Here is a 40,688-nt window from a genome sequence, read left to right as displayed (position 1 = left end):
CCGATTAAATCTGTGGTATTCTTAAGATGTTCCATATGTGTCTTTCTAATGAGTTGTTTGGTCACTTTTCATTATAAGTCATATGGGACTTTTTTTCTACACTCAAAAAGGCTCCATAATCTCCGTAAGGTTTTTACCCACTACAGAAATTATAGAGCCCTTATAGAGTGTACCAACCCAATTCGTCCAGTAATTTCTTTTAAATTTTAATGCAGAACAGTTACGAGATAATGACAACTATTGCCTCGACTTTATCTCAACTGCCATTCAAGAATTTGTCTCAGACAATTGGCATGATTTCAGGTTCCGCTTTTCTATCGATCCTTCAAATAAACGTGATGCTTAGGGAAAATAAAAAACGAACGTTCTTTTATCTAGAGACTGCACTCTTGAAGAATGTTCGTTTTTTATTATTTTAAATCTTTTAATTTTGGTTTAACAATATTTTAATAATTTTTGTTAAATGTTTGTTAAGTTATGCATTTCTATCTCTCAAAACCTTATAATATCAAGGTTTTTAAGCGTGATTACTTCATCGTAGGGAATAATAGGACATCTCTGATGGTTGTGGTATCTGTCAAGAGCATGCAGAGGCGGTCGATGCCGATACCGAGACCTCCAGTTGGTGGCATACCGTATTCGAGCGCTTCTACAAAGTCATAGTCGATTCCTGTTGCCTCATCATCACCGAGTTCTTTTGCCTTAGCTTGTGCTTCAAAGCGTTCCAACTGGTCGATAGGATCGTTCAACTCTGTGAAGGCGTTGGCGTACTCCTTGGTCATGATAAAGAGCTCAAAGCGGTCTGTAAAGCGTGCATCCTCATCATTTTTCTTAGCAAGTGGAGAGACTTCAACGGGGTGTCCATAGACAAAGGTCGGTTGGATAAGGGTTTCCTCGACATGCTCCTCAAAGAAGGCATTGAGGATGTGGCCGACAGACGTATAGTGCTGTTCAAGGGGCACCTTGTGTTCTTTAGCGAGGGTGATAGCTTTTTCAAGCGTTAGCTCTTGCCAAAAATCAACTCCAGTTTGCTCCTTGACCAAATCAACGATATGAGCACGTTTGAATGGTTCGTGAATGGCAATTTCAGTTCCCTGATAGGTGATAGGACCATCCCCACAGACTGCCTTTGCAGCATGCTGGATAATCCCTTCGGTCAAGTCCATAATGTCTTCATAGTCAGCATAGGCTTGGTAAGCTTCAATAGAGGTGAATTCAGGATTATGAGTTGCGTCCATCCCTTCGTTACGGAAGATACGGCCAATCTCATAGACACGTTCCATCCCACCAACAATCAAGCGTTTGAGGTGAAGCTCAGTTGCGATACGAAGAACCATATCCATGTTTTGAGCATTGTGGTGAGTTGTAAATGGACGAGCAGCTGCCCCACCAGCTTCGTTATGAAGAATAGGCGTTTCCACTTCTAGGAATCCAAGACCATCCATGTAACGGCGGATTTCTGAAATCAGTTTTGAACGGGTGATGAAACGATTGAAACTTTCGCGATTTGAAATCAGATCGAGATGGCGTTTACGGTAAATGGTTTCGATATCGGTCAAACCATGGAATTTCTCAGGTAGAGGACGTAAGGCTTTGGATAGATGCGTGAGTTGACGGGCGTGAATGGAAAGTTCCCCCATGTTCGTTCGCATCACATCACCTTCAACACCGAGGAAATCCCCTAAATCAGCTTTCTTGAAGATTTCGTAAGCTTCTTCGCCAACATCATCTTTACGGACATAGATCTGAATCTGACCTTCACGATCCTGGAGGTGGGCAAAACCAGCTTTCCCTTTGCCACGTTTCGTCATCAAACGACCAGCAATAGTAGCAGTTTCTCCCATAGCCTCTAAAGCTTCCTTATCGGCATCAGCAAATTTTTCATTTAATTGCGCAGAGTTAGCTGTACGTTCAAAGCGTTTGCCAAAAGGGTCGATACCTTGTTCAGCAAGGTTGGTCATTTTTTCGCGACGAACCAGTTGTTGGTCGTTTAGTTCAGTTGTATGTTCAGTCGACATGCGTTTTACTCTCCTTATTCAAAAACAAAGACTTGTTGACGAGCCTTTGTTCAGTTCATTAACACCGTATCATTTTATCATAAAAAAGTGGAAAAATCAGCCTTTTCTTAGAAGATTTATTTGGAAAGGCCTGTTTGCATCACTTCTTGTTCATGCTGCAAGAAACTAATATCATTCCATAATTTCAGATGAAAGTGTTCAAAATCATCAGTTTCTAAAATCGTTACACTAGAATTTGTCAGACCACCGGCCTTGCGAAGCTCAGCAGTATCATAGCCTAAGAGGCTCCGGATGGAAGCAGTAGAGATGGCTCCGTGACTGACAAAGAGGAGATTGTCGGCTCCTAACTCTTTTTGAGCTTTGACAAAATTCCCCATCCGTTGAGTCGCCATAAACACACTCTCAGCCTCAAACAATCGTGGGTTAAACTTGGCCAGATTATGACGAAAAGCATGGTGTTGCTTAGGGTAGAGGCTCTGCATCAAAGAAACCTTGGTTCCTTCTAATTTGCCTAACTGCCACTCCCGTAATTCAGGTGTCAGAGTTAACTCTGTTGAGCGTGGCTGCTTTTCTAAGATCGCTTCAGCCGTCTTTGCAGCTCGGGGAAGATCGCTTGAAAAGATATGGTCAAAAGAAACACTGGCCAGGTGCTCACCGAGAACTTCTAAATCTTCCAACGTTGCTGGAAGAAGGGGTGAATCAGCTTGGTGTCCTTGGAAGCGGCCTTCCAAATTCCATTCTGTTCTGCCATGTCGTACAAAATATAATAAGGTCATCGTTTCTCCTATCGTGTAGTCATTAATGCATTTAGGTTAATCGGTTAAAATATCTGCGAAATCAGCTTGAACAAAAGCTGCCAGGTCACTAGCTTTGAGGGAAACGCTTCGTCCCAACTCGCCAGCCGAGACAATCATGTGGTCTTTGTCTAAGGCAGATTGGTCAATGATGATTGGAAATCTATGTTTTTGGCGAATGCCAACAGGGTTGTTAGCTCCATGGACATAGCCAGTTGTTTTTTGAAGATCTTTTTGTGGAATCATATGAACCTTTTTGTTACCAGAAACCTGGGCCAGCTTTTTCTCGGAAAGATGACTGGTCAGGGGAACGATTCCGATGATGGGACCTGTTTTATCTCCGATCAGAGCCAAGGTCTTAAAGATGGTTTCACGAGGGATATCGTTTTTACTGTCCTCGTCCATGAGATGAAAGGCAACAGATTGATAAGCAATCCCTGCTTTATCCAAAATCTGTTCAACCAGTGTTTTTTTTAGTTTACTTTTTTTAGCCATAAGGGTTATTTTCAATTATTCGTAAACGGTTAGCAACTAACCATTTATGTTTTGTTGTCCCAATAAAAAGAGAGTGGGATAGAACTCAAGTAAATGAATTCTCATTCCCACCCCCGTGCAGTTGATTTAGAAGATATGGAAGTCAATTCTAAACCAACCCACACTGTTTTGCAGTTTTCAATGTGACATTGAAGGACTAAGACTTAGTCTCAACAAAAAATGAAGTCTTTTACTCAAGGGTAAATAATTTCTTATACGTTTCAATCTTATCCTTGTTAGGGGAAAGTTGGTTTAAATCAACAACTTCATTAATACCTGCGGCCCACCCACGGGAGGTGTACTGATGGAGGTCGTAGTCAATGTCTGTTGATGGGAGGGCTTCAAAATAGCCTGAATCAGAACCATAGGTTGGCATCCAGACAGCATCAAACTTATCAACTGAAATGGAGTGGTCGTCCATAAAATAGGTACCGATATAAATACCAATCTTCTTAGCTCCAAGGCTTTCTAACTCTGAACGGAAAGCTTCAACTCCAGCATCCATATCAGACATTGTTTTTTCTTCAACGTCTAACCAATAAAAGGTTGGATTGTAAGGTTCAGCAGCCTTGTAAAACGTTTTGGCTTCCTTGCGCATTTCTTCTTCGCTTTTACCAGTAACATAGGCATAGACAGCCACTGGCACTTGGCGCTCTTGAAATTCTTCGATATGAATCTTGTAGGCTTTATCGAGACCATTGATATCAGATGCATTATTGTCTTTAGTCGTGTTCATGCCACTTTGGACACGGATAATAGCTCCTGAAATGTATTCAGACATGACATCGTAATCAATGCTAGTTGGCAATTGCCAGCCAGAAAGGTCGATAATAGGCTTAGAAACAAGTTCTTCAGTGATTTCAATTGACGACGTTGAAGATGCTTTTTTTGCTGCTGCTTGGCTAGCTTTTTTCTCAGCAGCGATGCGAGCAGCCTCTTCTTGGGCTTTCAAGCGATCGTTGCTAATCTTTGTGAATAAAAGAATCACAGTGAAAAGAGCAAAGAAAGCAACCACAAATAAGGGTTTAATCTTTTTTTCATCCCTATCATTTTATCCTAATTTCACAAATAAATCAAAAAAAAGAGCACAAACAGCGGGATATCATGAAAAGTTCTTGACATCTTTTGCGAATTCCTCTACATTTAGATGAGAAAGGAATAAAAATAGACCATGACAGTGAGAGAAATGGCGAGGATTGCAATTTTAGCCAGCCTATGTGTTGCCTTACGTTTGCTATTTGGTCCTTTTCCTAATATCAAGCCAATTACAGCCCTTTTTTTACTGCTGCTTAACTATCTGCCCTTTTGGCATGTGGTTACCATTGCATCACTAACGATGTTGGTGACGGGTTTTTATTTAGGTTTTGGGATATGGGTCTTATGGCAAATCATAGCTTATGCTGTTGTGCTAGTGATATGGAAAGGCTTCAATAAGGTTTTATTTCGTCAAAAAGAAAAGACACTTCCGATGCAAAGCCTTCTTTCCGGAGTGATGCCTTTTATCTATAGTCTGGTCATAGGAATCTTTTCCTGTTTAACCTACGGCGGAAGACTTTGGCCGTACCTGATAAACGGTTTGTCCTTTGATGTTGTTCATGCTGTCTCAACGGTTTGTTTTTATCCTGCATTATTTTTTAGCTTAAGGAGATTTTTTAACCATGAAAAAGGTTATTTCTAACTTATCAATCGTACTAGCGCTAACGACCTTAGTGGCTTGCAGTTCACCATCAACAGGGTCATCGACGTCGTCAACGGCTTCAGAAAGTGTAGAAACCAGTGACACCCAAACAGCACAAGCCCAGTTTTTGATAACTGCGGATGGAAATACAACGGAAAAAGAAGTTGCTTTTGAAGTCGGGGATTCCGTGATGGATGTTCTGGAAAATAACTTCACCATCGAAGAAGAAGATGGAATGGTGACTGTGATTGATGGGGTTAGCCAAGACCCAAGTAAGAACACCTATTGGATGTACACTGTAAATGAGCAAATGGCTGAAGTTGGTGCCGAAAGCTATGAATTAAAGGCTAATGATAAGGTCGAATTTTACCTAGAAACCTTTAACTAAACCTAAGGGGAACCCCCTGCAAAAAAGAGGCCTAGGCCTCTTTTCAGATTGAAGACAAAGTCATTTTTGAAACTTTCCTTAGGTGATAACGGACGGTAGCGACTTCCTTCGGACGTCTGACTCAAGCTATCGCTTGGTCTATTTCCAACCTTTAACAGTCTCCCAGACTGTTAAAGCAAACCTAAGTTTTGAGCCTTCTTCGCTTTTTCATTTCCAAGCTCAGACCTGACCGTCTCTTCTCATTTTTAGGAAGACGGGCTAAAAACGTTCACTGAACCTTTTTACTCCACTGGACTATTTCACCCCAAAACTACCGAGAGCCTGAAACTATTGCGCTTCAGGCTCTTTTTTATCACAGCGGAAAGTTTCTGTTTTTGCTCGCCACGCTCGCTAAAAATCCATTAATTTAAAATCATTAAGCGACCTTTTAAGTATTATTACTACAGAAAATATGGTTTGTCTACGCTTACAAAGACGCCTAGGGCTCTTTGTATTATAATCCTAACAATTCCTTTATGGATTCTTCTATTTTTTCAGGTTCGGTTTGTGGGCTGAAGCGGTTGACGACTTGCCCATCTCTATCGACCAAAAATTTGGTAAAGTTCCATTTAATAGCTTTACCTAAGAGAGGATCAGATTGTTGCTCCTTGAGGTAAACAAACAGCGGTGAGGCTTCTTTGCCGTTAACAGCAATTTTTTTAAAGCGAGGAAAGCTGGTCTGGTAGTTGAGCTGGCAAAATTGATTGATTTCCGTATCTGTTCCAGGTGCTTGGTTCATAAATTGGTTGCAAGGAAAATCAAGGATTTCAAGGCCATGCGCCTGATACTTGTCATAGAGCTGTTGCAGTCCTTCATACTGAGGGGTTAACCCACAACCTGTAGCTGTATTGACAATCAAAAGGACTTTGTTTTGATAAGAATTCAGTGTTATTTGAGTGCCATCTTGGGTTTCGATGGGAATTTGGTAAATATCTGTCATGGCCTTAATCTCCTTCGTTTTTGCAATGCTTGGTGACTCTTATTTTACCACAAACTTTCCTTTCCGGTTTGTTTCTGCAATGAAAAATGCTATAATAAAGGTTACCATTAAATGAAATGAGACACGGTGAAGAATGAAGATTGATAAACGGCACCTGTTGAATTACTCTATCTTACTGCCCTACCTGATTCTATCGGTATTGGGCTTAATTATTGTGTATTCAACAACCAGTGCAAGTTCAGTATTGAGTGGGACAGATCCCTTTAGTTTAGTCAAAAACCAGGCCCTCTTCTTTGGGATAAGCCTGGTGCTTTTATGGGTAATCTATCGGATGAAGCTGACCTTCTTGGGTAATAGTAAGATTATAGCAATCGTTATATTTGTGGAAACGATCCTACTTATATTGGCCCGCTTCTTCGGGGAAACACGAAATGGTGCTTATGGCTGGTTGAGTCTCGGTCCCATTACGCTTCAACCGGCAGAGTACCTCAAATTGATTATCGTCTGGTACTTGGCCTTTAAATTTGCCAGTAAAGAAGATTTAATTGCTAAGTATGATTATCAAGTGATTACGGAAAACCAAATCATCCCACGATCGCTTAACGATTGGCGCATTATATCGGGGATTTTGGTCGGACTCGTTGTTATCATGCCTGACCTAGGGAATGCTGTAATCGTCGTGTTGACCATTGCCATTATGGTTTCGGTATCTGGGATAGGACATCGTTGGTTTCAGGTCATTCTTGGATCAATCGTACTTGGAGCAGGATCTTTTCTTGGCTTGATCTGGATTGTCGGTGTCGATGTCATGACAAAGATTCCAGTCTTTGGTTATGTTGCTAGACGGTTTGAAGCCTTTTTTGATCCCTTTGCGGATCCTCAAGGCGCTGGACTGCAGTTGACCAATTCCTACTATGCTATTGTTAACGGTGGCTGGTTTGGCCGGGGCTTAGGCAATTCGATTCAAAAAAATGGTTTTTTACCGGAAGCACATACGGATTTTGTCTTTTCCATTGTGATTGAAGAGTTGGGGCTTATTGGAGCTGGTCTGGTTTTAGCCTTGCTGTTTTTCCTTATTTTACGTATTTTCTTGGTTGGAATTCGGGCTAAAAATTCCTTCAATGCCATGATGGCTTTAGGAATTGGTGGGATGCTACTGATGGGAACTTTTATCAATATTGGTGGTATGTCAGGCTTGATTCCTTCAACTGGTGTTACGTTTCCCTTCTTATCACAGGGGGGTAATAGCTTGTTGACCCTGTCTTTAGCGATCGCCTTTGTCCTTAATATTGATGCTAGTGAGAAAAGAGATGCCTTAGAGCGTGAGCTGGAAGTCAGTCAGTATTAGTAGAAATATATTATAAAGAATGTCATAACAAAAAGCTATTTTCGATTTAAGAAAATGGCTTTTGTTTTTTTCTGAAAATACCACAATAAATCGTGCCAATTTTCAAAAAAAATGGTATGATAGAAAAAACACAAAAAAAACACTTGAGGAGTTTTGTCATGGCCAGTCAAACATTAGAGAGCAATAGTAGCAAACAAATCATAAGAGAAGAAGTTGAGATTTTAACAAAAATACTAGACGAAGCAACGGAAAGGCTTGTAGATCCGGTTGCCTTTGCCAAAATTCAGCAACTCAAAAAACTGGCATCCTTGGATCATTCTCCAGAGTTAGACCGCTTAGTAGAATCTTTGACAAGTCAAGAAATGGATATCATTGGCCGTTATTTTTCCATTTTGCCACTTTTAATTAATATTTCTGAGGATGTTGATTTAGCCTATGAAATCAACCGAAAAAACAACAATAAAGAAGATTATCTCGGAAGACTATCCTCTACCATTGAAATGGTAGCCAAGGCTGATGATGCTGAAACCATCTTAGAAAATGTCCATGTCGTTCCGGTTTTGACGGCCCATCCCACCCAAGTTCAGCGCGAAACCATGTTGGAATTGACCAACCACCTGCATGGGCTTTTACGCAAACACCGAGATATTGCCTTGGGTCTGGTTAATGAGGACAAATGGTATGCTGATCTGAGACGGTACATAGAGATTATGTTACAGACGGATATGATTCGTGAGAAAAAACTCAAGGTCACTAACGAAATTACCAATGTCATGTCCTACTATGATTTTTCCATCATTAAAGCCATTACAAACCTCAATACAGAATACAAGCGACTAGCCGGTCAAAACGGCATTCACCTTGAAAATCCACGCCCTATTCGGATGGGCATGTGGGTTGGTGGTGACCGTGATGGCAACCCATTTGTAACAGCTAAGACCTTAAGAAAGTCTGCTCTCACACAAGCTGAAGTTATCCTTAATTTTTATGACCAAAAACTTTATGAGCTTTACCGAGAAATTGCCTTATCATCTAGTTTTGTGGCGACGAGTGAGGCCGTAGAGCACTTAGCAGATATCTCAAATGATGCATCCGTTTACCGCGAAAAAGAGCCTTACCGTAAAGCTTTTCATTACATTCGTGAAAACATTCAAAACACACGGTCCTATCTCCTTTATGATCAGGATTTAACTCCCCGTTATGATGATGTAACGGAGTTTAAAAAAGACCTTCACGCCATTCGTGATTCCCTGATCGACAATCAGGCTGAAAACCTTGTTTCAGGCACATTCACAGAGATATTAGAGGCTGTTGAAGTGTTTGGCTTCTTTTTGGCATCTATCGATATGCGTCAAGATTCTTCTGTCCATGAAGCGTGTGTAGCGGAGTTATTAGCAACAGCTAATATTGTTCCAAATTACTCCAGCTTATCTGAAGAAGACAAGGTATCTCTTCTGCTAAAACAATTATCAGAGGATCCTCGTATTTTATCGGCCACGCATGCTGAAAAATCAGAGTTGTTGGCGGGTGAATTGGACATTTTCCGAATGGCGCGTGACCTCAAGGATAAACTTGGTGAAGATGTCATTAAACAGACGATCATTTCTCATACAGAAAGCGTCTCTGACATGTTGGAATTGGCTATCATGCTCAAAGAAGCTGGCTTGGTTGACGCTGAAACTGCCCGAGTCCAAATCGTACCACTCTTTGAAACGATTGAAGACTTAGAAAATGCTAACCCTATCATGACGGAATACTTACAGATTCCAATGGTTCAAAACTGGATTGCTGCTAATAAAGGCTATCAAGAAGTCATGCTAGGCTATTCAGACTCTAATAAAGATGGTGGCTATCTTGCCTCAGGCTGGACCCTTTATAAGGCACAGCTTGATCTCACACGTATCGGTGATCAATTTGGTGTGAATATCACCTTCTTCCATGGTCGTGGTGGTACGGTTGGCCGTGGTGGTGGGCCGTCCTATGATGCGATCACCTCACAACCTTTTGGATCTATTAACGACCGCATTCGTTTAACAGAGCAAGGGGAAGTGATCGGTAACAAGTATGGCAATAAAGATGCTGCTTATTTCAACTTTGAAATGTTACTATCGGCGACACTAGATCGTATGGTGTCAACTACGGCAAGCGATGTGAGTCCTTGGCACCAGTATGAAGATGTTATGGATGAAATTGTCGCAGATAGTAACAAAATCTACCGTGATTTGGTATTTGAAACCCCTGAGTTTTATGATTACTTCTTTGAAGCAAGTCCGATTCAGTCCATTTCCAAGTTGAATATTGGGTCACGGCCGGCAGCCCGTAAAACCATTACCGATATTGGTGGCTTGCGAGCCATTCCGTGGGTTTTCTCATGGTCTCAAAACCGAGTGATGCTACCAGGTTGGTATGGCGTTGGTTCAAGCTTTAAACACTTTATCGATAAGGATGAGAAAAACTTGGCCCTTCTGCAAAAGATGTATCGTAATTGGCCGTTCTTTAAATCTCTTCTGTCAAATGTTGATATGGTGCTTTCTAAAACCAATATGAATATCGCCTTTAAATACGCTCAACTTTGTGAGACCGATGAGGTACGAAGTGTTTTCCATACCATATTAGACGAATGGCAATTGACCAAAAATGTTATTTTAGCTATTGAAGATGAAGAAGAGCTTTTGGCAGAAAATGCCTTCTTAAAAGCCAGTCTGGAATACCGCATGCCTTATTTCAATATCTTAAATTACTTACAAATTGAACTCATCAAGCGTATTCGAAGCGGTATGCCTGAAGAAGAAGTTCGAAAACTAATCCACACGACTATTAACGGTGTGGCAACAGGGCTACGCAATTCAGGTTGATGCGCGCCCCTAACCGTTTAGAGGCTGGGAAAAAAGTCCTAGCCTTCTAATAATTTATCATCAGTTAAACAAGACGCAGTGGTTGATTGGTCTCTAATTCGCTGATTTCATCAGCTTTTAGAGCCCTAATCAACTGTGCGGGGGTGGGACGACAAAATCGAACCTGTTCGGTTACCGATTTTTGTCCCACTCCCTTTTTTTGAAAAAAGTGTAACCAAGTGTCCTTCTTATTCGTTATACTAGTGAAGAAAGGAAGTGATGGCGATTCAACTGGATGATTATGAAAAAGAATTGATAGCATGGGCCCGTGAAATCATTGCATATTTGGTCATGTCTGGTGTTTCGCCTGCAGATGCTCAAGATGTGACGCAGGATGTGTTTGTTCGCCTTCTGGAGAGTGAGTTTGTCCTTCCTGCTTCAAAACTACGGTCTTGGATGTATCGGACAGCTATCAGACGCTATATTGATCTATACAGGCGTGATAAAACCTATCGGGACATTTTACAAAAGGAATTTTTTACCAAAGATAGTCTGGTTTATTACGATGACGTTGATGGTGAATTTATTTTGGAAATGGTTAAAAAACTCAATCAAGACCAACGCATCTCAGTTGAGCTCTATTATTTCCAAGGGTTCTCCGTTAAAGAGATTGCGCATATCAGAGGAGCGTCACAAAGCAAGGTCAAGATAGACCTCATGCGAGGGCGGCAAACACTAAAACACTTATTAGAGAAAGAAGGGTATCAGGATGGAAACATTTGAAATCTTAACAAAAAAAAGAAAGCAAAAAAATCGCCTGCTCACAGTGGCTTTGTCTGTTTTGACCATCGGTCTCGTTTATATTGGAGCGAAGATGATGACCAGTCGTCTGATTAGCAACAAGGCCTGGGAGGTTGTCCATACGATTGAATTGGTGGAGTCCGTGGCTTATCCGAATACCTCAACCTATACCTGGGGCGCAAACGGTGGGGATATGTTCCATGGTGGCATCAAGGGTTCAAGGGCAAAGGACATTTATGGTGTTCCTGTTTATGATTCGACTTATGAGAGCAATTTTTCACTCTTTGGTGGAGAATGGGCTGGAACAGTCTTAGACCATCGTTCTGGTTATTATCACGATGAAAAACGGCTAAACTTGGAAACCAATCAAAAAATCCCTCAATTTTATAATATCAATGCTCAAAAACAATCAGAAGGCGATGTGATTGCAACCCCGACACAAGAATTACCCTTGGTTAGCGATATGAAAAATCAATTGGTCGAAGTTGCCATTACCTTTGACAAACCCTACACACTCAATGACATCAATGCCATGATTCCTAATGACCTCAAAACCAACTGGTACTGGATTGGAACTACGTCAAAAGGCGACAGTAGCACTTGGTCTATGAATAGCTTATATGGTACGGATGCCCAAGGCTTTACCAGAGAAGAGTATGTAGATGAACAAGCAGCCCAAAATGCTTTGAAAGAATCAGCAAAAGAAGGAGGACAACCAGACCAAGAAGCGATGGCTACAAAAGCTGTAGATGCCTTTCTTACAAACCTTAAAGCTGTTCTGGAAGCTCCAGGGGATGCGACTTATAACGATACGCGACCTCGTGATGATATAGAAAAGTACCTTGAAAAATTCGAGACTCTTGATATAACCAAAGAAGAAGACAGGAACAAACTAGAGTTTTCCGGCGTTATCCTAACAGGAAGAGCGGAAGACTTTGCGCAACTGGAAAGTGCCGACTGGGTATATGCCTCTTCCATTGGTGCAAGTATCGAAAACGAGCCCTATTATCTCCTTGATCAAGAATAATATTGGAAATTCAGGTAAAAGACTTGCATTTTAACTGTAATTTGATAGAATAGTAAGGTAAAGTTAGACTGTAATGCCTACTGTCTATCTATAAAATATATTTTATTGGAGGCTTTTACTCAAATGGCAAAAGAAAAATACGACCGTAGTAAACCACACGTTAACATTGGTACTATCGGTCACGTCGACCACGGTAAAACTACTTTGACTGCTGCGATCACGACTGTATTGGCACGTCGTCTTCCATCTTCAGTTAACCAACCTAAAGACTATGCGTCTATCGATGCTGCTCCAGAAGAACGCGAACGCGGTATCACTATCAACACTGCACACGTTGAGTACGAAACTGAAAAACGTCACTATGCGCATATTGACGCCCCAGGACACGCGGACTACGTTAAAAACATGATCACTGGTGCTGCCCAAATGGACGGTGCGATCCTCGTAGTTGCTTCAACTGATGGTCCTATGCCACAAACTCGTGAGCACATCTTGCTTTCACGTCAGGTTGGTGTTAAACGCCTTATCGTCTTCATGAACAAAGTTGACCTTGTTGACGATGAAGAATTGCTTGAATTGGTTGAAATGGAAATCCGTGACCTCTTGTCTGAATACGACTTCCCAGGTGACGATCTTCCAGTTATCCAAGGTTCAGCTCTTAAAGCGCTTGAAGGTGATACTAAATTCGAAGACATCATCATGGAATTGATGAACACTGTTGATGAGTACATCGAAGAGCCAGAACGCGACACTGACAAGCCACTCTTGTTGCCAGTCGAGGACGTATTCTCTATCACTGGTCGTGGTACAGTTGCTTCAGGTCGTATCGACCGTGGTACTGTTCGTGTCAACGATGAAATCGAAATCGTTGGTATCAAAGAAGAAACTACTAAAGCCGTTGTTACTGGTGTTGAAATGTTCCGTAAACAACTTGACGAAGGTCTTGCCGGCGATAACGTAGGTATCCTTCTCCGTGGTGTACAACGTGACGAAATCGAACGTGGTCAAGTTATTGCGAAACCAGGTTCAATCAACCCACACACTAAATTCAAGGGCGAAGTTTATATCTTGTCTAAAGAAGAAGGTGGTCGTCATACGCCATTCTTCAACAACTACCGTCCACAGTTCTACTTCCGTACAACTGACGTAACTGGTTCAATCGAGTTGCCAGCAGGTACTGAAATGGTAATGCCAGGTGATAACGTCACTATCTCAGTTGAACTTATCCACCCAATCGCCGTAGAACAAGGTACTACATTCTCTATCCGTGAGGGTGGACGTACTGTTGGTTCAGGTATGGTTACTGAAATCGAAGCTTAATCAAGTTTCCCAGATTAGCAATTAGAGTCAGACAACCCTAATTGACCCCTCCTTCGGGAGGGGTTTTTCTGTTTGTGCAACATAGACTGTTGTTGTCTCAGTCAATTTTTTCTTTTTAAGGCGTCTCTGTTAGCGATAGCTTTCTTAAAAGGTTCTATAGAGAGAAGCTATAGAGAAATTCTTTCTTTTTAGCTAAAAACGTGGTAGACTAGAAGGGTTAATTAGTCCCGATAAGGTGTCATTCCTAATGATGAAAAATGTTATTATTTATTAGGTATGGTAGTGCTTTGTAACTTTTTAACTCGCTAAAAAAATAGGCTACTAAAGCCGCTCTCTTTTCAACGGCAGCCGCTAGTAGCGGACTGCCTAAGCGACTTACTCGTTCGGCTTGGAAAAAATATCGTTTTCCAATCTTCACGTCGTAACTGGGGGTTCGCTAAAAAAATAGGCTACTAAAGCCGCTCTCTTTTCAACGGCAGCCGATAGTAGCGGATTATCAAAATCAAAAATGGTTTGAGGAGCTAGAGGATTTTCAAAGCTATTTGTCTTAGTCAAAATCTATTTTTAAAAGGGGGACATCACATGTCTGAACGTAAACTTTTCACGTCTGAATCAGTATCGGAGGGGCATCCGGATAAGATTGCAGACCAAATCTCGGATGCTATCTTAGATGCTATTTTAGAGCAGGACCCTGAGGCCCATGTGGCTGCTGAAACAGCAGTCTATACGGGATCTGTCCATGTTTTTGGGGAAATTTCAACCTCTGCCTATGTCGATATCAACCGTGTTGTTCGAGATACCATTGCTGATATAGGTTATACCAATGCGGAATATGGTTTCGCTGCGGAATCTGTAGGGGTACATCCCTCACTTGTAGAACAATCGCCTGATATTGCCCAAGGGGTAAATGAAGCTCTCGAAGCAAGAGAAACCGGTGGTCAAGATCCGCTTGACTTGGTTGGTGCTGGGGACCAAGGGCTAATGTTTGGGTTTGCGGTCAATGAAACGCCAGAATTGATGCCACTGCCGATCTCACTAAGCCATCGCCTTGTAAAAAAACTAGCTGATCTTAGGAAATCAGGTCAGATTGCCTATCTCCGGCCAGATGCTAAGTCGCAAGTGACAGTCGAATACGATGAACATGATAAGCCGGTTCGGGTGGATACGGTTGTTATTTCTACCCAGCATGATCCTGAGGTCTCTAATGAACAAATTCGTGAGGACGTCATTGAACGTGTCATCAAAGCCGTTATTCCAGAACAGTATCTGGATGATAAAACTAAATTCTTTATCAATCCAACAGGGCGTTTCGTTATCGGAGGTCCTCAAGGCGACTCTGGCTTGACTGGACGTAAGATTATCGTTGACACTTATGGAGGTTATTCACGCCATGGTGGTGGTGCTTTTTCTGGAAAAGACGCGACTAAAGTGGATCGATCGGCTTCCTATGCAGCCCGTTATATTGCTAAAACTATTGTAGCAGCTGGTCTTGCCCATAAAGCCGAAGTGCAATTAGCTTACGCGATCGGAGTTGCCCGACCGGTTTCTGTTCGTGTTGACACCTTTGGAACGGGAACGGTTGCTGAAAGCAAGCTAGAAGAAGCTGTGCGTGAGCTCTTTGATTTGCGTCCAGCGGGTATCATCCAGATGTTGGAACTGAAACGACCTATCTATCGTCAGACAGCAGCTTATGGGCATATGGGCCGAACAGATCTTGATCTCCCTTGGGAACGCCTCGATAAGGTGGCAGACTTGAAAGCTTCTGTTTTATAAATGGATAAAATGTTACAATCAGTCTTAGGACTGATTTTTTTTGATTCTTGACATAGCTTGAAGAGTTAATTGCTTGAAATAGAAGTATTTAGCCTCATTCTTCTATTAGTAAATCATGAAATCAGTCTTTGGACGGATTGAAAAAAAAGAGGGATGATTTATAATGATAGTAACCAGTAAGGAAAGGAAGGTAGGATAATATGCAAGTTCGTATTTATAAGCTCCGAAAAAATAGAATGATTTCCGGCGTACTCGCAGGAGTTTCAGATAAGTTTGGCTGGAATCTCCAGTATCTCCGCCTTCTTTTCTTTGTTTTTTCAGTATTCAATCCTGTTATTGGGGTTTTGGTTTATGTTTTAGCAAGCCATTTCTTAACCTTCAAGGAGGATCGAGAGCGTAAGCATTACGGACAAGGTCCTCGTCGAATTAAGGAAGCTGAAAAAATCAAGCCGGATGGTAACTGGTTCTGGTAATTTGCTCCTCCCCCTAAAAAAGAAGGCCCGTTAGGGTCTCTTTTTCTTTGAAAACAAAACAATCAAGTTAAGGGTTTTCATAAGTCAAATTTGGCATTAAATGCTATAATAGTATCAAAGCATAGGGAAGGAGACTTATGGCAGTTACAGTAAAAGAATTAGTCGAAAAGGTACGCTTAACCGTTATTTATGGAACAGAGGAACTCTTGCAAAAGGAAATCACAACAGGTGATATTTCTCGTCCAGGTTTAGAGATGACAGGTTACTTTGACTATTATGCGCCAGAGCGGATACAACTGATTGGGATGAAAGAATGGTCGTACTTGACGAAAATGACTTCCCATAATCGACTACAGGTTTTTACCAATATGATTAAACCTGAAACACCTGCTTTTATTATTTCCCGTGAACTCGACATTCCAGAGGAAATGATAGAAGCTGCAAAAGCAGAAGGGATAGCCGTTTTACAGAGTAAGATCCCCACGAGTCGCCTTTCAGGGGAAATTTCTAGTTATTTAGATTCTCGTTTGGCTGAGCGGACAAGTGTACATGGTGTCTTGATGGATATTTATGGGATGGGAGTGCTCATTCAGGGAGATTCTGGTATTGGTAAATCAGAAACAGGTCTAGAACTTGTCAAACGGGGCCATCGTTTGGTCGCAGACGATCGTGTCGATGTTTATGCTAAGGATGATGTAACCCTCTGGGGAGAACCCGCTGAAATCCTTCGTCACCTCCTTGAGATTCGAGGTGTTGGCATCATCGATATTATGAGCCTTTATGGAGCCTCTGCAGTTAAGGATTCTTCACCAGTTCAATTGGCGATATATCTTGAAAACTATGAAAAAGATAAGGTCTTTGATCGGTTAGGCAACGGCAATGAGGAAATCGAAATCGCCAATGTACGTATTCCAAGAGTTCGTATTCCGGTTAAAACAGGTCGTAACATCTCCGTTGTCATCGAAGCAGCAGCGATGAACCACCGGTCCCGTGAAATGGGATTTGATGCCACGAAAACATTTGAGGATCGCTTGACCAATCTCATTGACCAGAATGGGGTGACTAAATGATTGACCCCATCGCAATAGAACTTGGGCCGATACAAATACGCTGGTATGCCCTTTGTATAGTTGCTGGCCTGCTTCTAGGTGTTTATTTGGCCATGAAAGAGGCACCGCGAAAAAAAATCGATCCCGATCAGGTTGTTGATTTCATTTTGTTGGCATTTCCCATTGCAATTATTGGTGCTAGAATCTATTATGTTGCTTTTTCTTGGGATCAATACAAAGATAACCTGGCTGAAATTTTTGCTATTTGGCATGGTGGTATCGCCATATATGGCGGTTTAATAGCAGGGGCAATCGTTCTTTATTTCTTTTCAAGGTATCATTTTATTGAACCTTTGGATCTCTTAGATATTGCGGTGCCTGGCGTTATGGTTGCCCAATCCATTGGCCGATGGGGGAACTTTTTCAACCAAGAAGCATACGGTAAAGCGGTTGAAAGCCTCAATTATTTGCCCTCGTTTATCAGAGAGCAAATGTATATTGATGGTAGCTACCGACAACCAACTTTTCTGTACGAGTCATTGTGGAACTTAGTCGGTTTTTTAGTTCTTATGAGCATAAGGCATCAGGGCTGGATGAAGCGTGGAGAGCCTACAGCTTTCTACCTGATCTGGTATGGTATTGGCCGAATGGTCATTGAAGGCATGCGGACGGATAGTTTGATGGTTGCTGGCCTTCGGGTATCACAATGGCTGTCCGTAGTTATTATTGCTATGGGCTTAGTGCTCATAGCGGTGATTCGAAAAAATAAAAATCAGCCTCTTTATTAGGGCTGGGATAGGAGTTTATTTATGGGTGATATTGCTCTTTTGATTATTGCTATTGCTTTTGTAGCTTTAGTGGTGTTTTTGATCATTGTTTTGAATAAGGTCTCTAAGGTAATTGATGAGGCGCAAACAACGATTAAAGTATTAACCAGTGATGTTAATGTGACACTTTACCAAACCAACGAAATCTTAGCAAAAGCTAATGTTTTAGTAGATGATGTAAATGGTAAAATGGTTACGATTAACCCGCTTTTCCAAGCGGTGTCAGATCTTTCCGAATCAGTTTCTGATTTGAATACCTCTGCGCGTCAACTATCCTCCAAGGCTGGTCAAGCGGGAAAGTCAACAGCTAAGGCTGGAAAGACTTTGTCAGCAGTTAGTCTTGTTTCTAAGATTTTAAAAAAATAAGGAGGCATTTCTTATGTCTAAATCCAATAAATTTTTTACCACAGTCTTGTTAGGAGCTGCTGGTGGTGCAGCTGCAGCTATGTTTCTAGCTAGTAAATCCGGTAAGGCTGTAAAACAAAAAGTAGCCGAATTTCTAACGGATTATCAAGAAGATCCAGATGCTAAGCATTCAGAATGGGCTGAACGTGCTAATGACCTTAAGAATCAAGCTGTTGAGAAATACAGTGATGTTCGCCATAAATTTGAGACTGGTGAAATAACAACAGATGACATTGTTGAAACAGTGAAAGGGAAAGCGACGGAATTGAAAGACCGTATCAGCCAGGAAGACTTTTTCAGCAATCTTAAAGATCAAGTGGTTAGTGAAGCGTCTGACTTCGCTGATGTCGCTGAAGATGCTGAGTGGTCAGAAGTTGACGCGTTTGATGGGGAATCCATCTCGGAAGATATTACCATTGACCTTAATGAGGTCGACTTATTAGCGGATGATGTTATAGCGCCTGAGTCTGAAATCACTGAGGACTTCAATGAAGCACCTGAGGAGAAAAGTGATTATCTCTAAGATTAGAGAATGATACTAAAATAAAAAAACAGATTAAACGAAAAGGTTTAATCTGTTTTTTTAAGTTGGTTTTGGTATTTCTTTAGGAAAACTCGACAAGCCTGTAAGGCAAGGATACCTGTCCCTATTCCAAGCACAAAGGCTAAGACAGTATTTAGTTTAAGAGCTGACAGGATGAAGATACTGAGGACACTTGCAATAGCAAAAATTGCAATATTAGCGAAGAATAGAATTTCTTCAACTACCTGAGTTTCTTCCTCTTTGGACTCTTCATAGGCGTCATAACTTGCTGTAGGACGCAGTGGGACAACGTTCTCTTGATCGTATTTATAATCTCTTAATGCCATTTCTCTCTCCTCGAAGTTCCTTACTATAATATCATAAATTCGTTAAATTTATATTACATTTGTGTTACAATGTTTAATTTTCCTTCTTTTCAAGAAAAACTGGTATTTTTGGCAAAAAAAGTTATAATAGTATCATGAAAAAAATCACAATTACAGCGACAGCAGAAAGTGTTGATCAGGCTAAAAAACTGCTAAATCTTGGTGTAGATCGTCTTTATATTGGAGAAGAGCAATTTGGCTTACGACTACCAAAACCGTTTTCGCATGGAGAGTTAGCAGAAGTGGCACGGCTAGCTCATGACGCTGGGAAAGAAATTACCGTTGCCGTTAACGCCTTAATGCATCAGGATATGATGGATCGCATTAAACCCTATCTTGATTTTCTACAAGAAATTGGAGCAGATTATATAACTGTTGGGGATACGGGTGTTTTCTATGTTTTAAAAAGAGATGGCTATCCCTTTAAAGCTATCTATGATACCTCAGTCATGGCTACGAGTAGTCGTCAACTGAATTTTTGGGGACAACACGGAGCGACTGAGGCCGTTTTGGCTAGAGAAATTCCTTCGGCTGAGCTTTTTGAAATTGCTAAAAATGTTGAAATTCCTGCGGAAATTCTTGTTTACGGAGCTTCTGTGATACATCACTCGAAACGCCCACTTTTGCAGAATTACTATAATTTTACCCATCAGACCGAAGAGAAGGATAAGGAACGAGGTCTCTTTTTGTCTGAGCCTAATAAACCAGAGACGCATTATTCGATTTATGAGGATAATCATGGGACCCATATTTTTATAAACAATGACATCGATATGATGACCAAACTTTTAGAATTGGTAGAGCATGGGTTTGACCATTGGAAATTAGACGGTATTTATTGTCCTGGAGAAAATTTTGTCGAGATCACTAAGCTATTTCTTACTGCTAGAGATGCTATAGAGGCTGGGACCTTTAGTCAAGAGCAAGCATTCCAATTGGATGAGCAAATTCGGCAATTTCATCCAGACAATCGGGGACTGGATACTGGTTTCTATGAATTTGACCCAGGAATGGTTAAATAAAGTCAGTCATTATCAAAATGGTTAACCATCAAGAAGAGAGACCTTGAGCTTGCTGAAGGTCTTTTTTGTCCCTTAAGTTTTCAGGTTAAGAATTAGGTGAACTTGTGATAAAATAAGACTATGAAAAAAATAGCAGAATTAGTGGCTTTGCTTAATCAGTATGCGTCAGCCTATTATACTGAAGACCAACCCTTGGTATCCGATGCGGAGTATGATCGCCTATACCGAGAATTGGTTGCTTTAGAAGAAAAATATCCAGAGGCGGTATTGCCTGATAGTCCGACTCATCGTGTAGGAGGGCGTCTCTTAGATGGATTTGAAAAGTATAGGCATGAGTATCCACTTTACAGTTTGCAGGATGCTTTTTCCCTTGAAGAATTAAAAGCTTTTGACCAACGGGTGAAAAGAGAGTTTCCAGAGGCGCAGTATTTTTGTGAGTTGAAGATTGATGGCTTATCGATTTCGTTGACCTATGATGATGGATATCTGACGGTTGGGGCGACTAGAGGAGATGGGACTACCGGAGAAAACATTACTGAGAATCTACGGCGAGTGGCTGACATTCCACTTAAGTTACCTGAACCAATCAGCTTAACCGTTCGTGGCGAGTGCTATATGCCTCGGGAATCGTTTGAAAAAATTAACCAGCAACGGCAAGAAGCAGGAGAAGCCATTTTTGCGAACCCTCGCAATGCAGCAGCTGGAACTTTAAGGCAATTAGACACTGCTATTGTTGCTCAACGGGGCTTGGCTACTTTTCTGTATCAAGAGGCTAGCCCATCTGATGTTAACAGACAATCAGAAGTTCTTGAAAAGTTAAATGCATTAGGGTTTGTGACAAATCCTCTTCACCTTAAAACGAGTGATATTGATGATGTGTGGTCGTTTATTAAGCGTGTTGAAGAAGAACGTCATACTCTGCCGTATGAGATTGATGGCATCGTTATCAAGGTTGATTCTTTATCGATGCAAGAAGAACTTGGGTTTACAGTCAAGGCCCCCCGTTGGGCTGTAGCCTACAAGTTTCCAGCAGAGGAAAAAGAAGCGACGCTTTTGTCAGTTGATTGGACTGTGGGGCGTACCGGAGTTGTGACGCCTACAGCTAATTTAACACCTGTTCAATTAGCAGGAACAACTGTTAGTCGTGCGACTTTGCATAACATTGACTATATTTCAGAAAAAGACATCCGAATCGGTGATACTGTAGTGGTCTACAAGGCTGGTGATATCATTCCTGCTGTTTTGCATGTGGTCATGAGAGATCGGAGCGACCAAACAGAGATGGTTGTGCCAGCAAATTGCCCATCCTGTGGAGGGGGACTGCAACATTATGAGGATGAGGTTGCTTTACGTTGTGTTAACCCATTATGCCCAGAACAGATCAAGGTACGGTTAGCACATTTTGCGAGTCGAGATGCCATGAACATTTCAGGACTGGGACCATCGATTGTGGACAAGCTATACAGTGCTGATTTGGTACACGATGTGGCTGATCTTTATCGCCTCTCCTTGGAAGATTTACTAGCTCTCCCTAACTTCAAAGAAAAATCTGCCACCAAGCTCTTGTCTGCTATTGAACACTCTAAAGATAACTCTGCTGAGCGGTTGCTCTTTGGTTTAGGTATTCGACATGTCGGCAGTAAGGCCTCAAGACTATTGCTTGAGAAATTTGGCTCTATTGACCAGTTGGCATTGGCTGAGGAAACTGAGATTGCGGCTATCGATGGTTTAGGAGCGGTAATTGCCCAGAGTCTCAAAACCTATTTTGCTACTGAAGGAGCCCAGCTACTTTTAAGTGAATTTAAGGAAATAGGCTTAAACTTAGCATACAAAGGCTTTGTAGCTTCATCTGATGCACCTTTATCGGGCCGAACTATTGTCTTAACAGGAAAGTTAGAGCGCTTGACGAGAAGTGAAGCAAAAGCCAAATTAGAAGCCTTGGGGGCTAATGTAGCGGGCTCTGTTTCTAAAAAAACAGCTATTGTTGTAGCTGGAGCAGATGCTGGTAGTAAGTTAGTGAAAGCTCAAGAATTAGGCATCGATATCAAAGATGAGGCATGGTTAGAGGGATTATAATATGGTGATTCAAGAAAAACAACAACGCGCACGATTGATTTATAACCCAACATCGGGACAAGAAATCATGAAAAAGCATGTGGCTGAGGTACTAGATATCTTGGAGGGCTATGGCTATGAGACCTCTGCCTTCCAGACAACTGCTGAGCCTGAATCTGCTAAAAAAGAAGCAGCGCGAGCTGGTTTGGCAGGATTTGATTTAATCGTTGCGGCTGGAGGTGATGGCACGATAAATGAGGTTGTCAATGGTATCGCTCCACTCAAGAAACGACCTAAGCTAGCGATTATACCTACAGGTACAACGAACGATTACGCACGAGCTCTCAAAGTGCCTCGATCTAATCCGGTGGCTGCTGCCCATATCGTTGGAAAAAATCAAACCATTAAAATGGATATTGGTCTGGCCCGAGATGCGGACTTCTTTATCAATATTGCAGCAGCAGGTACCCTAACAGAATTGACCTATAGTGTACCGAGTCAATTAAAAACAATCTTTGGGTATTTGGCCTACGTCGCTAAGGGTGCTGAACTGCTTCCTCAGATTCAATTGACCCCTGTTAAGGTGACGCATGATCATGGTGTTTTTGAGGGCAAGGTATCGATGATTTTTGCAGCCCTTACCAATACAATTGGAGGTTTTGAACAGATTGCACCAGATGCTATGTTGGACGATGGTAATTTTACGCTGATTATGGTTAAAACCAGCAATCTCTTTGAAATATTGCATTTGATTCGCTTGGTCCTCCAAGGAGGCAAACATGTTGAACATCGACAAATTGAGTACCTCAAGACCAGCTTTATCAAAATTGAACCTCAGACGCCTGAGGACAGTCGTCCAATGATGATTAATTTAGATGGGGAATATGGAGGAGATGCTCCTATTGAACTCAAGAACCTGAAAAATCATATTGAATTCTTCTGCAATACCGATGAAATTTCTGATGCTGCTTACAGTATGGATCCATTTGAATTGGAAATCGAAGAAAATGTTCAGAAGTTTGCCCATGAAGCAGAGGAATTGGATTTTTAATCTCGCACCAGGTTTAAAAGCTAGTTGAAAACCTAAAACAATATAATAAAAGTGCTGGACAATAAGTCCAGCACTCAGATTGAAGACAAAGTTATTTTAAAAAACTTTCCTTAGGTGATAACGGACGGTAGCGACTCCCTTCGGAATTCTAAACCTAAGTTTTGAGCCTTCTTCGCTTTTTCATTTCCAAGCTCAGACCTGAAATAGTCCACTAGACTCTTTCAGCCCAAAACTTCCGAGAGCCTGAAACTATTGCGTTTCAGGCTCTTTTTATCACAGCGGAAAGTTTCTTTTTTGCTCGGCATGCTCGCTAAAAATTTATTATTGTAAAATCATTAATCGAGCTTTTGAATATCATTACCACAGAAAACAAGGTTTATCTACGCTCTAAGTACTGGCCAATAAGTCCAGCACTTTTATTGGATGTTGACACAATTGTTGGTCGAACTCTTGGAAAGTGACGTATTATCTCCCTTGCCATTATTAGCAGGTTAGCTATGATCAAACCAGTGAGCTATTAATTGGCTAGTAAATTAGCTATTATAATTCTCTAATACTCTATTTAGCTAAGTGAGCATATGGCTATTTCGAAACAATATCCTGCTATTTCTATTTCACTCTCGCTTTTGAATTAACGTGTTGGTTGATAGGTAAGGCTATCGCCATGTTCTGCAAGAAATGCTGTTAACTCTGAATCAGGAATTTGACGCAGGTAGAGATTGCTTCGAATGGTTTCGTCTTCTTCACGACACGTTGATAAGACGAGGTATTTATCATCAGGGTTGATTGTGATATTGTTGGCCTTGGTTCTAGCGTCTTGACTGACAGCTGACAATTGGTCTGCGAAGACTTCCTTGCTTTCAAAGGATGTTCTGTAGAAAGCTGTTGTTTCTGGAACAATGATAAAGAAGGCTGCTTCATAGTAATATTTACGCTCTGGAGTTTCGATGACGACGTAACGATGTTGGTCAAAGTAAGACTGGTCTTCATAAAAATTCACATCGTTAAACATGCGATGATCTGGAACAGTACTTCCTCTAGCATGACCAAATAACCAAGTTAGGCTGTCCTCAAACGTTTTTGAGTTTTCATAATCCATAAAAACAGTTCCCATGTAGGGAGAATATTGACCATCAATGGTGTATTGGAGGAAGTAACTATTGTCTGTTCCTTGAACGACAGGCTCATCCAACATAGTACCAGGAGCATAAACATAGGCAATCGTATTGGCGTTGAGGGCCATCAACGGATCAAAGCGGGATTTGAGATAAGCCTTTTCTTCTTCAGAGACTGTATAAGTTGGAGCCTCTTCAGAGGAACTCTCTGGTGTAGTGCTCGAGCTTGTTGATTGTATGCTGCTGCTTGGTGTGGCCACTTGATTTTGCTGTAGCTGGCTAGTTCCAAACCAAACGGTAGCCCCGATAGCAAGTATGGCTAAGATAAGGGTCAGCCAAGATTTCTTGGCCTTTAAGTGTTTTTGAGAACGTTTCATGATATCTCCTCATTTTTTATTCTTCCAATATTATAGCAGAAAAGCTTGAAAAATACCCACTAATTTGAATGATTATTGATTTTCAGGCCTTTAGGCTCTAAAAAAGAGGTCTCAATTCCAATGGTCGGCTTGCAATAATGCTTGCCAAATTCATCTATGAGAATATGAAACTGCTGGGCTTCCTTTAGGGTAAATTCTTGCAGATTAATGCATTTCGACAGCCTTGTATAGTCAGGAAAATCAGTGCCTAAAAGGTAGCCAAAGAGTTGTCTAGCATAGTTATCTGCAATAAAAACAGGGCGATGAAAAATATATAATAGCAAGACATCGGCTGTTTCTTGGCCTATGCCGAAATGCTTTAAGAGTTCCCTACGGAGATTGTCACCATGAAATTGAGCGATAGTTTCGTAATCAAAGTCATGTTGCTGAAGCCAATAAAAGAGTTCTTGGAGGGCACGACTCTTATTTTTGCCAAAGCCACTGGACCTAATTAAATCTTGTAGTTCCTGAATTGGTAAGTGATGAAGCAGTTTGAAATTGCCATTCAGTTTTTGGGAAAGGCGAGCAAGTGAGAGTTGAGCATTCTCCCAGCGGGTATTTTGCACCAAAATGGCTCCTGCGATCAGCTCTTCAGGTGAGTCAGCTGGCCAATTTCCCTGATGGCCCATGTTTTCCAATAAACGTTGGTATAACTGGTAAATGGTCATTTTAAAAATTATCCTTCATGTCATTTCTATCTTGTAAGAGGTCAAGAAAAACCCATAGAGGACTTGTCAATAAAGTTGATATGAGATAAAACCCTGAAACAGTCATATATTGGACGGTTTGTTTCTGAAGAGTTCCGTCATAATTTAAAGTCTACTAAGTTTCTTGAGATTTCATGTTTTGCCTCTCTTCATCATACTAAAGTCCCTATCGTTCTTCAAGTCTGTGGTCTGTTTTTGGAAAGTTTGGGTGAAAGATGATATAATAGCAAGCAAATAAGGAGTAGTATCGTATGACACAATCTATTTATGGGATTTATGAAAGTCATCTTGAAGCTATTTTAATCGAGTTATCAGAACAACTTGAAGCAACTAATAAACGTCAGAAAGAAGAGACAGGCTTTAAACTGTTCGAGCATTTTTTAGGGCGAATTAAATCGACAGAAAGCATGCAGGAAAAGTGTCGTCGCAAAGGTTTTCCTGAGACAACTCAAGCAGCCTTAAAAGACATTAAAGATGCCATTGGCATTCGACTAGTGACTGGTTTCATAGATGATATTTATCGATTAGTCGATTGGTTTAAAGCGCAAGAAGGAATCACAATTGTCAGAGAAAAAGATTTCATTACGCAAGCAAAACCAAATGGTTACCGGTCCTATCATTTGATACTGGAGATTGAGCGCCCCCACGAGGATTGTCTAGGGCATTTACCTGGCAAATATTTTGTGGAAGTCCAATTGCGAACCATTGCCATGGATTCTTGGGCCAGCCTAGAACACCAGATGAAATACAAGCATACGATTAAAAATCCAGAACGATTGACCCGCGAATTAAAGCGGTGTGCAGACGAATTAGCTTCTTGTGATTTGAACATGCAGACCATTAGAGATTTAATTGAGGAGGATGCATGAAAATTTTACTAGCAGAAGACGAAGTACAATTGTCTCGCGTTTTTTCGACAGCTTTAAGACATGAAGGATATGAAGTTGATCAAGCTTTTGATGGGGAAGAAGCTCTAAGCCTTTCTGAGGCAAATGCTTATGATGTTTTGATTTTAGATATCATGATGCCGAAAATGACGGGTCTTGAAGCTTTAAGGGAGATGAGATCGAAGGGAAACACGACCTATACCCTTATGTTAACAGCTATGGCAGAAATCGATGATCGTGTCAATGGGTTAGATGCTGGTGCGGATGATTATCTAACCAAGCCAATCTCCCTTAAAGAGTTGCTCGCAAGGCTAAGAGCCTTGAGCCGACGGTTTGAAACCAACTATAGCGAGCAACAGTTACAGCTAGGTAATGTCACCCTAGATACTCAAGAACAGGAATTGAAAGCTAGAAACGCCATTAGACTTGCCAATAAAGAGGTTAAATTACTGGCCCTTCTGATGAGGCATGTGGGGAAGCCTTTGACGACTGGTCAACTTTATGAGCACGTTTGGGGCATGCAGTCGGATAGTGAGTTTGACGATGGGTATGTCTGGATTTATATCTCCTATTTGAAGCAAAAGCTACGATCGGTACAAGCTAATCTTGATATTGTAGGTGAGGAAAATGGAGACTTCACCTTAGTTGTAAAGGGAGGAGTCGAATGATTCAACGCCTCAGAAGACAATTTATCTTAATTGCTGCTATAGCTATTATTGTCATCTTATCCTCGGTCATCGGGGTTCTTAATTCCGTCCAGTATTACCAATCTCAAAAACAAATAGATTCCATCTTAACGATTTTAGTTGAAAACAAAGGAAAGTTCCCCAGTGTTTCAGAAGCTAAAGATCAGTTTGGAGAAACAACCAATGAGGATTTTCTCCATCAATACCGTTATTTTAGCTTGACCCTAGATGAAAACAATGAGGTTCAAGATTCCTATTTAGATCAAATATCAGCCTTTACAGTTTCTGAAATCGAAGATCAGGTTGTCGATAGGGTTGTCTCCTCAGGTCGCAAGTCAGGTATTTTCAGAAATAAACAGCAGGCTTATGCCTATCGATTAGCAGACTTAGAGGACGATGAAACACTCTTGGTAGTGCTTGATGTGACTACTTTTTATACAAGTCAAACAAGGATGCACCGTTTGTCCATGGTCATGTTTGGGAGTAATTTCTTAATTTTTATTCTCATTGTGACCGTATTATCCGCTAGGGTTGTCGAACCCTTTGTTGCTAATTATGAGCGGCAAAAGCGGTTTATCACGAATGCTGGTCATGAACTGAAAACACCACTAGCCATCATCTCAGCCAATACAGAACTTCAGGAAATGTTGGATGGAGAGACGGAGTGGAGCAAGAGCACTAAGGAGCAAACAGAACGTCTGACTAGCTTGATCAATCAGATGGTTCTCCTAGCTAAGATGGAAGAAATGCCTGACATTGAACTGATAGATATTAATTTTTCTAAAGTTGTCGCCGATGTTTCCCAAAATTTTAAATCGCTGACAACCAAAAATCAGCTAGACTATCACGTCTCCATTCAACCTGACGTCATTGTTCAAGCTGAAGAGAAAGCCTTATTTGAACTTGTGACGATTCTGTTAGATAATGCTTGCAAGTATTGTGATCCTGGCGGACAGGTTATTGTGAGTTTGTCACAATCAACACGCCTGAGGAAAAAAGCTCGGCTCGTTATTTCTAACACCTACGTTGCTGGGAAAGATGTCGATTATTCACGTTTTTTTGATAGATTTTATCGTCAGGACCAGTCTCATAGTAGTGATGTTAAAGGATTTGGGATTGGTTTATCCATGGCCGAGCGCAGTGTTCAGCTCTTCAAAGGGAGACTGGATGTGTCCCATAAAGATGAGCTCATTCACTTCACCGTGACACTGTAATGAAAGAGAGAGAATCAGGTTGCCAAAATGTGGCTTTTTCCATCATTATTTGTAAATAATATTAACTTAAGAGGAGCAGGGAACTGTTTTTAAATGAAACCTTCCTGACGACTCTCAGAAAAAGGAGGTCATTTTATGACATACATCCCACCAAAGGTTTGGTCCGCTGCTGATAGCGACCAAGGAAAATTTTCAGGCATTAACCGTCCAACAGCGGGTAGCCGTTTTGAACAAGAGCTGCCAGTTGGAGATAACCCATTGCAGGTTTATTCATTAGGAACACCTAATGGTATCAAGGTTACAGTGCTTCTGGAAGAATTGTTAGAACTAGGAATCACTGAAGCCGCTTATGATCTGTATCAAATCACCATCATGGATGGTGACCAATTTGGATCTGATTTTGTTGCGATCAACCCTAATTCCAAAATCCCTGCAATGGTTGATAAATCTGGTTCAGAACCAGTCCGTGTGTTTGAGTCAGCCTCGATCTTACTGTACTTGGCAGATAAATTTAAAGAATTTATCCCTAAAGATCCTGCTCAAAGAACAGAAGTGCTCAATTGGCTTTTCTGGCAAACAGGAGCTGCACCATTTTTAGGAGGCGGCTTTGGGCATTTCTTTAATTATGCTCCTGAAAAGTTGGAATACCCGATTAATCGCTTCACCATGGAAACCAAACGTCAGTTAGATTTATTGGATAAGGAATTGGCTAAAAAACCTTATATTGCTGGTGATGACTACACCATTGCCGATATAGCGATTTGGTCTTGGTACGGTCGCTTAGCTCAAGACAAGCTCTATCAAGGAGCTTATGAATTCCTTGACATGGCTTCTTATCAACACCTGAAAGCATGGACGGAAAAAATTGCTGAACGTCCCGCTGTTAAGCGAGGAGTCGATGCACAGTATTCGCCAATCAAGTAAAAAAAGCCCAAACAGGGCTTTTGAGGACGTAGACAAACCCTAGTTTTCTGTCAACAGGACATTACGAAGTTCTTTCAAGGATTTAAAGAGTTGATTTTTTGCGAGCTAAGCGAGCATTTATCGAAACTTTCCGCTGTGATAAAAGTGCCTGAAGCTATTGCGTTTCAGGCACTCGGAAGTTTTGAGACCTTAGGCTCAAAACTTAGGTTTGGAATCCCGAAGGGAGTCGCTACCGTCCGTTATCACCTAAGGAAAGTTTCAAAAGAGACTTTGTCTTCAATCTGAAAAGCCCAAAGAGGGCTTTTTTACGATTTTCCAAAGAGTTTAGACCAGAAGCTTTTTTTAGGCATTTCTGATTGCCTACTTTCAGTTGCTTGCTTTTTAGGCAGCAGTTCAAGGACATCTATTGTTTCTTGATTGATGGCATGGTCTGTATGAACAACAAGACCATAAGAGGACTGGTTGGTGTTTTCTTCAATTAAGCTAAAAGGGATTTGTTTTTCCTGAGCCAACTTCATATAAAAAGTTTGAGCGCTTTGACTGAGATGGCTGGATAATTTAAGGGTAAGTGGTGCAATAGATTGCTGATAATGGTCAAAAAGTGCTGCTAAACCGTGCATCTCTTCTAGACGATTGGCTTGTTCTATAGTCGCAACAAGGAGCACACGCTCCCGATAAGTTCCTAAATAGAGACGTTGTTGGTCAGGGTTAAGGCGATTTTCACCACTGGCTTTTTGGAGAATCGTTTCATTTAAATCTTTCATTCTCCCATTATACCATAGGGAAAATCATCCTGACAAATAGAAGTTATTTTGCAAAAATGGTTTTCAATTTTTTTCAACCATTTTCTTAAATCTTAAACTTTTCCTTGAAGTAATCGCTTATTTGCGGTATAATGAAGTGGTAAAAATTAAAACTCAAAAGGAGAGTACAACATGTCAATTATTACTGACGTTTACGCTCGCGAAGTCCTTGACTCACGCGGTAACCCAACACTTGAAGTAGAAGTCTACACAGAATCAGGTGCATTCGGTCGCGGTATGGTGCCTTCAGGTGCTTCTACTGGTGAACACGAAGCAGTTGAACTCCGTGATGGTGACAAATCTCGTTACCTTGGTCTTGGTACTCAAAAAGCTGTTGACAACGTCAACAACATCATCGCTGAAGCTATCATCGGTTTCGACGTGCGCGACCAACAAGGTATCGACCGTGCTATGATCGAACTTGACGGTACTCCAAACAAAGGTAAATTAGGTGCAAACGCTATTCTTGCTGTATCTATCGCTGCTGCACGCGCTGCTGCGGACTACCTTGAAGTGCCTCTTTACACTTACCTTGGCGGATTCAACACTAAAGTATTGCCAACTCCAATGATGAACATCGTTAACGGTGGTTCTCACTCTGACGCTCCAATCGCTTTCCAAGAATTCATGATCTTGCCAGTTGGTGCACCAACTTTCAAAGAAGCGCTTCGTTGGGGTGCTGAAATCTTCCACGCCTTGAAGAAAATCTTGAAATCTCGTGGTTTGGTAACAGCTGTTGGTGACGAAGGTGGTTTTGCACCTAAGTTTGAAGGTACTGAAGATGGCGTAGAAACTATTCTTGAAGCGATCGAAGCAGCTGGTTATGTGCCAGGTAAAGATGTCTTCCTTGGTTTTGACTGTGCATCATCAGAATTCTATGACAAAGAGCGTGGTGTATATGATTACACTAAATTCGAAGGTGAAGGTGCTGCAGTTCGTACATCTGAACAACAAATCGACTTCCTTGAAGAATTGGTTGACAAATACCCAATCATCACTATCGAAGATGGTATGGATGAAAACGACTGGGATGGTTGGAAAGCTCTTACAGCTCGTCTTGGTAACAAAGTTCAATTGGTTGGTGACGACTTCTTCGTAACAAATACTGAATACCTTTCACGTGGTATCCAAGAAGGTGCTGCTAACTCAATTCTTATCAAAGTTAACCAAATTGGTACTTTGACTGAAACATTCGATGCTATTGAAATGGCTAAAGAAGCTGGTTACACTGCTGTTGTATCACACCGTTCAGGTGAAACAGAAGATTCAACCATCGCTGACATCGCAGTTGCAACTAACGCTGGTCAAATCAAGACAGGTTCATTGTCACGTACTGACCGTGTTGCTAAATACAACCAATTGCTTCGTATCGAAGACCAATTGGGAGAAGTTGCAGAATACCGTGGTTTGAAATCATTCTACAACTTGAAAAAGTAAATTGGTCAAAGGACTAATTTATCCCTGAGCTAGTATAGCGAGGGGTATCATGAGAGGCATCTGGCTAGTCCAGATGCCTTTTTTGATTTCTCAACGTTTTAAAGGCCTTGGATTAATACCAGGGGCTTCTTTTTGGTTTTGGAAATAGAAATGAGGCAATCAATCAGTTGATTTCTTATTCCTTCTGTAATGTGAGTATAAACCTGTGTTGTGTTGTCTTAATCCGACTATCCTATACAGTCCATAATGGATTTAAAAAACACCTCGTGTGAGGTGCTTTACTTGTTTTCCTGTAGTTTATTTTCTTCCTCGATTGTAATACCATGACGACTAGGCTCGTCTTCTCTCATGAAATCTAAATAAAAGGTATGGCTCTTAGCAATCATTTCCTCAACTGCTTTTTGGTGTTGTTCTTTATCTTCTATGCGATAATAGGCATTGGCTGCAACGAAATACCCATCTATTTCATAGAGATAGATAGATTCAAGGACCTGCCCATCTTTGTAATTGACCAGCTGTTGGTCAAGATAGACCGGACGATTATTGATGGTATGAGAATTATAATCAATCGTCTTCTCAGTAATATTTTTATAGTTATAGGTAGAATCCATGCTTCGATTGAAGTCAAGAGCTTTTTGTCGATGCAGTTCATCTATAAATGAAAAATTACTCTTGTCTATCTTATAAAATTTTTTAACACCACTAGAAGTAGAATATTCTTCAAGTGATGTAAATTCTTTTTCCAAATTAACAATTTCAAAAAATACGAAAGCACCTGACTGATCTTGACTATTTAAAGCAAGAGTGCTGGGGAAACCGGTTGTTTCGGATGTTGTTTGGCGATCTTTATAGGTTTGTTCCCAATGATCAGGAATAAAAATAGCTAGATTTGTAGTTGGAATCCAGGATTCATTGGATTCCAATTCAGCAGGTTTTTCTAACTGAAGGTCATCTGCCCAAAGAATAATTTGTTCTTTTTCAGTATCCGACATTTCTTCAAAGGACACGGGAGCATAAACCTTCCTGTATCTATTCTCGTTAAAAAGAAATGGATCTGTATAACGGTGAGCTTGAACCATATACTCAAGTTCTGCTGGTGTATATGAGCTATGTTTGTTCATCAAAATCGTATAATAAGGTGATAATTTTTGGATTCGGGAATTGGTGAAACGTTCATAACCAAAAATTGCTGCAATTCCCAATAATATTAAGGATAAAAGGGCAACAATAATTTTAGTAAGCTTTGACTGGATGATTTTTTTCATGAGTGACCCCCATTAGATTCTAGCAGATAAAGTTGTTAGTTGTTACCAGTAAGGGAGAAACTGTGAGTAAAAGGTTCACAAATCATTATCTCCCTTTTCTTTTAAGTATACCATATCTCAGCTTGTAAAAGTTGTTCAAAAAGTAACAAGGCATCTTTTTCACTATAATTTTGTATTTACAAAGATACTGTATTTGTAGCTGTTATGATTGCCAGTTTAATATCAGATATAAGGAAATACCAGACAAGTTTTAGTATCACTAATCAAATGCCTTTTTCAATTTCTAAAAATTTAAGGTATTCCCTTCCTTAATTTTATGCTATACTGAATAGGTTAAGGAAGGAGTGACGATATGGAAGAGTTATTAAGACAGTTAATTGCGAATAGAGATGTGGCGCTATTGGAGCAGGTGCTGACAACCCATTACCCAGTGGATATTGCTCTTGCTCTTGAAGAGTTAGAAGATGAAGAGCTCTTAAAAGAGTTTTTAGCCATCGCTAATGATGAACAATTAAGCGATATTATTCGGGAGTCAGACCCGCTTTTACAGCGCGAGATGGTTCGTCATTTATCCTTTAAACGGACAGTTGCTATTTTTAATGAGATGCCCAATGATGATGTGGTAGATATTCTGGGTGCTCTTAACATTGATCTTCGAAAACAATATCTGAGCCTTATGAAGAACAGTAACCGTGAAGATTTGCAAATCATGTTGGCTTATGATCCTCATACGGCGGGTGGTTTGATGACGACCGAGTTTATCACGATTCGGGAGCATTTAACGGTCGGTCAGACATTAGAAAAATTAAGAGAAATTTCCCCCAACACTGAGGTCATCGATACCCTTTTTATTACGAACGATATCAACACCTTGGTGGGATGGATTGACATTCGAGACCTGTTTTTAGAGGATATTTCAAAACCTCTCAATCAGTTTATGAACACACAACTGATTACAGTAACACCAGAGACGGACCAAGAAGAAGTTGCGCAATTATCTGCTAAGTATGATCTCTCTGTTGTTCCAGTTGTTAACCACCGTCAGGTTATATTAGGGATTATTACCATCGATGACATCATCGATGTCCTGCAAGAAGAGTTCCAAGAAGATATCTTGCGGATGGGGGGTGTCTCAGAGACCGAAGAAATTGGTGGTCCTTTTAAAGAATCGTTGAAAAAGCGGCTGCCTTGGCTCTTGGTCAATCTTGTAACAGCCTTCCTAGCTTCAGCGACTGTAGCCTTGTTTGATGGGGTTATCGCTCAGGTTGTAGCACTAGCTGCAATTAGCCCGATCATCACCGGAATGGGAGGGAATTCAGCATCTCAAACCTTAGCCTTGGTCATTCAAGGTCTTACTCAAGGCAAATTGGACCTAAAAGAAGACAAAGCTCTAGTCATCAAAGAAATTGGCTTGGCCCTAACAAATGGTTTTGTTACAGGTGGTGTGGCTGCTATTGTTATGTTTGTGTTTTACCACAACTTTTACTTATCGCTAATAGTTGTTTTAGCTATGATGATTAATTTGGCTTGTGGAGCTATTTTTGGCTATTTTGTACCACTAGTCTTGAAGGCTTTAAAACAGGACCCAGCGCTAGCTTCAACCATTTTTATCACAACAGCGACAGATGTTCTCGGCTATTTTGCCTTTTTAGGCCTAGCGCAACTCTTCTTACCATTAATTCTCTAAACGATACCCAATGTATTGCATGATAGGTTTGGTATCAGCTATTATTTGATTGTCATTTCCTTGTTTCCATGGTTTTGAACTAAAGTTTCAGGGTAAAAAAACTCTGGCGCCCTTGGCACCAGAGTTTTCATATTACTTCCCAAAGATTCCTTTGACTTTGTCAAGGACACCGTCAAGGCCTTCTGTGTTGTTTAAAAGTTGTTTAGCTTGCTCGAAGTATTCACCAAGATTATCTTTGTTTTCTTCAAGAAGGGTTTTAGCTTGGTCGAAATCGCCATTTTTAACGATATCTTTTAATTGTTCAAAAAGTTCTTTAGCATCCATTGTTGGGCTCCTATATAGTTTGATAGTTTACTATCTCAGTATATGTTATTTGGCTCCAAAAGTCACGCAAACAGCCTCGGGAACTGTGAAATCATGTGAGAGTTCAGTTAGTTTACCAGTTGCTTCGTCACGTGAGAAAATCGTCGCATTGTCAGAGTCTTGATGAACGGCAATCAGGTGCTTGTTATCTGGTGTTAAATCGAAGTCGCGTGGGTTTTTTCCATTGGTTGGTGCATATTCCACTAGTTCCAAAGTGCCATCGTTTAAGACTTTATAAACTACGATAGAATCGTGTCCACGGTTGGAGCCATAGACGAAGTTTCCATCCTTAGAGATACGGATAGCAGCTGTACCGTTAAATGCGGTATGAGTTTCTGGAAGTGTTGAAATGGTTTGAAGAAGTTCAAATTGGCCAACACCATCATAGACGAGAACCTCAACAGTTGAGTTAAGTTCACACATCAAATAAGCAATTTTTTGCGTTGGATGGAAAACGATGTGGCGAGCACCTGCTCCTGGAGTAGCTTTGTAGGTGGCAAGTCGGCTTAGTTTTCCGTCTTCATCAACATCGTAAGTAACTACTTCATCAGTACCTAAGTCACACGTCACCAAATAGTTATCAGGCGTTAAATCTGTATAATGGACATGTGGAGATGCTTGATTTTCATGGGGGCCATTGCCTTCATGTTGAGAAATATCTGCAAGTGTTAGGCTACCATCTTCTTGACGTTTATAGACAAGGACTTGCCCCTTGTGATAATTGGCGCCATAAACGAGTCCTCGGTCTTCATCGACGGCAACGTAACATAGTGGCGCGCCATCTTCAACAACATGGTTAAGAGGGGAAAAGTCAGCGTCAAATGCGGCGACTCCGCCTTTATCGTCTTGCGCGCCTACGGTATATAGTTGTCCATTTTTAGCAAAGGCTAAATAAGTGGGGCTTGGTTCTGCGGCAACGAGTTCTAATTGGCTAAGTTGGCCAGCTGTTGAATCAAATTGAGCACGGTAAATTCCTTCAGATACACGGCGAGTATAGGTACCAAAATAAACTGTTTCTGTCATAACAACACCTCTTTTTCTTAGTTTATGTTATTATAACACAAAAGAAAGGGCTTGCTCTATCAAAAGTGACTTTTCAAAAAAAGATTTTAAACAGATGGCAAATGGCGGGATTTTTAAACAGAAAATGGTAAAATAAATGAAAGAGAAAGTAAAGTGAGGTCTGGCTATGGAAGAAGGCAAGAAACAGAAACAGTCATGGTTTTACCGCTGGTTTATCAACAATCAAACGGTAACAGTTCTTTTAGTGACTTTGTTGATTTTAATCAATATCTTCATGTTGAACAAGACAGCCTTTTTATTCAAACCTGTTCTTGAATTTTTGAGTGTTATCATGCTCCCCCTTATCTTATCTGGTCTGCTTTATTACCTCATGAAGCCTGGAGTAGACTGGCTAGAAAGTCAAAAAATTCCCCGTGTCTGGGGGATCAGTATCGTTTTTGTAGTGGTAGCCATGCTCATTATATGGGGGTTAGCTGTCTTTATTCCAAGCGTGCAGAACCAATTGATTAGTTTTGCAGACAACTTGCCGAACTATGTCAATCAGCTAGATAAAGCCATCACTGATTTGTTAAAAGACGATCGTTTTGCCCAATTTCGACCGCAAATCAATGATATTTTAGATCAGGTGACTGGTCAAATTACTGAAATTGCGCGTGGGTTTTCGACAAGTGCGGTTAATTGGGTCAGTACTTTTGTCTCAACGACCTCTCAAATTGTTGTTGCCGTCATTATCATGCCATTTATCTTATTTTATCTCTTGAGAGATGGGCATGAATTAAATGATACAATTACGCGATTTATGCCAACGAAATGGCGCCGGCCTGTAGGAGTTGTTCTCCATGATATGAACACACAGTTATCTAACTACGTCCGAGGCCAAGTCACAGTAGCGACCATCGTGGCGATTATGTTCTCTATTTTGTTTTCAATTGTTGGGTTAGACTATGCAGTGACCCTTGGGGTATTAGCAGGTGTCTTGAATATGGTCCCTTATCTGGGAAGCTTTTTAGCGATGATTCCAGCTCTCCTTGTAGCATTGATTGATGGACCAAGTATGTTTATTAAAGTTATCATAGTTTTTATCATTGAACAGACGATTGAAGGCCGTTTCGTATCTCCGCTCATTATTGGTTCCAGTTTAAAAATTCACCCAATAACAATCATGTTTATACTCCTAACCGCTGGTCGGATGTTCGGTGTTTGGGGTGTCTTACTGGGAATCCCTGTTTACGCTTCAGCGAAGGTTGTGTTTGAAGCAATATTTAAATGGTACCAAGCCTATAGCGGACTTTATGAGGAGGTAGCAGAAGAGGAAGATTATGGAATCACAGAGTAAATTAGTGGTAGAAGCGCTTGAAGCGCAAGATTTAGAAAAAGTAGAATACCATCTCAGACAGGCCCTTGTTGAAGACGATGAAGAGACGTTGTTGGATTTGGGTGCTTATTTCGAAAGTATTGGTTTTCTGCCTCAAGCAGAAGTGATTTACCAGCAATTGTTGCTTAATTATCCAGAGCTAGCCATTAATCTAGCCAGGATTGCCATAGAAGATGGAGCAGTTGAGCAGGCCTTTAGCTATCTTGATCAGATTGAGCCCTCTAGCCCTTATTATTTAGAAGCTTTGGTGACTAAAGCGGATTTCTACCAACTAGAGGGGCTTGCAGATGTGGCCAAGGAAAAGTTATTAGAAGCTAGTCAACTGACCGATGATGATTTGATTCGATTTGGATTAGCAGAAATAGAGCTCGAATTGGAAGACTATCAGTCTGCGATTAATTATTATGCTAGTGTTGACAATCGCTCAATTTTTGAGCAGACAGGGGTGTCGACCTATCAGCGTATAGGTTACGCCTATGCTAATTTAGGCAAGTTTGAAGCAGCCATTGAGTTTTTGGAAAAGGCTGTTGAGCTGGAATACCATGACGACACCTTATACGAATTAGCAACCTTGCTCGTTGAAACGGAGCAGTATCAGCGGGCAAATCTTTATTTCAAACAACTGGCTACCTTAAATCCTGAATTTGAAGGCTATCAATACCCTTATGCTCAATCCTTGCATGCGGAACATCAAACCAAAGAGGCTTTGACAGTATTGCAAGATTATCTGTCTAAGAATGAGACAGCCGTTTCTGTGTTGCTTCTTGCTTCTCAATATGCTTATGAGCTAAAAGATCCTGACCTTTCAGAACAATATCTTCTGAAAGCAAAAGTTTGGGCGGATGATGTGGAAGAGATTGATTTACGTTTATCCACTCTTTATCTAGAGCAAGAACGCTATGAAGACCTCCTTGACCTTGCCGAGGATAGCATCGATCATGTGTTAACAAGATGGCACTTGGCTAAGACCTATCGCGCTTTGGACAAACCTGAAACCGAATCTGCTTATCGCCAATTAGTAACTGATTTGCAAGACAATCCAGAGTTTCTAAAAGAATTTATTTTCGTCTTAAGAGAGATTGGGGAGTTTAAAGAAGCGAATCAACAGCTAAACTATTATCTGCAATTGGTTCCAGATGACCTAGAGATGGCAGCTTTGGCAGATGACTGAGAAAGAGGGATGAGTGGTGGAGTTAGTCAAATTATTTCAATACAATACATTAGGCGCTTTAATGGCAGGGCTCTATGGTGGAACATTAACGATTCAAGAACTTCTAGAACATGGGGATTTAGGGATTGGCACCCTAGACAGTATCGATGGAGAGTTGATTGTGTTAGATGGCAAGGCCTATCAGGCTAAAGGTTCTGGCGACGAGCCAGAAGTGGTGGAAGTTGCGCCTGATGTTAAGGTGCCCTATGCAGCAGTGCTCTTTCATATGGCTGAGGTTGTGTTTAGGCAACGCTTTGAAATGACTTCTGAGGAATTGGAAAAACGGATTGAGTCCTATTATGACGGGGAAAACCTATTCCGCTCGATCAAGATTATGGGAGAGTTTGCTCACATGCATGTCCGCATGATTCCAAAATCTTCCTCAAATATCAAATTCTCAGAAGTTGCCACTCATCAACCAGAATACAAGAGAGACAATATCAAGGGAACTATTGTTGGTATTTGGACTCCGGAAATGTTTCATGGTGTTAGTGTGGCGGGTTACCATCTGCACTTTATCTCTGAAGACCTTACTTTTGGAGGTCATGTGATTGATTATATCATCAAAGAAGGGCAAGTTGAGGTAGGACCCGTTGACCAGCTTGACCAACGCTTCCCTGTGCAGGATCGTCAGTTTCTTTTTGCGAAATTCAACATTGATGAAGTCAAAGAGGATATCCATAAATCTGAATAAGATAGGTGTACTCGTGAAAGAATTTAGCCAAGTAAAAAGTCTAGGATTTGGTCTTAGAACGACATGACCAGGAATGGTTTGTCAAAGATAAGTCAAAGATAAGTGAAAAAACTTTTGTAATTTCTGATAATCAAAGGGGCATCTAAAAGATAAACTACTTATTTCCTTCTAGAAGGGTTATGTTTGACATCATGACAACAACAAGAGGTTGGGCAAAGCCCAACCTCTTGTTTGATTATCGTTTAGAGTTTCATGCGCTTGATTTTTTCTTCGTCTGGTGTGACACGAAGTGTTTTTTGCCCTGTGTAAGTCACAAAACCTGGCTTTGCTCCTGTTGGTTTATGGAGTTTTTTGGCTTCTATCATATCAACTTGAACCAAGTTGGACAGGCGTGCTTTTGAAAAGTAGGCAGCCAGTTCGGCAGCATCTGTCTTGACTTCATCTGTTGGATTGAGGTTTCCTGTGAGGATGACATGGCTACCAGGAATATCTTTGGCGTGGAACCATAACTCTCCTTTTTTAGCGATTTTGAAGGAAAGTTCATCATTTTGAAGGTTATTTTTACCGACTAAAATAATGGTTTTGCCATCGGTTGCGAGATAGCGCTCTGGTTTTTGCCGTTTCTGGATTTTTTCGCGGTTGCGACGACGGATAAAACCTGTCTCAATGAGTTCTTCTCTAATTTCAGCGATTTCAGAGAGCGTTGCCTGAGAAAGCATGGTTTGAACACTTTCTAAGTAGGTAATGGTTTCTTGGGTTTCCATGATTAGGCCGGTCAGGTGTTTGACGGCCTCTTTTAATTTTGCGTATTTTTTAAAATAGCGCTGTGCGTTTTGACTAGGACTAAGGGCTTTGTCTAAGGAAATGATGACAGGTTGACCAGTGTAATAATTATCTAACGTCACATCGTCTTGATCATTAGGGACCTGATGAAGATAGGTGGTCAACAATTCCCCTTTTTGCCTAAACTCTTCCGCATTTTCTGTTGCTGCTAGTTCTGCTTCTTGCTTTTCTAATTTTTTTCGGTTTTTATCCAGTTCGTTATCGACACGTTTAATGATTTCACTGGCTTGCTGGTTGACGCGGTCACGCTCAGCCTTGTTGTGATAATAGGCATCCATAGCCTCTGATAAGCTGGCAAAGGAGCTGTGACTGTCTTTAAAGAGGACAGGAGCGAACGACTTTTCCGTAAGATTTGGTTTTGTTTCTTGGGCAAAGAATGCCCTAAACGCTTGAAGGCGATTTTGCGTAAGGGTTTCACTCAGGGATTGAGCAGTATCTCGACCCAGTCCCTGGAAAAGGGTCTGAAGGGATTTGGGGTCTAAGTTTTCGGTTGAAAGAACTTGAAAGAGTTTCTCATCAGGAACCGTAAAGGGATTTAGGGCAGTTGTTTGAGGTGGCGCAATGTAGGTAGAGCCAGGTAAAATGGTCCTGTAGGAATTTTGGGAAAACCCGAGATGTTTGATGGCTTCGATAATCTTTTCAGATCGCTTATCCATCAAGATGATATTGGAATGTTTGCCCATAATCTCGATAATCAATGTGGCCTGAATAGCATCTCCAATTTCATTTTTGTTGGAGACAGAAATCTCTAAAA

General features: G+C 41.0%; 38 protein-coding genes (1 of these 38 only partly in view). 25 read left to right on the top strand and 13 right to left on the bottom strand.

Going from position 1 to position 40,688, the window contains the following annotated elements; genetic code table 11:
* Positions 1-527 precede the first annotated feature (527 nt).
* From lysS to J2S23_RS05425, 4 genes are all read right to left on the bottom strand, one after another.
* Positions 528-2,018, bottom strand: coding sequence for a lysine--tRNA ligase (lysS, locus tag J2S23_RS05440; protein WP_307121737.1), 1,491 nt, complete (start codon positions 2,016-2,018; stop codon positions 528-530).
* Between the two features lie 116 nt (positions 2,019-2,134).
* On the bottom strand, positions 2,135-2,794 hold the full coding sequence (locus tag J2S23_RS05435) for a histidine phosphatase family protein (RefSeq protein WP_307121736.1): 660 nt from the start codon (positions 2,792-2,794) through the stop codon (positions 2,135-2,137).
* 36 nt (positions 2,795-2,830) lie between these two features.
* Positions 2,831-3,307, bottom strand: a complete 477-nt coding sequence (locus J2S23_RS05430) for an aminoacyl-tRNA deacylase (RefSeq protein WP_307121735.1) — start codon at positions 3,305-3,307, stop codon at positions 2,831-2,833.
* 229 nt (positions 3,308-3,536) lie between these two features.
* Positions 3,537-4,376, bottom strand: coding sequence for a glycoside hydrolase family 25 protein (locus tag J2S23_RS05425; RefSeq protein WP_307121742.1), 840 nt, complete (start codon positions 4,374-4,376; stop codon positions 3,537-3,539).
* Positions 4,377-4,517: 141 nt separating this feature from the next.
* Here J2S23_RS05425 and J2S23_RS05420 point away from each other — a divergent pair, with 141 nt between their 5' ends.
* Both J2S23_RS05420 and J2S23_RS05415 read left to right on the top strand, forming a co-directional pair.
* Complete coding sequence (locus tag J2S23_RS05420; protein WP_307121734.1) at positions 4,518-5,024, top strand: ECF transporter S component; 507 nt, start codon at positions 4,518-4,520, stop codon at positions 5,022-5,024.
* On the top strand, positions 5,005-5,412 hold the full coding sequence (locus tag J2S23_RS05415) for a DUF4430 domain-containing protein (RefSeq protein WP_307121733.1): 408 nt from the start codon (positions 5,005-5,007) through the stop codon (positions 5,410-5,412). Before J2S23_RS05420 ends, J2S23_RS05415 begins: the two co-directional genes overlap by 20 nt.
* Positions 5,413-5,905: 493 nt before the next feature.
* Here J2S23_RS05415 and J2S23_RS05410 read toward each other — a convergent pair whose 3' ends face one another.
* Positions 5,906-6,391 carry a glutathione peroxidase gene (locus J2S23_RS05410; protein WP_307121732.1) on the bottom strand — a complete coding sequence of 162 codons (486 nt, stop codon included), beginning with the start codon at positions 6,389-6,391 and terminating at the stop codon, positions 5,906-5,908.
* Between the two features lie 133 nt (positions 6,392-6,524).
* Here J2S23_RS05410 and ftsW point away from each other — a divergent pair, with 133 nt between their 5' ends.
* The 11 genes from ftsW to J2S23_RS05355 all read left to right on the top strand — a co-directional run bounded on the left by ftsW (position 6,525) and on the right by J2S23_RS05355 (position 18,771).
* Positions 6,525-7,739 carry a cell division peptidoglycan polymerase FtsW gene (ftsW, locus tag J2S23_RS05405; protein ID WP_307121731.1) on the top strand — a complete coding sequence of 405 codons (1,215 nt, stop codon included), beginning with the start codon at positions 6,525-6,527 and terminating at the stop codon, positions 7,737-7,739.
* Positions 7,740-7,897: 158 nt separating this feature from the next.
* Positions 7,898-10,594, top strand: coding sequence for a phosphoenolpyruvate carboxylase (gene ppc / locus J2S23_RS05400; RefSeq protein ID WP_307121730.1), 2,697 nt, complete (start codon positions 7,898-7,900; stop codon positions 10,592-10,594).
* A gap of 258 nt (positions 10,595-10,852) precedes the next feature.
* Positions 10,853-11,356 (top strand): RNA polymerase sigma factor, encoded by a 504-nt coding sequence (locus J2S23_RS05395; protein WP_307121729.1) that lies wholly within the window; start codon positions 10,853-10,855, stop codon positions 11,354-11,356.
* Positions 11,343-12,401 (top strand): anti sigma factor C-terminal domain-containing protein, encoded by a 1,059-nt coding sequence (locus tag J2S23_RS05390; RefSeq protein WP_307121728.1) that lies wholly within the window; start codon positions 11,343-11,345, stop codon positions 12,399-12,401. Before J2S23_RS05395 ends, J2S23_RS05390 begins: the two co-directional genes overlap by 14 nt.
* A 123-nt stretch (positions 12,402-12,524) precedes the next feature.
* Positions 12,525-13,721: an elongation factor Tu gene (gene tuf / locus J2S23_RS05385; RefSeq protein WP_307121727.1), complete on the top strand. Its 1,197-nt coding sequence runs from the start codon at positions 12,525-12,527 to the stop codon at positions 13,719-13,721.
* A 582-nt stretch (positions 13,722-14,303) separates the two neighbouring features.
* On the top strand, positions 14,304-15,494 hold the full coding sequence (metK, locus tag J2S23_RS05380) for a methionine adenosyltransferase (RefSeq protein WP_307121726.1): 1,191 nt from the start codon (positions 14,304-14,306) through the stop codon (positions 15,492-15,494).
* A 200-nt stretch (positions 15,495-15,694) separates the two neighbouring features.
* On the top strand, positions 15,695-15,967 hold the full coding sequence (locus J2S23_RS05375) for a PspC domain-containing protein (RefSeq protein ID WP_307121725.1): 273 nt from the start codon (positions 15,695-15,697) through the stop codon (positions 15,965-15,967).
* 137 nt (positions 15,968-16,104) lie between these two features.
* Complete coding sequence (gene hprK, locus J2S23_RS05370) at positions 16,105-17,037, top strand: HPr(Ser) kinase/phosphatase (RefSeq protein ID WP_307121724.1); 933 nt, start codon at positions 16,105-16,107, stop codon at positions 17,035-17,037.
* The gene (gene lgt, locus J2S23_RS05365; RefSeq protein ID WP_307121723.1) at positions 17,034-17,804 is read left to right on the top strand and encodes a prolipoprotein diacylglyceryl transferase; all 771 of its coding nucleotides are present in this window, start codon (positions 17,034-17,036) and stop codon (positions 17,802-17,804) included. Before hprK ends, lgt begins: the two co-directional genes overlap by 4 nt.
* Before the next feature lie 21 nt (positions 17,805-17,825).
* Positions 17,826-18,209, top strand: a complete 384-nt coding sequence (locus J2S23_RS05360) for a DUF948 domain-containing protein (protein WP_307121722.1) — start codon at positions 17,826-17,828, stop codon at positions 18,207-18,209.
* A gap of 13 nt (positions 18,210-18,222) precedes the next feature.
* Positions 18,223-18,771: a YtxH domain-containing protein gene (locus tag J2S23_RS05355; protein WP_307121721.1), complete on the top strand. Its 549-nt coding sequence runs from the start codon at positions 18,223-18,225 to the stop codon at positions 18,769-18,771.
* A gap of 47 nt (positions 18,772-18,818) precedes the next feature.
* Here J2S23_RS05355 and J2S23_RS05350 read toward each other — a convergent pair whose 3' ends face one another.
* Entirely contained in the window at positions 18,819-19,118 is a 300-nt protein-coding gene (locus J2S23_RS05350) for a DUF3270 family protein (RefSeq protein WP_307121720.1), read from the bottom strand.
* Between the two features lie 134 nt (positions 19,119-19,252).
* Here J2S23_RS05350 and J2S23_RS05345 point away from each other — a divergent pair, with 134 nt between their 5' ends.
* The 3 genes from J2S23_RS05345 (at position 19,253) to J2S23_RS05335 (ending at position 23,285) form a co-directional block, all read left to right on the top strand.
* Positions 19,253-20,179, top strand: a complete 927-nt coding sequence (locus J2S23_RS05345; protein WP_307121719.1) for a peptidase U32 family protein — start codon at positions 19,253-19,255, stop codon at positions 20,177-20,179.
* Positions 20,180-20,299: 120 nt separating this feature from the next.
* Positions 20,300-22,255, top strand: coding sequence for an NAD-dependent DNA ligase LigA (gene ligA, locus J2S23_RS05340; protein WP_307121718.1), 1,956 nt, complete (start codon positions 20,300-20,302; stop codon positions 22,253-22,255).
* A gap of 1 nt (position 22,256) precedes the next feature.
* Positions 22,257-23,285 carry a diacylglycerol kinase family lipid kinase gene (locus tag J2S23_RS05335; protein ID WP_307121717.1) on the top strand — a complete coding sequence of 343 codons (1,029 nt, stop codon included), beginning with the start codon at positions 22,257-22,259 and terminating at the stop codon, positions 23,283-23,285.
* 631 nt (positions 23,286-23,916) lie between these two features.
* Here the strand turns inward: J2S23_RS05335 and srtB are convergent.
* Together srtB and J2S23_RS05325 are read right to left on the bottom strand one after the other, a co-directional pair.
* Complete coding sequence (gene srtB / locus J2S23_RS05330; protein ID WP_307121716.1) at positions 23,917-24,777, bottom strand: class B sortase, LPKTxAVK-specific; 861 nt, start codon at positions 24,775-24,777, stop codon at positions 23,917-23,919.
* A gap of 59 nt (positions 24,778-24,836) precedes the next feature.
* On the bottom strand, positions 24,837-25,484 hold the full coding sequence (locus J2S23_RS05325; protein WP_307121715.1) for an endonuclease III domain-containing protein: 648 nt from the start codon (positions 25,482-25,484) through the stop codon (positions 24,837-24,839).
* A gap of 290 nt (positions 25,485-25,774) precedes the next feature.
* Between J2S23_RS05325 and J2S23_RS05320 the strand changes: the two genes are divergently transcribed.
* The 4 genes from J2S23_RS05320 to yghU all read left to right on the top strand — a co-directional run bounded on the left by J2S23_RS05320 (position 25,775) and on the right by yghU (position 29,234).
* A complete protein-coding gene (locus J2S23_RS05320; RefSeq protein ID WP_307121714.1) occupies positions 25,775-26,392 on the top strand; it encodes a GTP pyrophosphokinase in 618 nt (205 codons plus the stop codon).
* A complete protein-coding gene (locus J2S23_RS05315; RefSeq protein ID WP_307121713.1) occupies positions 26,389-27,078 on the top strand; it encodes a response regulator transcription factor in 690 nt (229 codons plus the stop codon). The genes J2S23_RS05320 and J2S23_RS05315 overlap by 4 nt, the downstream gene beginning before the upstream one ends.
* The gene (locus J2S23_RS05310; RefSeq protein ID WP_307121712.1) at positions 27,075-28,310 is read left to right on the top strand and encodes a sensor histidine kinase; all 1,236 of its coding nucleotides are present in this window, start codon (positions 27,075-27,077) and stop codon (positions 28,308-28,310) included. The genes J2S23_RS05315 and J2S23_RS05310 overlap by 4 nt, the downstream gene beginning before the upstream one ends.
* Positions 28,311-28,445: 135 nt before the next feature.
* Entirely contained in the window at positions 28,446-29,234 is a 789-nt protein-coding gene (yghU, locus tag J2S23_RS05305; protein ID WP_307121711.1) for a glutathione-dependent disulfide-bond oxidoreductase, read from the top strand.
* Positions 29,235-29,539: 305 nt separating this feature from the next.
* Here the strand turns inward: yghU and J2S23_RS05300 are convergent, their stop codons facing one another.
* Positions 29,540-29,998: a YueI family protein gene (locus J2S23_RS05300; protein WP_307121710.1), complete on the bottom strand. Its 459-nt coding sequence runs from the start codon at positions 29,996-29,998 to the stop codon at positions 29,540-29,542.
* A 171-nt stretch (positions 29,999-30,169) separates the two neighbouring features.
* Here J2S23_RS05300 and eno point away from each other — a divergent pair, with 171 nt between their 5' ends.
* Positions 30,170-31,474, top strand: coding sequence for a surface-displayed alpha-enolase (gene eno, locus J2S23_RS05295; protein WP_307121709.1), 1,305 nt, complete (start codon positions 30,170-30,172; stop codon positions 31,472-31,474).
* A gap of 278 nt (positions 31,475-31,752) precedes the next feature.
* Here eno and J2S23_RS05290 read toward each other — a convergent pair whose 3' ends face one another.
* Positions 31,753-32,739 (bottom strand): hypothetical protein, encoded by a 987-nt coding sequence (locus tag J2S23_RS05290; protein WP_307121708.1) that lies wholly within the window; start codon positions 32,737-32,739, stop codon positions 31,753-31,755.
* Positions 32,740-33,091: 352 nt separating this feature from the next.
* Between J2S23_RS05290 and mgtE the strand changes: the two genes are divergently transcribed.
* Entirely contained in the window at positions 33,092-34,426 is a 1,335-nt protein-coding gene (gene mgtE, locus J2S23_RS05285) for a magnesium transporter (RefSeq protein WP_307121707.1), read from the top strand.
* A 132-nt stretch (positions 34,427-34,558) separates the two neighbouring features.
* Here mgtE and J2S23_RS05280 read toward each other — a convergent pair whose 3' ends face one another.
* Together J2S23_RS05280 and J2S23_RS05275 are read right to left on the bottom strand one after the other, a co-directional pair.
* On the bottom strand, positions 34,559-34,750 hold the full coding sequence (locus tag J2S23_RS05280; RefSeq protein WP_307121706.1) for a hypothetical protein: 192 nt from the start codon (positions 34,748-34,750) through the stop codon (positions 34,559-34,561).
* Between the two features lie 45 nt (positions 34,751-34,795).
* Positions 34,796-35,812 (bottom strand): lactonase family protein, encoded by a 1,017-nt coding sequence (locus J2S23_RS05275; protein ID WP_307121705.1) that lies wholly within the window; start codon positions 35,810-35,812, stop codon positions 34,796-34,798.
* A 166-nt stretch (positions 35,813-35,978) separates the two neighbouring features.
* On the opposite strand from J2S23_RS05275, the gene J2S23_RS05270 reads away from it, so the two are divergent.
* From J2S23_RS05270 to budA, 3 genes are read left to right on the top strand one after another with little or no spacing between them, the layout of a single operon-like run.
* Entirely contained in the window at positions 35,979-37,148 is a 1,170-nt protein-coding gene (locus J2S23_RS05270; RefSeq protein ID WP_307121704.1) for an AI-2E family transporter, read from the top strand.
* Positions 37,132-38,358 carry a tetratricopeptide repeat protein gene (locus J2S23_RS05265; RefSeq protein WP_307121703.1) on the top strand — a complete coding sequence of 409 codons (1,227 nt, stop codon included), beginning with the start codon at positions 37,132-37,134 and terminating at the stop codon, positions 38,356-38,358. Before J2S23_RS05270 ends, J2S23_RS05265 begins: the two co-directional genes overlap by 17 nt.
* A gap of 13 nt (positions 38,359-38,371) precedes the next feature.
* Positions 38,372-39,091 (top strand): acetolactate decarboxylase, encoded by a 720-nt coding sequence (gene budA, locus J2S23_RS05260; RefSeq protein ID WP_307121702.1) that lies wholly within the window; start codon positions 38,372-38,374, stop codon positions 39,089-39,091.
* 242 nt (positions 39,092-39,333) lie between these two features.
* Here the strand turns inward: budA and J2S23_RS05255 are convergent, their stop codons facing one another.
* A protein-coding gene (locus J2S23_RS05255) for an Rqc2 family fibronectin-binding protein (RefSeq protein WP_307121701.1) crosses the window boundary here: on the bottom strand, positions 39,334-40,688 show its 3' portion. It continues 295 nt past the right edge of the window; the window shows 1,355 of its 1,650 coding nt (coding positions 296-1,650); its start codon lies off the right edge, out of view; its stop codon occupies positions 39,334-39,336.

It is taken from the genome of Streptococcus moroccensis (assembly GCF_030812835.1).
Lineage (GTDB): Bacteria > Bacillota > Bacilli > Lactobacillales > Streptococcaceae > Streptococcus > Streptococcus moroccensis.
Note: the sequence above shows the minus strand (reverse complement) of the source record. Positions and strands in the feature narration are given on the sequence as shown.

Coding starts and splice junctions, on each gene's coding strand:
- lysS (WP_307121737.1), bottom strand. CDS start 2,018: ATGTCGACTGAACATACAACTGAACTAAACGACCAACAACTGGTTCGT.
- J2S23_RS05435 (WP_307121736.1), bottom strand. CDS start 2,794: ATGACCTTATTATATTTTGTACGACATGGCAGAACAGAATGGAATTTG.
- J2S23_RS05430 (WP_307121735.1), bottom strand. CDS start 3,307: ATGGCTAAAAAAAGTAAACTAAAAAAAACACTGGTTGAACAGATTTTG.
- J2S23_RS05420 (WP_307121734.1), top strand. CDS start 4,518: ATGACAGTGAGAGAAATGGCGAGGATTGCAATTTTAGCCAGCCTATGT.
- J2S23_RS05415 (WP_307121733.1), top strand. CDS start 5,005: ATGAAAAAGGTTATTTCTAACTTATCAATCGTACTAGCGCTAACGACC.
- J2S23_RS05410 (WP_307121732.1), bottom strand. CDS start 6,391: ATGACAGATATTTACCAAATTCCCATCGAAACCCAAGATGGCACTCAA.
- ftsW (WP_307121731.1), top strand. CDS start 6,525: ATGAAGATTGATAAACGGCACCTGTTGAATTACTCTATCTTACTGCCC.
- ppc (WP_307121730.1), top strand. CDS start 7,898: ATGGCCAGTCAAACATTAGAGAGCAATAGTAGCAAACAAATCATAAGA.
- J2S23_RS05395 (WP_307121729.1), top strand. CDS start 10,853: ATGGCGATTCAACTGGATGATTATGAAAAAGAATTGATAGCATGGGCC.
- J2S23_RS05390 (WP_307121728.1), top strand. CDS start 11,343: ATGGAAACATTTGAAATCTTAACAAAAAAAAGAAAGCAAAAAAATCGC.
- tuf (WP_307121727.1), top strand. CDS start 12,525: ATGGCAAAAGAAAAATACGACCGTAGTAAACCACACGTTAACATTGGT.
- metK (WP_307121726.1), top strand. CDS start 14,304: ATGTCTGAACGTAAACTTTTCACGTCTGAATCAGTATCGGAGGGGCAT.
- J2S23_RS05375 (WP_307121725.1), top strand. CDS start 15,695: ATGCAAGTTCGTATTTATAAGCTCCGAAAAAATAGAATGATTTCCGGC.
- hprK (WP_307121724.1), top strand. CDS start 16,105: ATGGCAGTTACAGTAAAAGAATTAGTCGAAAAGGTACGCTTAACCGTT.
- lgt (WP_307121723.1), top strand. CDS start 17,034: ATGATTGACCCCATCGCAATAGAACTTGGGCCGATACAAATACGCTGG.
- J2S23_RS05360 (WP_307121722.1), top strand. CDS start 17,826: ATGGGTGATATTGCTCTTTTGATTATTGCTATTGCTTTTGTAGCTTTA.
- J2S23_RS05355 (WP_307121721.1), top strand. CDS start 18,223: ATGTCTAAATCCAATAAATTTTTTACCACAGTCTTGTTAGGAGCTGCT.
- J2S23_RS05350 (WP_307121720.1), bottom strand. CDS start 19,118: ATGGCATTAAGAGATTATAAATACGATCAAGAGAACGTTGTCCCACTG.
- J2S23_RS05345 (WP_307121719.1), top strand. CDS start 19,253: ATGAAAAAAATCACAATTACAGCGACAGCAGAAAGTGTTGATCAGGCT.
- ligA (WP_307121718.1), top strand. CDS start 20,300: ATGAAAAAAATAGCAGAATTAGTGGCTTTGCTTAATCAGTATGCGTCA.
- J2S23_RS05335 (WP_307121717.1), top strand. CDS start 22,257: ATGGTGATTCAAGAAAAACAACAACGCGCACGATTGATTTATAACCCA.
- srtB (WP_307121716.1), bottom strand. CDS start 24,777: ATGAAACGTTCTCAAAAACACTTAAAGGCCAAGAAATCTTGGCTGACC.
- J2S23_RS05325 (WP_307121715.1), bottom strand. CDS start 25,484: ATGACCATTTACCAGTTATACCAACGTTTATTGGAAAACATGGGCCAT.
- J2S23_RS05320 (WP_307121714.1), top strand. CDS start 25,775: ATGACACAATCTATTTATGGGATTTATGAAAGTCATCTTGAAGCTATT.
- J2S23_RS05315 (WP_307121713.1), top strand. CDS start 26,389: ATGAAAATTTTACTAGCAGAAGACGAAGTACAATTGTCTCGCGTTTTT.
- J2S23_RS05310 (WP_307121712.1), top strand. CDS start 27,075: ATGATTCAACGCCTCAGAAGACAATTTATCTTAATTGCTGCTATAGCT.
- yghU (WP_307121711.1), top strand. CDS start 28,446: ATGACATACATCCCACCAAAGGTTTGGTCCGCTGCTGATAGCGACCAA.
- J2S23_RS05300 (WP_307121710.1), bottom strand. CDS start 29,998: ATGAAAGATTTAAATGAAACGATTCTCCAAAAAGCCAGTGGTGAAAAT.
- eno (WP_307121709.1), top strand. CDS start 30,170: ATGTCAATTATTACTGACGTTTACGCTCGCGAAGTCCTTGACTCACGC.
- J2S23_RS05290 (WP_307121708.1), bottom strand. CDS start 32,739: ATGAAAAAAATCATCCAGTCAAAGCTTACTAAAATTATTGTTGCCCTT.
- mgtE (WP_307121707.1), top strand. CDS start 33,092: ATGGAAGAGTTATTAAGACAGTTAATTGCGAATAGAGATGTGGCGCTA.
- J2S23_RS05280 (WP_307121706.1), bottom strand. CDS start 34,750: ATGGATGCTAAAGAACTTTTTGAACAATTAAAAGATATCGTTAAAAAT.
- J2S23_RS05275 (WP_307121705.1), bottom strand. CDS start 35,812: ATGACAGAAACAGTTTATTTTGGTACCTATACTCGCCGTGTATCTGAA.
- J2S23_RS05270 (WP_307121704.1), top strand. CDS start 35,979: ATGGAAGAAGGCAAGAAACAGAAACAGTCATGGTTTTACCGCTGGTTT.
- J2S23_RS05265 (WP_307121703.1), top strand. CDS start 37,132: ATGGAATCACAGAGTAAATTAGTGGTAGAAGCGCTTGAAGCGCAAGAT.